The organism is Peribacillus loiseleuriae, from assembly GCF_001183985.1.
GTDB classification, from domain to species: domain Bacteria; phylum Bacillota; class Bacilli; order Bacillales; family DSM-1321; genus Peribacillus; species Peribacillus loiseleuriae.
This window is the reverse complement of sequence record NZ_LFZW01000001.1, coordinates 4475497-4533167: the sequence shown is the minus strand read 5'-3', so window position 1 is coordinate 4533167 and position 57671 is coordinate 4475497. Positions and strand designations below refer to the sequence as shown.

60 protein-coding genes and 2 pseudogenes (2 of these 62 only partly in view) are annotated in these 57671 nt (G+C 39.2%); 42 read left to right on the top strand and 20 right to left on the bottom strand.

Features of this window, described 5'->3' with window-relative positions; translation table 11 throughout:
- From AC625_RS21055 to AC625_RS21030, 5 genes and pseudogenes are all read left to right on the top strand, one after another.
- A protein-coding gene (locus AC625_RS21055; protein ID WP_049683056.1) for a DUF72 domain-containing protein crosses the window boundary here: on the top strand, positions 1-474 show its 3' portion. Its footprint begins 375 nt before the window's first position; the window shows 474 of its 849 coding nt (coding positions 376-849); the start codon falls outside the window, past its left edge; it ends in the stop codon at positions 472-474.
- A 218-nt stretch (positions 475-692) separates the two neighbouring features.
- Positions 693-2078, top strand: a complete 1386-nt coding sequence (locus AC625_RS21050) for a bifunctional metallophosphatase/5'-nucleotidase (RefSeq protein WP_049683055.1) — start codon at positions 693-695, stop codon at positions 2076-2078.
- A gap of 57 nt (positions 2079-2135) precedes the next feature.
- Positions 2136-2438 (top strand): YunC family protein, encoded by a 303-nt coding sequence (locus AC625_RS21045; protein WP_049683856.1) that lies wholly within the window; start codon positions 2136-2138, stop codon positions 2436-2438.
- A gap of 251 nt (positions 2439-2689) precedes the next feature.
- A pseudogene (locus AC625_RS26145) lies at positions 2690-3744 on the top strand (IS630 family transposase).
- Positions 3745-4121: 377 nt separating this feature from the next.
- Positions 4122-5210: an HD-GYP domain-containing protein gene (locus tag AC625_RS21030; RefSeq protein ID WP_049683053.1), complete on the top strand. Its 1089-nt coding sequence runs from the start codon at positions 4122-4124 to the stop codon at positions 5208-5210.
- Between the two features lie 276 nt (positions 5211-5486).
- Here AC625_RS21030 and AC625_RS21025 read toward each other — a convergent pair whose 3' ends face one another.
- The gene (locus AC625_RS21025) at positions 5487-6440 is read right to left on the bottom strand and encodes a M23 family metallopeptidase (protein WP_049683855.1); all 954 of its coding nucleotides are present in this window, start codon (positions 6438-6440) and stop codon (positions 5487-5489) included.
- Positions 6441-6662: 222 nt separating this feature from the next.
- Between AC625_RS21025 and lipA the strand changes: the two genes are divergently transcribed.
- Entirely contained in the window at positions 6663-7580 is a 918-nt protein-coding gene (gene lipA, locus AC625_RS21020; protein ID WP_049683052.1) for a lipoyl synthase, read from the top strand.
- Between the two features lie 148 nt (positions 7581-7728).
- Here lipA and AC625_RS21015 read toward each other — a convergent pair whose 3' ends face one another.
- Positions 7729-8376, bottom strand: coding sequence for a YhcN/YlaJ family sporulation lipoprotein (locus AC625_RS21015; protein ID WP_049683051.1), 648 nt, complete (start codon positions 8374-8376; stop codon positions 7729-7731).
- Between the two features lie 113 nt (positions 8377-8489).
- On the opposite strand from AC625_RS21015, the gene AC625_RS21010 reads away from it, so the two are divergent.
- Complete coding sequence (locus AC625_RS21010; RefSeq protein WP_049683050.1) at positions 8490-8762, top strand: YutD family protein; 273 nt, start codon at positions 8490-8492, stop codon at positions 8760-8762.
- A 146-nt stretch (positions 8763-8908) separates the two neighbouring features.
- Here AC625_RS21010 and AC625_RS21005 read toward each other — a convergent pair whose 3' ends face one another.
- A complete protein-coding gene (locus AC625_RS21005) occupies positions 8909-9205 on the bottom strand; it encodes a cytosolic protein (RefSeq protein ID WP_425415460.1) in 297 nt (98 codons plus the stop codon).
- A gap of 337 nt (positions 9206-9542) precedes the next feature.
- On the opposite strand from AC625_RS21005, the gene AC625_RS21000 reads away from it, so the two are divergent.
- A complete protein-coding gene (locus AC625_RS21000; protein ID WP_049683048.1) occupies positions 9543-9980 on the top strand; it encodes a DUF86 domain-containing protein in 438 nt (145 codons plus the stop codon).
- 22 nt (positions 9981-10002) lie between these two features.
- Positions 10003-10770 carry a TIGR01457 family HAD-type hydrolase gene (locus AC625_RS20995; RefSeq protein ID WP_049683047.1) on the top strand — a complete coding sequence of 256 codons (768 nt, stop codon included), beginning with the start codon at positions 10003-10005 and terminating at the stop codon, positions 10768-10770.
- Between the two features lie 211 nt (positions 10771-10981).
- Here AC625_RS20995 and AC625_RS20990 read toward each other — a convergent pair whose 3' ends face one another.
- Positions 10982-11476, bottom strand: coding sequence for a phosphatidylglycerophosphatase A family protein (locus tag AC625_RS20990; protein WP_049683046.1), 495 nt, complete (start codon positions 11474-11476; stop codon positions 10982-10984).
- A 202-nt stretch (positions 11477-11678) separates the two neighbouring features.
- On the opposite strand from AC625_RS20990, the gene yutH reads away from it, so the two are divergent.
- From yutH to thrB, 5 genes are all read left to right on the top strand, one after another.
- Positions 11679-12698 carry a spore coat putative kinase YutH gene (yutH, locus tag AC625_RS20985; protein ID WP_082191190.1) on the top strand — a complete coding sequence of 340 codons (1020 nt, stop codon included), beginning with the start codon at positions 11679-11681 and terminating at the stop codon, positions 12696-12698.
- An 81-nt stretch (positions 12699-12779) separates the two neighbouring features.
- Positions 12780-13748, top strand: a complete 969-nt coding sequence (locus AC625_RS20980) for a 2-hydroxyacid dehydrogenase (RefSeq protein ID WP_049683045.1) — start codon at positions 12780-12782, stop codon at positions 13746-13748.
- A 280-nt stretch (positions 13749-14028) separates the two neighbouring features.
- Positions 14029-15327, top strand: coding sequence for a homoserine dehydrogenase (locus AC625_RS20975; RefSeq protein WP_049683044.1), 1299 nt, complete (start codon positions 14029-14031; stop codon positions 15325-15327).
- Entirely contained in the window at positions 15324-16388 is a 1065-nt protein-coding gene (thrC, locus tag AC625_RS20970) for a threonine synthase (RefSeq protein WP_049683043.1), read from the top strand. The genes AC625_RS20975 and thrC overlap by 4 nt, the downstream gene beginning before the upstream one ends.
- A complete protein-coding gene (gene thrB / locus AC625_RS20965; protein ID WP_049683042.1) occupies positions 16385-17320 on the top strand; it encodes a homoserine kinase in 936 nt (311 codons plus the stop codon). The genes thrC and thrB overlap by 4 nt, the downstream gene beginning before the upstream one ends.
- 213 nt (positions 17321-17533) lie before the next feature.
- On the opposite strand, the gene AC625_RS20960 is transcribed toward thrB, so the two are convergent.
- Positions 17534-17770, bottom strand: a complete 237-nt coding sequence (locus tag AC625_RS20960) for a NifU family protein (protein ID WP_049683041.1) — start codon at positions 17768-17770, stop codon at positions 17534-17536.
- 338 nt (positions 17771-18108) lie between these two features.
- Between AC625_RS20960 and AC625_RS20955 the strand changes: the two genes are divergently transcribed.
- Positions 18109-18441: a YuzD family protein gene (locus tag AC625_RS20955; protein ID WP_049683040.1), complete on the top strand. Its 333-nt coding sequence runs from the start codon at positions 18109-18111 to the stop codon at positions 18439-18441.
- A 206-nt stretch (positions 18442-18647) separates the two neighbouring features.
- Here AC625_RS20955 and AC625_RS20950 read toward each other — a convergent pair whose 3' ends face one another.
- Positions 18648-19715: an NAD(P)/FAD-dependent oxidoreductase gene (locus AC625_RS20950; RefSeq protein WP_049683853.1), complete on the bottom strand. Its 1068-nt coding sequence runs from the start codon at positions 19713-19715 to the stop codon at positions 18648-18650.
- Between the two features lie 298 nt (positions 19716-20013).
- Here AC625_RS20950 and AC625_RS20945 point away from each other — a divergent pair, with 298 nt between their 5' ends.
- The gene (locus tag AC625_RS20945) at positions 20014-20250 is read left to right on the top strand and encodes a YuzB family protein (protein ID WP_049683039.1); all 237 of its coding nucleotides are present in this window, start codon (positions 20014-20016) and stop codon (positions 20248-20250) included.
- Between the two features lie 195 nt (positions 20251-20445).
- On the opposite strand, the gene AC625_RS20940 is transcribed toward AC625_RS20945, so the two are convergent.
- The gene (locus AC625_RS20940) at positions 20446-21159 is read right to left on the bottom strand and encodes a DUF2225 domain-containing protein (protein WP_049683038.1); all 714 of its coding nucleotides are present in this window, start codon (positions 21157-21159) and stop codon (positions 20446-20448) included.
- 188 nt (positions 21160-21347) lie between these two features.
- Here AC625_RS20940 and AC625_RS20935 point away from each other — a divergent pair, with 188 nt between their 5' ends.
- Complete coding sequence (locus AC625_RS20935; RefSeq protein WP_049683037.1) at positions 21348-21710, top strand: HesB/IscA family protein; 363 nt, start codon at positions 21348-21350, stop codon at positions 21708-21710.
- Positions 21711-21810: 100 nt separating this feature from the next.
- Here AC625_RS20935 and AC625_RS20930 read toward each other — a convergent pair whose 3' ends face one another.
- Entirely contained in the window at positions 21811-22806 is a 996-nt protein-coding gene (locus tag AC625_RS20930) for an NAD(P)/FAD-dependent oxidoreductase (protein ID WP_049683036.1), read from the bottom strand.
- 472 nt (positions 22807-23278) lie between these two features.
- On the opposite strand from AC625_RS20930, the pseudogene AC625_RS20925 reads away from it, so the two are divergent.
- From AC625_RS20925 to AC625_RS20915, 3 genes and pseudogenes are all read left to right on the top strand, one after another.
- A pseudogene (locus tag AC625_RS20925) lies at positions 23279-23768 on the top strand (NUDIX domain-containing protein).
- Positions 23769-23925: 157 nt separating this feature from the next.
- Complete coding sequence (locus AC625_RS20920; protein WP_049683035.1) at positions 23926-24243, top strand: YuiB family protein; 318 nt, start codon at positions 23926-23928, stop codon at positions 24241-24243.
- A gap of 146 nt (positions 24244-24389) precedes the next feature.
- The gene (locus tag AC625_RS20915; protein ID WP_049683034.1) at positions 24390-25103 is read left to right on the top strand and encodes a 3D domain-containing protein; all 714 of its coding nucleotides are present in this window, start codon (positions 24390-24392) and stop codon (positions 25101-25103) included.
- A gap of 263 nt (positions 25104-25366) precedes the next feature.
- Here AC625_RS20915 and AC625_RS20910 read toward each other — a convergent pair whose 3' ends face one another.
- Positions 25367-25846 (bottom strand): divergent PAP2 family protein, encoded by a 480-nt coding sequence (locus tag AC625_RS20910; RefSeq protein WP_049683033.1) that lies wholly within the window; start codon positions 25844-25846, stop codon positions 25367-25369.
- Between the two features lie 509 nt (positions 25847-26355).
- Between AC625_RS20910 and AC625_RS20900 the strand changes: the two genes are divergently transcribed.
- Positions 26356-27858: a leucyl aminopeptidase gene (locus AC625_RS20900; protein WP_049683031.1), complete on the top strand. Its 1503-nt coding sequence runs from the start codon at positions 26356-26358 to the stop codon at positions 27856-27858.
- Positions 27859-28063: 205 nt separating this feature from the next.
- On the opposite strand, the gene AC625_RS20895 is transcribed toward AC625_RS20900, so the two are convergent.
- Positions 28064-28429 (bottom strand): YuzC family spore coat inner layer protein, encoded by a 366-nt coding sequence (locus AC625_RS20895; protein WP_049683030.1) that lies wholly within the window; start codon positions 28427-28429, stop codon positions 28064-28066.
- 226 nt (positions 28430-28655) lie between these two features.
- On the opposite strand from AC625_RS20895, the gene AC625_RS20890 reads away from it, so the two are divergent.
- The 5 genes from AC625_RS20890 (at position 28656) to kapD (ending at position 33381) form a co-directional block, all read left to right on the top strand.
- Positions 28656-29402 (top strand): GTP cyclohydrolase II, encoded by a 747-nt coding sequence (locus AC625_RS20890; protein ID WP_049683029.1) that lies wholly within the window; start codon positions 28656-28658, stop codon positions 29400-29402.
- Between the two features lie 13 nt (positions 29403-29415).
- A complete protein-coding gene (ribD, locus tag AC625_RS20885; RefSeq protein WP_049683852.1) occupies positions 29416-30516 on the top strand; it encodes a bifunctional diaminohydroxyphosphoribosylaminopyrimidine deaminase/5-amino-6-(5-phosphoribosylamino)uracil reductase RibD in 1101 nt (366 codons plus the stop codon).
- A 76-nt stretch (positions 30517-30592) separates the two neighbouring features.
- The gene (locus tag AC625_RS20880) at positions 30593-31156 is read left to right on the top strand and encodes a 5' nucleotidase, NT5C type (RefSeq protein ID WP_049683028.1); all 564 of its coding nucleotides are present in this window, start codon (positions 30593-30595) and stop codon (positions 31154-31156) included.
- Between the two features lie 490 nt (positions 31157-31646).
- Positions 31647-32045: a hotdog fold thioesterase gene (locus AC625_RS20875; protein ID WP_049683027.1), complete on the top strand. Its 399-nt coding sequence runs from the start codon at positions 31647-31649 to the stop codon at positions 32043-32045.
- Between the two features lie 709 nt (positions 32046-32754).
- Positions 32755-33381 carry a 3'-5' exonuclease KapD gene (kapD, locus tag AC625_RS20870; RefSeq protein ID WP_049683026.1) on the top strand — a complete coding sequence of 209 codons (627 nt, stop codon included), beginning with the start codon at positions 32755-32757 and terminating at the stop codon, positions 33379-33381.
- 37 nt (positions 33382-33418) lie between these two features.
- On the opposite strand, the gene kapB is transcribed toward kapD, so the two are convergent.
- Positions 33419-33805 (bottom strand): kinase-associated lipoprotein KapB, encoded by a 387-nt coding sequence (gene kapB, locus AC625_RS20865; RefSeq protein ID WP_049683025.1) that lies wholly within the window; start codon positions 33803-33805, stop codon positions 33419-33421.
- 310 nt (positions 33806-34115) lie between these two features.
- Here kapB and AC625_RS20860 point away from each other — a divergent pair, with 310 nt between their 5' ends.
- From AC625_RS20860 to AC625_RS20850, 3 genes are all read left to right on the top strand, one after another.
- Positions 34116-34706, top strand: coding sequence for a peptidylprolyl isomerase (locus tag AC625_RS20860; RefSeq protein ID WP_049683024.1), 591 nt, complete (start codon positions 34116-34118; stop codon positions 34704-34706).
- A gap of 114 nt (positions 34707-34820) precedes the next feature.
- Positions 34821-35567: an AAA family ATPase gene (locus tag AC625_RS20855; protein WP_049683023.1), complete on the top strand. Its 747-nt coding sequence runs from the start codon at positions 34821-34823 to the stop codon at positions 35565-35567.
- 198 nt (positions 35568-35765) lie between these two features.
- Positions 35766-35990 carry a hypothetical protein gene (locus AC625_RS20850; RefSeq protein ID WP_049683022.1) on the top strand — a complete coding sequence of 75 codons (225 nt, stop codon included), beginning with the start codon at positions 35766-35768 and terminating at the stop codon, positions 35988-35990.
- Between the two features lie 91 nt (positions 35991-36081).
- On the opposite strand, the gene AC625_RS20845 is transcribed toward AC625_RS20850, so the two are convergent.
- The 3 genes from AC625_RS20845 to AC625_RS26995 all read right to left on the bottom strand — a co-directional run bounded on the left by AC625_RS20845 (position 36082) and on the right by AC625_RS26995 (position 37542).
- Positions 36082-36720 carry an NAD(P)-dependent oxidoreductase gene (locus tag AC625_RS20845; protein ID WP_049683021.1) on the bottom strand — a complete coding sequence of 213 codons (639 nt, stop codon included), beginning with the start codon at positions 36718-36720 and terminating at the stop codon, positions 36082-36084.
- 80 nt (positions 36721-36800) lie between these two features.
- Positions 36801-37211: an Rrf2 family transcriptional regulator gene (locus tag AC625_RS20840; RefSeq protein WP_049683020.1), complete on the bottom strand. Its 411-nt coding sequence runs from the start codon at positions 37209-37211 to the stop codon at positions 36801-36803.
- A 139-nt stretch (positions 37212-37350) separates the two neighbouring features.
- Positions 37351-37542: a DUF817 family protein gene (locus tag AC625_RS26995; RefSeq protein WP_156187601.1), complete on the bottom strand. Its 192-nt coding sequence runs from the start codon at positions 37540-37542 to the stop codon at positions 37351-37353.
- Between the two features lie 319 nt (positions 37543-37861).
- Between AC625_RS26995 and AC625_RS20835 the strand changes: the two genes are divergently transcribed.
- Together AC625_RS20835 and AC625_RS20830 are read left to right on the top strand one after the other, a co-directional pair.
- A complete protein-coding gene (locus AC625_RS20835; protein ID WP_049683019.1) occupies positions 37862-38614 on the top strand; it encodes a TraR/DksA C4-type zinc finger protein in 753 nt (250 codons plus the stop codon).
- Between the two features lie 433 nt (positions 38615-39047).
- Entirely contained in the window at positions 39048-39563 is a 516-nt protein-coding gene (locus tag AC625_RS20830; RefSeq protein ID WP_049683018.1) for a superoxide dismutase family protein, read from the top strand.
- A gap of 286 nt (positions 39564-39849) precedes the next feature.
- Here the strand turns inward: AC625_RS20830 and AC625_RS27355 are convergent, their stop codons facing one another.
- Positions 39850-39993 carry a hypothetical protein gene (locus AC625_RS27355; RefSeq protein WP_180320127.1) on the bottom strand — a complete coding sequence of 48 codons (144 nt, stop codon included), beginning with the start codon at positions 39991-39993 and terminating at the stop codon, positions 39850-39852.
- A 66-nt stretch (positions 39994-40059) separates the two neighbouring features.
- Positions 40060-41229 (bottom strand): MalY/PatB family protein, encoded by a 1170-nt coding sequence (locus tag AC625_RS20825; protein WP_049683017.1) that lies wholly within the window; start codon positions 41227-41229, stop codon positions 40060-40062.
- A 224-nt stretch (positions 41230-41453) separates the two neighbouring features.
- Here AC625_RS20825 and AC625_RS20820 point away from each other — a divergent pair, with 224 nt between their 5' ends.
- Positions 41454-41714: a DUF1871 family protein gene (locus tag AC625_RS20820; RefSeq protein WP_049683016.1), complete on the top strand. Its 261-nt coding sequence runs from the start codon at positions 41454-41456 to the stop codon at positions 41712-41714.
- A 126-nt stretch (positions 41715-41840) separates the two neighbouring features.
- Here AC625_RS20820 and AC625_RS20815 read toward each other — a convergent pair whose 3' ends face one another.
- Positions 41841-42659 (bottom strand): alpha/beta fold hydrolase, encoded by an 819-nt coding sequence (locus AC625_RS20815; protein WP_245645058.1) that lies wholly within the window; start codon positions 42657-42659, stop codon positions 41841-41843.
- A gap of 170 nt (positions 42660-42829) precedes the next feature.
- Here AC625_RS20815 and AC625_RS20810 point away from each other — a divergent pair, with 170 nt between their 5' ends.
- Both AC625_RS20810 and AC625_RS20805 read left to right on the top strand, forming a co-directional pair.
- Positions 42830-43333, top strand: a complete 504-nt coding sequence (locus tag AC625_RS20810; protein WP_049683015.1) for an Lrp/AsnC family transcriptional regulator — start codon at positions 42830-42832, stop codon at positions 43331-43333.
- Positions 43330-44496: an aminotransferase gene (locus AC625_RS20805; protein WP_049683014.1), complete on the top strand. Its 1167-nt coding sequence runs from the start codon at positions 43330-43332 to the stop codon at positions 44494-44496. The genes AC625_RS20810 and AC625_RS20805 overlap by 4 nt, the downstream gene beginning before the upstream one ends.
- Before the next feature lie 264 nt (positions 44497-44760).
- Here AC625_RS20805 and AC625_RS20800 read toward each other — a convergent pair whose 3' ends face one another.
- The gene (locus AC625_RS20800) at positions 44761-46104 is read right to left on the bottom strand and encodes a sodium-dependent transporter (RefSeq protein WP_049683013.1); all 1344 of its coding nucleotides are present in this window, start codon (positions 46102-46104) and stop codon (positions 44761-44763) included.
- Between the two features lie 565 nt (positions 46105-46669).
- Here AC625_RS20800 and yugI point away from each other — a divergent pair.
- The 3 genes from yugI to AC625_RS20785 all read left to right on the top strand — a co-directional run bounded on the left by yugI (position 46670) and on the right by AC625_RS20785 (position 50068).
- Complete coding sequence (yugI, locus tag AC625_RS20795; protein ID WP_049683012.1) at positions 46670-47077, top strand: S1 domain-containing post-transcriptional regulator GSP13; 408 nt, start codon at positions 46670-46672, stop codon at positions 47075-47077.
- Positions 47078-47369: 292 nt separating this feature from the next.
- On the top strand, positions 47370-48533 hold the full coding sequence (locus AC625_RS20790; RefSeq protein ID WP_049683011.1) for an iron-containing alcohol dehydrogenase: 1164 nt from the start codon (positions 47370-47372) through the stop codon (positions 48531-48533).
- A gap of 185 nt (positions 48534-48718) precedes the next feature.
- On the top strand, positions 48719-50068 hold the full coding sequence (locus AC625_RS20785; protein WP_281177261.1) for a glucose-6-phosphate isomerase: 1350 nt from the start codon (positions 48719-48721) through the stop codon (positions 50066-50068).
- Positions 50069-50222: 154 nt separating this feature from the next.
- Here the strand turns inward: AC625_RS20785 and AC625_RS20780 are convergent, their stop codons facing one another.
- On the bottom strand, positions 50223-51206 hold the full coding sequence (locus AC625_RS20780; RefSeq protein ID WP_082191189.1) for a potassium channel family protein: 984 nt from the start codon (positions 51204-51206) through the stop codon (positions 50223-50225).
- A gap of 313 nt (positions 51207-51519) precedes the next feature.
- Positions 51520-52806 carry a glycoside hydrolase family 18 protein gene (locus tag AC625_RS20775; RefSeq protein WP_049683009.1) on the bottom strand — a complete coding sequence of 429 codons (1287 nt, stop codon included), beginning with the start codon at positions 52804-52806 and terminating at the stop codon, positions 51520-51522.
- A 158-nt stretch (positions 52807-52964) separates the two neighbouring features.
- Between AC625_RS20775 and AC625_RS20770 the strand changes: the two genes are divergently transcribed.
- The 5 genes from AC625_RS20770 to AC625_RS20750 form a co-directional block, all read left to right on the top strand.
- Positions 52965-53168 (top strand): alpha/beta-type small acid-soluble spore protein, encoded by a 204-nt coding sequence (locus AC625_RS20770; RefSeq protein ID WP_049683008.1) that lies wholly within the window; start codon positions 52965-52967, stop codon positions 53166-53168.
- Between the two features lie 157 nt (positions 53169-53325).
- Positions 53326-54147 carry an undecaprenyl-diphosphate phosphatase gene (locus AC625_RS20765; RefSeq protein ID WP_049683007.1) on the top strand — a complete coding sequence of 274 codons (822 nt, stop codon included), beginning with the start codon at positions 53326-53328 and terminating at the stop codon, positions 54145-54147.
- 587 nt (positions 54148-54734) lie between these two features.
- The gene (locus AC625_RS20760) at positions 54735-56189 is read left to right on the top strand and encodes a catalase (RefSeq protein WP_049683006.1); all 1455 of its coding nucleotides are present in this window, start codon (positions 54735-54737) and stop codon (positions 56187-56189) included.
- Positions 56190-56684: 495 nt separating this feature from the next.
- The gene (locus AC625_RS20755) at positions 56685-57017 is read left to right on the top strand and encodes a hypothetical protein (protein WP_049683005.1); all 333 of its coding nucleotides are present in this window, start codon (positions 56685-56687) and stop codon (positions 57015-57017) included.
- Positions 57018-57172: 155 nt separating this feature from the next.
- Positions 57173-57671 carry the 5' end (the start) of a methyl-accepting chemotaxis protein gene (locus AC625_RS20750; RefSeq protein ID WP_049683004.1) on the top strand. 755 nt of this gene lie beyond the right edge of the window, so only the first 499 of its 1254 coding nucleotides appear in the window; the start codon lies at positions 57173-57175; its stop codon lies off the right edge, out of view.

Genomic DNA, 57671 nt, shown 5'->3' with positions numbered 1-57671 from the left:
TTACGCTGGTGTAAAGCGGAAATGGGCAAGGTTCCTGTTGCTTTGGAATTTCGCAATCAAAGCTGGTTTGCACCAGGGATGTATGAGAAGACGCTCACTTTTTTGGAAGAAGAAGGTTGGATTCATACAGTATGTGATGAACCTCAAGCAGGAGTTGGATCGGTCCCACTTGTACTTGCAACGACTAATCGTAAAAAAGCACTTGTCCGTTTTCACGGTCGAAATATTCATGGCTGGCAAAAGGCAAGTGGTGGACAAAATTGGCGTGAAGTCCGCTATCTATACCGCTATAATCAAGAAGAATTGCAACAATGGGTAAGCAGGCTCAGAAAACTTGAAGAATCCGCTAAAGATGTGTATGTTTTATTTAACAATAATTCAGGTGGAGACGCAGCAGACAACGCGAAACAAATGATTGACTTACTCGGAATTGAGTACAGTGGATTAGCCCCTAAACAGCTGGATTTATTTTGAATGTAAGATTTAAAACGACAAGGTGAAATGAATTTTTAGTCTCACTTGTTTTTTGGCAAGGTGCAACAGGTTGCCTTAGACATGCAGAGTGAGAATATCTATATGTTCTTTCTTACTTTCTAAGATCGACAGAGCATATCTTTAGAGGAAGTATGCCATAAATTACAGTGGGCTTTACATTATTCGGAGGCATATTGGATACATAGGGGGAAAAAACATTGTCAGAGATCATCCATTTATATCATACAAATGATGTGCATAGTCATTTTGAAAATTGGCCTCGTATCGCTCATTTTTTACAAAAAAGAAAAAATTTGCATCAGGAGACTGGCGAAGACACGCTCTTACTTGACATTGGTGACCATGTTGATCGATGGCATCCCTATACAGAAGGGACGCTTGGTAAAGGAAATGTATGCTTGTTGAATGACTCAGGCTATCAATACGTGACGATTGGAAATAATGAAGGGATAACACTCCCGTATGAAGCATTGTCATCTCTATATGATCAAGCAACATTTAAAGTTCTAGTAGCTAATTTATATAATGAAAATAGAATTCGACCTGATTGGGCGCATCCATATTTCATACATACTACCAATCATGGTACAAAGATCGCTTTGATTGGAATCACCGCCTATTTTCAAAAGTTTTATGTTACTTTGGGCTGGCATCTAAATGAGCCTTTTGATGAATTAAAAAAACAACTTCAAGATATTCATAATCAAGCAGATTTGGTTGTGGTACTTTCCCATTTAGGCATTCATGACGATGAAAGAATGGCAGCTGAATTTCCCGAAGTGGATGTAATTCTTGGAGCTCATACCCATCATGTTCTTCACCAAGGAAGAATGATAGGAAACACGCTTCTTTGCGGAGCTGGGAAGTATGGCCAATTTGTTGGTCATGTGGAAGTCAAGCTGGATGCCAAGAAAAGAATAATCAATAAAGCAGCACGACTATATGATACAAATGAGCTGGAAGAAGCACCGAATGAGGAGCAATGGATTGAGAGCCTAAATAATGCCGGCAGGTTGGAGCTTGAAGAAGAGGTAGTAACACTTACAGAATCAATTGAAAATAACTGGTTTCAACCATCTCCTCTATCAAAGTTGCTTTGTGAATCATTAAAAGAATGGACAACAGCGGACTGCGCAATTCTCAATGCTGGACTTCTTCTGGAAGCTTTGCCAAAGGGACCTGTGACAAAAGGGGATATTCACAGGATTTGTCCGCATCCTATCAATCCTTGTGTGATTGAATTAAATGGTGCAGAATTGAAAGAAATACTTTTGCAATCCAGAGATGTAGAATGGCCCCACATTCTGTTAAAGGGACTAGGCTTCAGAGGTAAAATAATGGGTATAATGGTGTATGAGGGAATTGACTTTGTGAAAAATGAAGATGGGCTTATAAAAAAAGTCATGATAAATGGAAATGAACTACACTCTGATCAAAAGTATAAGCTTGCGATTCCTGATATGTTTACGTTTGGTCGTTTTTTTCCGCAAATACAGAGGACAGAAGCAAAAGAATACTTCATGCCAGAATTTCTGAGAGATCTTTTAGGCTGGAAATTAGTAAAGAATAATCTTGGACAATGACACATAATGGCTCTTTTATTCATACAGTATGATGAATGAAAGGGGGCGATTACATTGATGAATGTAACTCCTATTACGATAGCGGGTAAGACATTTATCGGCATTTCTGTAGCCTTGCCGAAAACCAACTTACTAGCTGTTGCTTCAGAAACAGGATATATCATGTGTGGTGCGCTAGATGTTGCCCTGCTCAATGAAAAACTGAGTGCCCGCAAAATTATCGCTGGCCGAGCGACAGGTGTACGTACAATGGAACAGCTGCTTACGGCACCATTAGAATCGGTAACGCTAGAGGCAGAAAGATTGGGAATTTCCGTTGGCATGAAGGGTAGCGATGCTTTACTGCTCATGCACGGGTGATATATATATAGTATGAAAGAGGGCGACTAAAAAGGGCCTAACTCCTACAAAATAATCTGTATTAAGAATGGCGAACATTCGTCTGATACTAGATATTGCAATGTGGAGTCTAGCCCTCAGTTTTAGTCGGCCTTTTTCATTTGTAAAAGATAGGCATAAATTTATTGAACTATATGAAACGCATTAAAGGTTTTTGAGTATCTCTTGTCGAATTCTGTCTAGTATAGATGATCAAGAGGGTGTGTGAAGAAATGAAAAAAAAGGGGTACGATGACCTAGGAAGACGACTAGAAGAAATCCAACAGGTACTGAAAATAGAAAAGAACGTACGTTTATATCAACGGTATCAAGTGATTCTCCTTCACTTACAAGACCATATGAATCGGGAAATTGCTAAAATTGTAAACCTTAATGAGAATACGATTAGCACGTATATTAAAAAATACCAGAAACTTGGCATTGATGGCTTGAAACTGGGGCATTCTCCTGGAGCGCCTCGTCGGTTGACACAAGAACAAGAAGCACAGGTGCGGGACGTTATCTTGCACCAGACGCCTGCAGAAGTTGGTTTGAAAACGAATATGAATTGGACGAGTCCGTTGTTACGCGAATGGATTCTACGGGAATTTGGTATTCAGTATGCCGATCGCGGAGTACTTAATCTCCTCCATCGGTTAGGATTTAGTCATACACGTCCTTCCTACACACTAGCAAAAGCGGATCCAGTCAAGCAAGCTGCTTTTCGTGACACATTTAATCACGTAAAAAAAAATTAGAATCGGGTGAAATCGATACGATCTTATTGCAAGATGAATCGGCAATCCGTGACTACCTTGCCATTGGATATACTTGGTTTCCAAAGGGACAGCAACGTAAAATCCCAACGTACGGCCAGCATCAAAGCGTAAAGTTACTAGGCGTACTTGATTATGAAAATGGATCCGTTTTCTGCATGCAAGACCATACATTTAATGCAGAAACGTTCCTTTATTTTCTGAAAAACGTCTTGATTCAGTATCCTATCGGAAAAATCGTAATGGTATTGGATCATGCTCGTATTCACCATGCCAAGTTGATTCAACCTTTTTTAGATGAACATAAAGAGCGTCTAGAACTTCTATTTTTACCGCCGTACAGTCCAGATCCAAACCCGATTGAAGGGCAATGGAAGTGGCTGAAAATGTAAGTTATTTACAATGTGTTTTATGAGTCCGTACAGGAAATTCGTAAAAATGTTCAGGCCTTTATATCTGAAATCAACCAGACTCCGAAAAAGGTCATTGATCGACTGTGTTTGATTTTATAATTTCTTTAATACGTTCTATATACTTAAAAGAATTGTCTGCATTACCGATAAAATAAAATGTAGGTTATAAAATAATAATAAGTAAATTAGATAGAGGCTAACGAATGAATATTTATCTATAAGCCATAATTCTTTGTATGGAGGACGTGGGGACGAAGGCTTCGCGAATTACTAATAAGCCCTCTACTTAGCAGGGATACTTATTTTTGTTATAGAAAGTACCCCCAAATCCAGCTTCGTACTGCCACCATTGTGATTAGGTGAGTGTAGCGTGGTACATGATTTATCCTTCATGGTAAATGGTGGCGTTATAACGCCATACAGATTTTGTATGAAAATTCCAACTTTCCAGTTATAGAGAGGATACAGAATATGTTATGAGGTTACTGAAAACGCAAGCGTTAAAGCAAGGTATGCGGCTGGGTAAAAGTATTTTTAATGACCGGGGAACGGTTCTGCTGAGCGAAGGTTGTGAAATATCGGACAAGATTAAACAAAGATTACTCTCATTGGATGTTTCTTTCGTTTATGTTCAAGATGAACGAACCAAGGATATTAAAGCAGAATCTACCATCTCACAAGAATTGAGAAGAAGTACAGTTAAGACCATTGAGAATATTTTTCTTGATGTTAGGTTCATGAATACACATGAATGTTCGTTTGTAATTGAAGGGGCAACACAACGATTTAGTAAATTACTCGAAGACATTACTACGGAAATCAAAAGTAGTAAACGACTTTTGACATTGCTTGCTGATGTTTATATTCATGATGATTATATCTTTACCCACTCCATGAATGTGACATTGTATACTTTAGCAATTGCTAAGGAGATGAAAATGAATTCTAAGCAAATGGCAATGCTCGGTCTGGGGGCAATTCTTCATGATGTCGGAAAAATGCTGATTCCACCAGACATATTAAAAAAACCAGGTGCATTATCAAAAGAAGAATACTCCATGATCCAACAACATTCAGAATTGGGGTTTCAACTGCTTAGAAAAATTTACTCAGTCCCACTTTTAGTTGCTCATTGTGCATACCAGCATCATGAGCGGTTGGATGGTTCAGGATACCCTCGTGGATTATGTGCAGACAATATCCATTATTTTGCTAAAATTATTGCTGTTGCAGATGTATTTGATGCAATCACATCTAATCGAGTATATCGACAGGCGATGCTTCCACATGAAGCCCTAGAAATTTTGTATGCAGGCTCTGGAACTCAATTTGAAACAAAGATTGTCGAAGCATTCCGGCGTTCAGTTACGATTTATCCAGATGGCTTAACTGTACAATTAAACGATGGGCGAAAGGGAGTCGTCTCATCCCAAAATGTCGGATTAAGTGATCGACCACTTCTTCTAATCATTGAAGAAAATGGTGTAGAACTTGAACAGACATACACATGTAACCTAAAAGACCATAATCATTTGTTGATCACGAGCTGTTTAGTAGATGAATGAAGGGAAAGTGAGCCAAGTAGAAAATGGTTTTTAACAAATACTTAGTAAGAAGTTGGCTGATAGATAAGAAAAAAGCTGCCCGATAGGCATATATTTTGACAAAGACACTTGGATGGACCTCTTCATATGCAGCAAAAGTTGCTTAATTAAAGAGAAAATAGGTGGGAACATTTAATTCTGCATTGACATCCAAAAATATGCATCAAATAGAAAAAGGCAGAGACCAATATGATAGTTGGTCTCTGCTTTTTGGGATATAAATGCTCGCTTTTCTTATTACTTCGAAAGTTCTTTGCGTTCCCATGCACGTAAATGTGGTGTTGGGTCAAAGCTCCATTCGATTCTGCCGTTATCTTTGTACATCCCAAAGTGAAGGTGGGGAGGGAACTTTCCTGAAGTTCCTGGAGGGCCGTAGCCTGAGCTACCTACCCCGCCAATGACTTGCCCTGGTTCAACGATGTCTCCAACTTTGATTCCATCTTTAAAGCCATTTAAATGGGCGAAATAATGATACGTATTATTAATATCACGGATGCCAACCCGCCATCCGCCGAATTTATTCCAGCCTTTCATTTCAACAATTCCATAGCATGTAGAGCGTACCGGTAAACTATAGTGGGCAAAGATGTCTGTCCCTTCATGGGATCTCCGGCCACCCCACCCGCGCGCAACTCCCCAGGTACTGCGATAGGTGTAATCGGTCCTGATCGGAACAGGGAATGCTTTTTCTTGTAAATCAATTCGATTGAATTTCTTGAATAGTTTTGCATTTCCTATTATGATCCCAACGGCTTTATCTCTTTTATAAAAATTCCACAATCCAATTCGGATATTATCTTCATCTGTCCCATATGCCAATAGATGATTAGCAAATGTGAATAATCGGTCATCATCACTCGTAAGATCGGCAACGTTATCCCCATTTCCATCTTTTCCGATCCCATTGAATACTGAGATGGAAAATGGATTCGTGTCCGCTTGATTTGGATTTAAGGCACCACTCCATTGGGCCGGATTTATTGTAATGGAAATGTTCCCCTTTACAGATTCTACATCATTTCTTGCCTGTCGAATGCTACGTTCATATTGATCGGCCGCTGCAAGATAATACCATGGGAGTTGGACAGCAGTCTCCATATTTTTAAATAACTCTAACCGCTTTTCCAACATTTCCTTTTCTGAAGCTGCTGTCACTGAAGCAGCAGAGTGGCTTTCAGGAAAACTAAGCATGGAAAGCAGCAGAAATGATAGCAAAATTTTATGCTTCACTTTCTAATTCTCCCTTCTGATGATAATGAATATAGTTAGTTTGCTGAAATGAGAGAGATTTAATTTGATTAATTTTTCCCAATTGGGTGAATTAGTTGTATCCGTTTGCTTTATTATGATATTGTGACACATATAGGGGATGTATCCCAATTTTTCTAATAAAGAAATGGAGTGAATCTCTTCATGACCACAAAGGAAGAATATCTTCGTAAACCAGATTGGTTAAAAATTAAACTGAATACGAATGAAAATTATACTGGCTTAAAAAAAATGATGAGAGAGCAGAACTTACATACAGTTTGTGAAGAAGCAAAATGTCCCAATATCCATGAATGTTGGGCTGTTCGTCGGACTGCGACCTTCATGATTCTTGGAGCGATTTGCACAAGAGCTTGTCGCTTCTGTGCTGTTAAAACGGGTCTTCCAACTGAATTGGATTTGGCAGAGCCGGAACGTGTTGCGGATTCAGTGGTAACGATGAACCTAAAGCATGTCGTTATTACGGCTGTAGCTCGCGACGATTTGAAGGATGGAGGCTCAGCTGTATTCGCTGAAACAGTGCGCGCCATTCGTAGAAAAAATCCATTTACTACAATAGAAGTATTGCCTTCAGATATGGGGGGGGTGTTTGAGAACTTAAAAGCCCTTATGGATGCGAAGCCAGATATTCTAAATCATAATATTGAGACAGTACGTCGTTTGTCTGATCGAGTTCGTGCCCGTGCAAAATATAATCGTTCATTGGAATTATTACAGAGAGCGAAGGAAATGTACCCAGAAATTCCAACGAAGTCGAGTCTTATGATTGGTCTGGGTGAAACGAAAGAAGAAATTATTGAAACGATGGATGATTTACGTGCACATGACGTTAATATTATGACAATAGGTCAATATCTGCAGCCATCGAAAAAGCATTTAAAGGTACAAAAGTATTATAGCCCTGAAGAATTTAACGAGTTAAAACAAATTGCTCTTACAAAAGGTTTCAGTCATTGTGAAGCAGGACCATTAGTTCGTTCTTCTTATCATGCAGATGAGCAAGTGAATGCTGCGGCAAAACATATGCAAGAGCAGGGTGAGAAAATTATTGAAGCGAAATAATTCAATTACAGACGTAGTCCTATAACGAAAGGGTCAGACCCCACTCGACTATAAATCGTTTATTTGACGTGTAATAGACACAATAAACGGTGTATAGAGTGTAGTGTCAGACCCTTTTTGGATACTCTCTTGAATTGGAATGAAGGTGTTACCGATTTGTATTCATACGTTCATCTTTTTGATGGATCATTTCCCCATTTGCATTCTCTCCTTTACTATACTCTTTTCCTTGCGGTGATTTCAGCATATTTTGTATCGTTTTATCAATGGTATGGTCGATATGTTTAACGTTGGAACCTAAAGTAGCGAAGTTTTCGATATCTTGAGCAAGTTTCCAATCATCACTTACATATGCGTGATAATAGCGAGGAACAACGGACATAGCTGTTCGCTTCACTTGATCAGCGGTTTCTGATCGGTCTGATGAATGGGTTTCGTATACGACAAGAACATCCTCATCTGTAACAAGCGTAGCTGCACGTTTTACATTAGGAAGTGATGCTGCAAGCGAAGTAATCACACTAGCCAATTGTTCCCGATCAATGGCTACATTTTCATTCGCAACGTTTGCAATATTTTTTCCGTTAATCGTTGCACTGTTCATTCGAGTAAAGCCAAAATCAGACCCTTGATAGGTGCTGTTGTTATAATCTTCATCATAAAATTTAGTTGGCGAGTTGACTTTTACTGGATTTGAGATGTTATCGGTTACTTCACTCCCTTGCTGTTTGGAAGCAGAACAACCTGTAAATAACGTAACAGAACATAAGCTTAACGCTAGAACTGCTTTTTTCAATGAAAACACCCCCTATGAGATAGGATGGGCAAATTTCTCTAAATTTCGCTTAGTAATTGATGGCTAATCAGGTATAATTTAAGAAGGAATTGGACTAAAAAGAGGTGATATGGATGATAAGCATCAATAATTTAGCCTATGACATTGTAGAAGAACGAAGAGATGGCTACAATGAAGAAGCATTTAAAGCGCGTTATAGTGAGATATTGACCAAATACGATTATATTGTAGGCGATTGGGGATATGGACAATTACGTCTGCGCGGTTTCTTTGAAGACGATAATCAAAAAGCCACCTTTGATACAAAAATTAGTACATTGACTGAATACCTTTATGAGTACTGTAATTTTGGATGTCCATATTTTGTTTTGAAGAAACTAAAGTGAAACAAGAACTAGAGTAAAATGAAAATGGAAAGAGGTTGTTCAAAAAGGGTCAGACCTCACACTCTTTAAACCGTTTATTGTCATATAAACGATATATAGGAGATGTTGGGGTCTGACCCTTTCGTTACAAAGCAGCCTTTTTTCCTCTAGTCAGGGGTTGTAGAATACGGGGCTTGTTCGTGTTTGTCAGGATCGTCATGAGGTGGATGGGAGCCGTCCATTTGACGAGGCAGACCTTCATGAAGCGATTTGTATTCGTAATTGAAGGCACTCGTATAGCGCTGCCCGTCCTGCCATGGTGAGCTTTTGTTTTCAACAGGTGTCATCTCGCCACGGGGTGCACCATAAGGCCCTTCAGGCAGTTCTTCAGGAAGTAAATCATTCTTTTGTTTTTCCCCATTTGAAATCTCATGGAAACGCCTTTTATCGTTCATGTCCAACATCCTTTCTACTTTAATGTAAATCTTAGGATGTCCTTTTCTGTTGAAAAAATGACGTGCGATAACTATGTAACAGTTACTTTTTTCAAACATAGAACATCATACAATAATGGTGTGAACTATGATAAAATTATATTAGTATCATCTTGCATCATGTTGAAATCTAACAAGAATAAAGTCGTTTGGTTAAGATACTAACAGATATATTGTGGTTTTTTTCAAAGATGTTTATAATCCTGCATAAGTCGATTAAAAACACTTAATACATAGGAAATTATGTTTGCGTCAAGACTAGAGAAGAGGATATGGTATCCTTTTCAATTAGAAAGGATTGAATATCGTGTATTTTGTTGACAGACAGCAAATTGAAAAACATTTAGTATATTTGGAACAACGGCTTCGCTTTTTCGAGGAACATTCTAATTGGGATTATGAACTGGCGGGCCTTGCTCTTTGCCGAATTGTTCAGACTTCCATTGATGCTGTATTAGATACAGGGAATGCGATTATTGATGGCTTCATTATGCGAGATCCAGGAAGTTATGAAGATATCGTGGATATTTTATTGGATGAAAAAGTAATAGATGAAAAAATGGCTCATCAATTTAAACGGATTCTTCCGCTTAGAAAAATGCTAGTTCTGGATTATTTAGTAGCAGACACGAAAACGGTGGCCACTGTTTTTAGCGAAAATATTCAAGCATTTATTGAATACCCTAAAGTAGTAAGAAGCTATTTAATAAATGAATTAGGCCCAGTTTCAGCATTTAAAGATTAACAAACATAAGAAGAGGGATCATATGAAAAAAGAATATAAAGGCTATCTGATTGATTTAGATGGCACAATCTATCGAGGTACTGAAGAAATTAAAGAAGCAGCCGGTTTTATTGAAGGCTTAAGAAGCCGGAATATTCCTTATCTGTTCGTGACAAATAATTCATCTAGAACTCCAGCAAAAGTGGCTCAAGTGCTTTGTGATTTTGGGATTGAAACGGAAGCCAATCAAGTATTTACAAGTGGGATGGCGACTGCGACCTTTATTGCAGAACGTCAAACAGAGGCATCAGTCTATGTTATTGGAGAAGAAGGACTTTCGAATGCAATTCAAGAAAAGGGATTCACCCTCGCTGATGAAAACCCTGATTTTGTCGTAATGGGAATTGATCGAAACATCAATTATGAAAAGCTAGTAAAAGCTTGTCTGGCGGTACGGAATGGTGCAACCTTTATTGCAACAAATAGTGATGCAGCACTTGTAACTGAAAGAGGTCTTCTGCCGGGCAATGGCTCGTTAGTCTCAGTTATATCAGTATCAACAGGGGTACAGCCTATTTTTATTGGCAAGCCAGAATCAATTATCATTGAACAAGCACTAAAGGTTCTCGGTGTTGATAAGAAAGATACAATCATGGTCGGCGATAATTATGATACGGATATTCTTGCTGGGATTCATGCAGGGATTGATACATTGTTAGTACATTCTGGCGTTACGACGAAAGAGTTATTGAAAAATTATCAAGAACAACCGACATATGCTATTGATGCATTGGATGACTGGAAGTTCTAAAACGGAAGAAGAGGGCGTCCCAAGAGGTTCTGACCAGTACTCACTACATAGTTTATCGTGTTACTTACACTCCATTTAAACTGTATGTAGTAGTTGTAGGCTCTGACCTTTTACTTATGGGACATCCTCTTCTTTTTTTGTATTTGGATATTAAGGGAATATAAGAGATTTTAGTAGACATTCTGTGATATGCACGTCTATTTTTCTAAAACTACTTCCTACTTTTAGCTCGGTGTGCTAGCCTGCTCGACGCAGCGGCAGCGATGGCACCGACGATATCATCGAGAAACGTATGGACTTTGCCTGTACTTTTATCATTTAAAGTTTTTAGAATACCTGGTTTTTGCTTATCGATATACCCATAGTTCGTAAAGCCAATTGAACCGTATACGTTTACGATGGATAAGGCAAGGATTTCATCTACACCATACAAGCTTTCATCTATTTCCACGATTTTTTGCAACGGTTCCTCCAACAATTTTTTTTCAGCAAGGACATCAAGTTGAATGCCGGTCAGAATTGCGTTTTGAACTTCGCGTTTTGATATAACGCGTTCAACGTTCTCAATACAGTCCTTCATTTCGAGGTTTTCATGATAGCTTGCTTGTAAATACATTACAAGCTCCGCAATATCTTCAATTTTCACTCCTCTTTCTTTTAACCATCTTCTTGCTGTCTGTTCTGATACGTTAATAACTTCATCCATTACAGATCACCCATTTCGTCTGGATTTCGGTAACTATGTATAGATATGTTTATTCTGAAATTCAATAAACATTCAGAAAACTAATTGTTCTTCATATATATAAGTTAAGTGCCATATTTATTTGTTATCGCCTATTTAAATTGCCCGATTTCTCGTTTATTATCCTTTTCTTTAAAACACAGACGGAATGAGAATCACATAAATGAAAGGTGCGGATCGTATGATTGAGGAGATTATTTTTGAATCGTATGGAATTAATCCTGAACGCGAAGAGGCTGGAGGGAAATATCCTTCCTTTATATCCGGCCCAACCATTTACAGCATTATTCCACTTGGTGAGGTGAATCAAGACGAGCTGAAGGAAAGAAAAATGATGGCTGATCAATTAATCAATCAAGGAGATCGATACGTTGCTGATTTTGTGATGGCGAATCATGGGGGCTTTGTATCGGAGGCAGAAGAACAACCATTTGTGCTCGTAGCGGTCAGAACCTTACATGAACCGAGAAGTCATCAGCTTGGCAGGAAGGTAGCCAAATTCCATTATCGAGCTCGTGGTATCTCTGAGCCTATTAAAGTTTGTTCGAGAATCGGTCAGTGGAAGGAGCTATGGGAACAGCGGATTGATCAGCTAGAGCAAATTTGGAATGAGAAATTGAAGGCCCATCCGAATAACCCTTTTGAAGAGGAGTTTATTGCCACATTTCCTTATTATATGGCATTGGGTGAAACGGCGATTCAATATTTGGTTGATACCGAAATCGATGATACACCAACAGCCAGTGATAGTGGGACAGTTTGCTATGACAGATTTACATCTGAGACGTGGAACGGGAAATATTGTATAAAAAATCCGTTTGAATGGATATTTGACCATGGTAGCAGAGATATCGCGGAATGGGTTCGGCATCATTATTTGCATAATCAACATACGTATCAGCCAGGCGTTTCCACTTTTATGAGCGATTATCAAACAATTGGTCCGCTTTCAAGCTTTTCTTCACGTTTGCTTTATTCACGCTTAATGTTTCCCATTCATTATTATGAAGTGGTAGAAGAGTATTTTTCAAGTCCAACAGAGGCAAGGGCGAATGAATTGGAGGAACAGATTCAGACAATGGCTAATACGTCTACTTACTACGAAGAATTCCTTCGCAGATTTTATGAGATTGCACATATTCCATCCAAGCAACTTCGGCTTCCGGATGTAAGTTGGTTATGAATAAAGCTTACATTTTTCTCCATCCTTTACTTCTCTTATGATATGATGAAAGCGAATATAAAAGTGAAGGATTTGAATTCAATGACGAAACCTTATGTTTTTATCACAAGAAAGATTGAAACAGAAGTTCTAAAAGAATGGACCGAAACATTCGAAGTGAAAATGTGGGAATACGAGGAGCGTCCCGTCCCGCGAGCTATTTTACTGGAAGAAGCAGCGAAAGCAGATGCGTTATTAACCATGCTTTCAGATAAAATGGACCGTGAATTACTAGATGTTGCGAAAAACTTGAAAGTCATTGCGAATCTTGCTGTCGGTTATGACAATATTGATGTCCCGTCTGCAACTGAAAAAGGAATCACTGTGTGCAATACGCCTGATGTTTTAACGGACACGACTGCAGACTTGGCGTTTGCCCTATTAATGGCAACGGCAAGAAGGATTGTTGAAGCGGCTGAAATCGTGAAAGAAGGGAAATGGACCGGATGGAGTCCAATGCTACTTGCAGGACATGACATCCACCATAAAACGATTGGGGTCGTAGGAATGGGGAAAATTGGCGAGACTGTTGCAAAACGTGCTACAGGCTTTGACATGGACATTCTCTATCATAATCGTAGCAGAAATGTAGCAGCTGAGGAAAGACTAGGGGCTCGTTATACAAGCTTTGAAGAGTTAATTACAACGTCAGATTTCATTGTTTGCCTAACACCGTTAACAAATGAAACAGCTGGAATGTTTAATAAGGAAGCATTTATGAAAATGAAGCAGTCGGCAATCTTTATTAATGTAGCCAGAGGTGCGGTCGCGGATGAAGAAGCTCTTTATGAGGCGCTTGTGAAGGGGGAAATAGCAGGCGCTGGTTTAGATGTATTTAAGCAAGAACCGATTGGTCCAGACCATCCACTGCTAACTTTACCAAATGTAGTTGCATTGCCGCATATCGGCAGTGCAAGTGTTGAAACGCGTCAAGGAATGATCATGCTTTGTCTCGACAATATTACGCATGTCCTTTCGGGCAAGCAACCTAAAACGATTGTGAAACTATAAAATATTTATTCCAATCACGAGAGATGGTGTCCTTAATAGATTTGATTTCGCACTCTATATACAGTCTATAAAGCAGTATGTATGCTGTATATAGTTGTTGCGGGTCAGCCTAATTGTTACGGGATACTTTTATTTCGTGTATTTTTTTAACTTAAAAAAAGTTTGCAGAATAATAGAAAAAAGTATTATCTAACTATTGTAAATATAAAAAATAACACGTATAATGTCTACTATACAAACACAAATGTATTTTTGATAAAAACATAAGAGGTGGAGCCGTATGAAAGCAATGTCAATTGGATTATTAGGCCTCGGTACGGTCGGATCTGGGGTTGTAAAGATTATCGAACAACACCAAGATAAGCTGATGCACCAAATTGGATGCCCAGTTACGATTAAGAAGATCCTTGTGAATGATCCTGCGAAAGAACGTCAGGTTGCTATAGATAAGAGTCTACTAACATCCAATGTAGATGATATTTTAGACGATCCCGAAATCGATGTCATCATTGAGGTTATGGGAGGAATTGAAGAAACGAAAGATCATCTCCTTCATGCAATAAGAAACAAAAAACATATTATTACAGCCAATAAAGATTTAATGGCTTTATACGGTTCGCAGTTACTAAAAGAAGCAACGGCAAATGAATGTGATTTATTTTATGAAGCAAGTGTTGCCGGGGGAATTCCGATTCTTCGCGGACTTGCAGACGGACTTGCCTCTGACAGAATTACGAAAATGATGGGAATTGTGAACGGTACAACGAATTTCATCTTAACGAAAATGAGTCAAGACGGAAGCGCTTATGAAGATGTATTAAAGGAAGCTCAAAGTTTGGGGTTTGCTGAAGCGGACCCTACAGCAGATGTGAGCGGACTGGATGCTGCACGGAAAATGGCGATTCTTTCCACGCTCGGATTTTCGATGACGATTGATCTTGATGATGTAACCGTGCAAGGGATTACCGAAATTTCTGAAGAAGATTTAGCATACAGTAAGAAGCTTGGTTATACAATGAAGCTAATTGGCTTGTCTTCAAGAGATGGCGAGAAGGTTGAAGTAAGCGTACAGCCAGCACTACTGCCTGAGCATCATCCACTAGCATCTGTGCATAATGAGTATAATGCAGTTTATGTGTATGGCGAAGCTGTTGGCGAAACGATGTTCTATGGTCCAGGTGCTGGAAGCCTTCCAACGGCTACTTCCGTCGTTTCTGATTTGGTGGCTGTGTTAAAAAATATGCGACTTGGTGTGAATGGCCGAAGTGCAGTTGCACCACAATATCCGAAGACGATGAAACAGCCATCTGAAATTCATGCGAAATTCTTCATTAGATTACATGTGAAGGATGAAGTGGGCGTGCTAGCAAAGATCACGATGCTGTTTGCGGAGCACGGAGTAAGTTTTGATAAAATCCTGCAGCTTCCGTTAAATGAAAAAGGTTCATCTGAAATTGTCCTTGTTACACATCACGCAACATTAACTGAATTTGAAAAAATCCAACAAAAACTAAATGATTATGAAATGGTTAAAGAAATCAAAAGCACGTATCGTGTTGAAGGAGAGAATGGCAAATGAGCTGGAGAGGCCTATTAAGCGAATATCGAGAAATGTTACCTGTGAACGAGAAGACACCTGATTTATCCCTACATGAAGGAAATACGCCTCTCATTAAATGTGAAAACCTTTCTAAGGAGTGGGGGATTGAGCTATATGTAAAATACGAAGGCTTGAATCCAACTGGCTCATTTAAGGACCGCGGCATGGTGATGGCTGTTGCGAAAGCGGTTGAAGCAGGCAGTAACGCCATTATCTGTGCATCAACGGGAAATACTTCCGCTGCTGCTGCTGCCTATGCAGCACGTGCGAATTTGAGATGTATCGTTGTCATTCCAGAAGGAAAAATTGCGATGGGCAAACTTGCACAAGCCGTCATGTATGGTGCGGAAATCGTCTCCATTGAAGGGAACTTCGATGACGCTTTGGAGATTGTTAAAAGCATTAGTGAAAAAGCGCCGATTACACTTGTTAACTCCGTGAATCCATATAGAATTGAAGGACAAAAAACAGCAGCATTTGAAATTTGCGATGCGCTTGGTTCAGCTCCAGACATCTTAGCTCTTCCTGTTGGAAATGCTGGGAATATTACGGCTTACTGGAAAGGATTTAAAGAATATAACGAACAAAAGCAGACAGGTCTACCGGAAATGCGAGGATTTGAGGCGGAAGGATCAGCTGCTATCGTTCATGACCGTGTCTTTAAAGAGCCGGAAACGATTGCGACAGCGATTCGTATCGGCAATCCTGCAAGCTGGAAATTCGCTGTTGAGGCTGCGAATGAGTCGAATGGAAAAATTGATGAAGTGTCCGATGAAGAAATTCTTGATGCATATCGCTTACTTGCGCGTTCAGAAGGTATATTTGCTGAACCGGCATCATGTGCATCCATTGCAGGAATCATCAAACAATTACAAAGTGGTGAAATTAAAAAGGGCAGCAAAATTGTCGCCGTCTTAACTGGAAATGGATTAAAAGATCCAAATGTTGCCGTCGATTATAGTGAGATCAAACCACAATTGCTTCCAATGGATGAGAAAGTGATCTTAGAGCATTTGCAGCAAGGCTTGGTTCAATCATGAGCGTAGAAAGTGAAATGTTTTACATCCGGGTCCCAGCAAGTACAGCAAATCTGGGACCTGGATTTGATTCAATTGGGATGGCGCTCGGTTTATATTTAGATATACAAGGCCGATATTCTGATCGGTGGGAAGTTATTCCATTGTCAGAAGAACTAAGCAGTTTTCCAAGTGACGATTCGAATTATATTGTTATGGTTGCTAAAGAAGTCGCTGAATATTATGGAAAAAAACTTCGACCATGCAGATTGGAAATTTCAAGTGAAATCCCGCTTGCAAGGGGACTTGGAAGTAGCGCATCGGCTATCGTTGCTGGAATAGAACTGGCTAATATTGCAGCAGATTTGAACCTTTCAACGCAAGAAAAATCAAGACACGCTTCCATTTTCGAAGGTCATCCCGACAATGCAGCTGCTTCAGTAATGGGGGGGCTTGTTGTCGGCTGGCATTCCGCTGAAGTTACAGATGTGCTTTCGTTTCCAATTGAAGGAATCAAGGTCATCGCTGTTATTCCAGATTATGAGTTAAGGACAGAGGATTCAAGAAATGCCCTTCCTGAGAAATTGGCGTTTAAAGATGCAATCCACGGAAGTGCAGCCGCCAATGTATTTTTAGGAGCTGTATTATCTGGTAATTGGCCATTGGCTGGGGAGATGATGAAACGAGATCGTTTTCATCAAACCTATCGAGCTCATTTAGTGCCGCATTTACCGCGAGTCGAAGAGCTGGCAAAAGCAAACGGTGCTTTTGGTACGGCACTAAGCGGCGCTGGTCCGACTGTGCTATGTCTAGTTCCAGAGAGTGCAGCTTGTAGCGTGCAGGAAACGCTTCAAAATGAATTTCCTGATTTCGATGTTAAAGTTTTGGACGTTGATAACGAAGGAAGTAAACCATTGTTTTTAGAGGATGAACATACAAAATCTGAATGGTGTTAAAACACCACCAGTTATTATGAAGGATGTACCATTTATCACACTACACTCGCCTAATCATAATGGTGGCGGTGTGGAGCTGGAATTTAGGAATGCTTTCTCGACAAAATAAGTATACCTGCTAAGTGGATTGGCTGAATAGTAGCCATCCAATAAAAAAGCTGACTACCATTTATGCGCAATGCAGAGGTGTCAGCTTTTATTTTATTCCTACTATTAGAATACTTGTTCTACTTCAACTACTCCTGGAACTTCCTCAAGAAGAGCACGCTCTATACCGGCTTTAAGGGTAATTGTAGAACTCGGACAGCTTCCGCATGCACCAAGCAGACGTAATTTAACAATTCCATCCTCTATATCTACAAGTTCACAGTCACCGCCGTCACGAAGAAGAAACGGACGAAGCTTATCAAGTACTTCCTGTACTTGAACTTCCATCGTTTGTTCAGACATTACAATCGACTCCTTTCATACTACTTATTATAATAGTATGCTATGAAAAAATCCATCGGAAAGATTATAGTGGCAATTCAAAAAGTCCGGTAAAAAAGCTTGCGAATTGCATCGAAGCACATTAATGACCTTCTGTTAAACTTTGGCACGGCTTGTGGAAGCCTAATCCTCATACGTTACAGAATATGGGAATATTAGAGGCTAACCCCTAGAACTTCTCGGCTCTTTTTACCCTTCTTTTTGAACACGACTTTATAGGAATTCTATAACCTTTCCATTATACTTTTTTAAAAATTCAGGTAAAATGAAAATAAGAATACATGTGAAGGGAGATCGATATGGAAAACAAGCTGATTGAAATACAAGTGTATGGAGCTGAACGAATCTGTACAAGCTGTGTGAACCTGCCATCGTCAAAGGACACCTATGAATGGCTGGAAGCAGCGCTATCCCGGAAATTTCCAGGGCAGCCATTCTCCATTACTTACATTGACATCTACCAACAGCAAGAAAATCCTAAACGCCAGGAGATGACCGAAAGGATTATAGAAGAAGACTTATTTTATCCACTTGTACTCATTGGTGATGAAATTGTCGGTGAAGGCAATCCTCGTCTTAAGGCAATCGTGAAGGAAATGGAGAGGTATGGGTATCAAGCGCTAGAAGCATGAAAAAAATAGAGGGCGTACCAAAAGAATCTGACCACGCACTCTATACATCGTTCATAATAGCACCTACGCTTAATATGAATTGTATTTTTGGGTTGCGGGGTTTCTGATCCTGTTGTTATGGGACACCCTCTTCATCAACTGATTATAACTTTTCCAAACGAGAAAACCCACCAAGAGCGTTAACCGGTCTTGAGGCGTGGGAGAAGTCAACCATTATGATACTTATATAACCACAAAATTCCTGATTTTAATAAACGCGCCATTCTTCCCGTGATTTGGCGTTCACCAACAAGACCGAAGCCATGTTTACTACCAAGTGAGCCGAGTGTTCCTTTTAGTTTAATGACAGGAAAGCTTTCAGGTAGCGGCTCGTTTGCCCATTTTTTCACTAAAACGGTAACGATTTGTTCTGCTTGTCCTTCGGCTAATTGAGCACTTGGGGCTTGCGGTAAGCTCGCGCAGTCCCCCACTACAAAAACGCTGTCGTCATTTGGAAGGAAATGCTGTGGTGTAAGGATAACCCGTCCTTGTTTGTCCTTTTTAACATCGAGGTCTCGGACAATTTTACTCGGCTGAATACCAGCTGTCCAGACGATGACATCACTATGAACAGGCTCGTCGCCATTATAAAGAGTATTCGGTTCAACTTTTGTGATATTTGAATGATGAACGATATCGATTGTATGTTTCTTAAACCAGCTTTCAACGTACGTGCTTAATCGTTCAGGAAAGGCTGACAGAATATGCGGTCCGCGGTCGAATAACCGAATATGTAAATCAGGACGGCTTTCAATTAGCTCACTTGCCAATTCCACTCCACTAAGCCCGCCGCCAACGATGGAAACGGTCGCGCCATTCCCTAAGTTATTCAAGGCTTGATATGTTTGGCGTGTTTTATCTATCGTCTGAATGCTATGTGTATATATATCCGCACCTGGAATGTTATGAAACTTATCTTCACAACCTAGACCGATGACTAAATCATCATAAGAAACAGGTTCTTGGTCTTTAAGAATGACTTGTTTATTTTCTAAATCTACAGAAAGAATTTCTCCATAGACAGAATGAAGCTGAGGGTGTTCTGGGAAAGCTACTCGAATATGGTGATCTGGAATTGTTCCTGCAGCAAGTCCATAGTATTCAGTTTTCAAGCAATGATATGGATTACGATCAATAAGTGTAATGGACCTATCTTCTGGAAGTTGATTAGGCAGCAACCTATGTAGCATTCTAAGTCCCCCATACCCACCGCCAAGTATAACTAAATTCTTCATTGTGAATATCCCCTTTGTTTGTTTTGCATAATAATTCTGTAACTCTCGAGGATGCCCAAAAAGGGTTCGATCCTTTTCGAACATCTCCTCCTCCACTTTGCAACCGTTCCGTACATATCTCGAATTGTTTTCTGTATATATGCTGTCGCATAGTTTACATATCACTAAAAAGTATATCGAAGTTGGTGTAAAACCACAACAGCATCGTCTGAATTAAAGGAGATTTACCGTTGTATTTTATTTGACTAATTTTAAAATATGGAGTAGGATAATCTGTTAGTAACAGTGAGGTGAGGGAATGAAGCCGCTAATTGAATTTTGTGTCAGCAACTTGGCAAGCGGTTCGCAGCAAGCAATGGAGCAATTAGAGAGGGATCCGGATTTAGATGTTATTGAGTACGGTTGCCTTAATTTCTGTGGAAAATGCGCGCGTTCCATGTTTGCCCTTGTAGATGGAGAAGTTGTCACAGGAGAAACGAATGAAGAGCTTGTCAAAAGTATCTATCAACATATTGAAGAGAATCCGTTGTTTTAATATATAGGTCAATTGAGTAGGTAGAGGATGTCCCAAAGGGTCTGACCTCACACTCTATATCTCGTTCATTGTGTCATGTACATGTCATATAAACGAGATATAGGAGATGTGGGGTCTGACCCTTTTGTTATGGACACCCTCGTTTTTGTATGAAGGAAAGAAAGGGGACGGAACTTGGTAAACTTAATGATTTATTTACGAGTTAATGAGTTCATGGTCTTGATTATTATCTCGTTGTTCCCGAATTTCCTGCCAGCGTTCTCGGGCCATTTCTATAATAGTTGTTTCGACAGCCTTGCTTTGCTGCTCTATGACGATGGAAAAATATTTAACCGCTGTTTGAACATCAGATATTCGTCGGGACAGCTCCCCGATTAAATACAGAATCCGAATTTCGGAAACTTGCGTACCTTTAAAGTCATCCGTTGAATAGGATTCCATATATTTCTGTCGCGCGATTTTTAAGAATCGGATTTCTTGCTCATGATCTTCCTTGCCACGGAATAGCCATGCAAGACGCAAGAAGATTCCAGCTGTTGTGATGTGCTTTTCCTTTTTGAGAATAGCAGAATAGCCAGCTAGTTTATATGTACTGATTGCATCTTGAATCGTTCGTTTGTCTCCGAAGTGATGGGGAACCCAGTGAGCGGATATCTTTGTTTGGATTTCTTCCTTAGTAAGCGGAGGGAAATATTTTGAGAAATCATCTGAGCTGGAAAAGCCGCAACATGGACAGACGTGAATATTATAATAAAGAGCATTGCCTTCTTCATCATTGTATGTAGGGCAAAAGTCAGTATCGTATGCGATTACTTTTACGAATCGGGAGCGGACTTTCTTAGATGTAAAGGAATATTCACACACTAGGCATTTCAATTGTTTATCATATAACGGTTGTATCGTCTCCACAATGCTCACCTCTTTATCAAAAAAATAGTTATATATACGTGGTCTTATATTCCTATTATAGAGGAGAAGCAGAAAATATGCTGTACTAATTTCCTATGTCAATGTTGGAGAGTTGAGAATAAAGGTTTTGATAGTATATACTAGTTATAGAGTATTTCTCATGTGAAATGGAAAAAGGAGGGTTTAACATGAGTCAAGTTGTTATAATTACAGAAGCAGCTTCTTTTCAAATAAAGGAAATGATGAAACATAACGGTGAAGAAGGTTCGTTTTTACGAGTTGCTGTAAAAGGCGGCGGCTGTACGGGACTTTCCTATGGAATGGGTTTTGAGCCAGATGCTGGCGAAGCAGATGAAGAGCTTGAACAGTTCGGAATAAAAATCCTTGTCGACAAACAAGACAGCCCGATTCTAAACGGTACAGTCATTGATTATAAACAGTCCCTAATGGGCGGCGGCTTTACGATTGAAAATCCTAATGCAATCGCATCATGTGGCTGTGGGTCTTCATTTAAAACGGCGAAAAATGCTGGTACACCTGAAAACTGTTAACAATAATATATAGATAAGGCTTCTGACTGATTGAATGGTTAGGAGCCCTTTTTTTTATAAAAATGAGACAGGCAAGTATCCTGTCTCATTGGTGGTGGAATTATTCAAACATAGAAGTACTATGCATCGGTTGAACTTTTGCTTTAGGATCCATATATTGCTTCGCGTTGTTAACGGCAGTTGGTGCTTCGCCAAATCCGCTTGCAATTAGTTTGACTTTTCCGTCGTATGTGCAAATGTCACCTGCAGCATAAATTCCAGGAATGTTCGTTTCCATTTTGGAATTTACAACGATGTTATTTTTCTGGATGTCAAGGCCCCAGTCTTTAATAGGACCAAGGGAGGATACGAAGCCGTAATTGACTATGACTGCGTCCACATCAAGTGTTTCACGATCTTCACCCTTCGCGTCTTGTAGAACAACTTGAGTAATTTCGCTGCCGTTACCAATGAACTCAGCTGGTAAGTATGGCGTTTTGATTTCGACTTTCGAATTCCTTAAGTTTTCTACACTGTGTTCATGTGCGCGGAATTTATCGCGACGGTGAACAAGTGTTACTTTTTCAGCAATTGGTTCAAGCATGAGTGCCCAGTCAACTGCTGAATCGCCGCCACCAAAAATGACAACCTTCTTGCCTGTAAAATGGTTTAAATCATCGATATAGTAATGAAGATTGCTTTTTTCGTATTGAATGGCATCTTCGATTTCGATTCGACGCGGTTGGAACGCACCATTTCCAGCTGTAATAATAATGGATTTCGTATAGTGGACGTCATTTTCAGTTGTTAGCTTGAAGACACCATCTTCTTGCTTTTCCACCGTTTGCACAGCTTGTTCAAGCGCAATCGTTTGATTGAATCTTGCCATTTGCTCTTTTAAGTTATCAACTAACTCTTGAGCACGTACTTTTGGAAAACCGGCTATATCATAAATGTATTTCTCTGGATATAGAGCTGATAACTGTCCGCCTAGTTGTGGTAAACTTTCAATTATTTTTACAGAGGCTTGTCGCATTCCACCATAGAATGCTGTGAATAAACCGACAGGACCGCCCCCAATTATTGTAATATCATAAACCTTTTGATTTTCTTCCAAAATGAATCCCTCCGAATTAGAGTATCAATTTTATCCCGGTTTAACCGGCTGTAATACCCCACCTCAATTTTCATGCAAGAATCAAGATAAATATGGGTGGGGGGTAAACAGCCTGTAAATCCCCGATTGGTTCAACTAACCATCAGTGGTGGAATCCCCATGATGGAAGTTTCACTTTATGATAGTATTTTAACATAAAATGAGGAAAGGACAGCATGATAATTACATAATATAGATGGAATGTTCGGGAAATTATCTAGAAAAACATAAAATTGCATGAAAAGTACAAGTGAAATGTCTTTTTTAGGAATGTTTTTCCTGAAAAAGGTAGAGTGGATGTAAAACTTTACACATTTCTCTTGATTAAGAGAATCTTTCATAACTGTCTCACAATGTTTTTGTATTCCTTTTCACATTGTGTGATGAGCATTACAATAAGGATAGGATAACCTGTTCAAGGAGTGAGTGAGAGATGAAAGAACGTTGCCGTAATGTATGGCTCGCTGTATCTGGGTTTGTGATTTTGGAAGATGGAAGATGGAAGATGGTTAGTTGTGAAAAAGAAATACGGCGGTTTAAAAGGAAAGTGGTCACTTCCGGCTGGGTTTGTAAAATTTGATGAAACGGTTGATGAAGCCGTTGTTAGAGAAGTTCTTGAAGAAACAGGCATTCATACATCAGTAGATGGGTTAATGGGTGTGAGAAGTGGAGTTATTCGGAACGAGATCAGCGATAATATGTTAATCTTTCGGCTAACGCCTCTGAGCTTTGATGTTACGGCTCAAGAGGAGGAGTTATACGAGGCTAAATTTGAAGATCCGCAACGCTTAATGCAAGAAGGTAACCATTCTGTATTATTGGATCACCTTCTTTCCTATAAAAAAGATAGTATGCAGCAAATGCTTGATGGAGTGAATCCAGGCAATCAATTTGAATACACGTCATATAAGTTATTTTTATAATAATAGGTATTTGTATAGAATAGATAGGATTTTGAGTGTCTAATGAGCTAATCAGAGTGTTTGCACAATTCATGTATTTTGTAGTGTATTTCATTGACGTGTCCAGACTCATTAAGTACACTTATAGTGAGGCTTTTTGAGGAGGATATGAAAGAATATGGCACTTCCTACATTAATTATTTCTGTTGTACTTTTCTTTTTATTGTTTTTTGGAATCGGTTTTTTATTAAATATGTTATTCCGCTCTTCTTGGATAATGGTCGTAATATTTCCGATTATAGCCATTTATATTGTAAATGAATTGAAGCTGATTGAATATTTCAGACACCCAGGTGTTGCTTTCAGCGGCTTAGGCGGAAAATTGGCTGCTCTTTATGCAGCTGATATAACGATATTATTAAGTGGACTAGTAGGAGCGATCTTGGCTGGGATTATCATTAAGGTCTTGAGAAAGAAAGGCTATCAAATGTTTTAAACAAACAGGCTGTCCTTTGGGGCATCCTGTTTTTGCAATGTCTGATGCCTAGTTAAGGTGATAGCTGATCAAGCTTTTTCTTCTTACATGAATATTTCATTTCCGTTCGGGAAAGAAATATATGGTGTAGGAGGAGAGAGGATTATATGAATAGTATAAAAGGGATATTGAAAAGAGTAGTAGTTGTCTTCTTGTTTGTAGCTGCACTTCATTCTACGTTTTATCATGTTACGGGTGTAGAAGCAAAAATCTTAAATAAAGCGCTAGTTGATTATAAAGGTGGTTTGAGTGCAAAATGGGAAGATGGAAAACGGCAGCTTGCTTTCCCGTTCAAATCATTGAACGTATTCCGTAATAAGACGCTAGTTTCTTCAAGTGAAGCGATTCAAGCTACGGAGGAAACAGGAGCTCCGCAAACTTTAGATGATACAATAAACTTTAGTCAATACCCTGTCAAAACAATGATTGCTACTGGTTATACAGCGGGCTACGAATCGACAGGGAAAAAACCGGGACACCCTCTATATGGCATCACTTATTCAGGTGTTAAAGTAAAGCGTGATGTATATTCAACGATTGCTGCAGACCCGAACGTGTTCCCAATCGGAACGGTTTTATGGATCCCAGGATACGGTTATGGGGTTGTTGCAGATACGGGAAGTGCCATAAAAGGAAACAAACTAGATTTGTATTATGATACCGTTCAGGAAGTTTATGAAAATTGGGGCAAAAAGACCTTGGATGTTTACATCGTAAAAGAAGGAGGGGGCGTACTTACTGAGGATACTCTAACTTTACTTAATGAAGATAAAACAATCCAAGTGTTTCGTCAGCAATTTAAGAAAGATATATCAAATTAAATAAAACATTAAAAGTCCCAGTTCGTTAAAAATAAGCTGGGTTTTTTTGTTTTTTAAGAATGTAGTTCATTTTGTTATGCCTGTCTACATCCAGCTCAAGCAGCCAAATCCTCTAGTCATAAACCAATCAATTTGATGGGGGCCCACCTACTTTCCACCGAGATTGATTGGCTTACGCTAGTCGGACTTGCATAGGGTATATTAATTTAATTTCCCTATTTTATATAAATCTATCTTCAAAATAGATTATGTAGATGTGTTTCTTATTTAAATACGAAAAAATGTAGAAGTACGGCGATGAAGATGCCAGTCAATCCACCGAAGAAAACTTCAATGGGCTTATGTCCAAGTAGTTCCTTCAGTTTATGTTGTTTTTGCTGCTCTTCTTTCTTTTGCCAGTTTTTTGCTTCTTCTACGAAAACATTGAAATCAGCAACAAGTTTATTGAGAACAGCGGCTTGTTCACCAGCTTGTCTTCTAACGCCCGTTGCATCAAACATCGTGATGATAGCAAATACGGTTGCGACAGCAAAAATAGGAGATGCAATGCCTGACTGAATGCCAACACCTGTTGCAAGTGCTGTTACGGCAGCGGAGTGTGAACTGGGCATTCCGCCAGTTGATGTAAGCAGGGACCAGTCAAGCTTGCGCAGTGCAATATAATGAATGGGTACTTTAATAAATTGAGCAAAGAAGATCGCAATAAGAGATGCAACAAGAGGGAAATTAAAGAATAGATCCATGGATGCCGCCTACTTTCTTTTCAAAGAGTACTTTTTCATACAAAACGAATATGGCGTTAAAACGCCACCATTTACCATGAAGGCTTCATTCTATAGCACGCTACACTCACTTAATCACAATGGTGGTGGTGCAAAGCCGGATTTTGGATGCTTTCTCGATAAAATCAGTATACCTGCTGAGTAGATTGGTTATATGAGTAAGCCACGAAGCCCCGTCCCCATGTCCTTCAAACAAAATGTGTATTCAATTTTAATATGGTAGTTAAGATGTATCCTTATTTCTATATTCCCCTAAAATGGTTCTATACCTGCACTGTATTTGAGTTTCACCCGAAAAAAATAGATGATGTATCATGTGTAGTGAGATGATTCTATACTTTTCTTATCTTTATCCTTATATACTAAAAGCTAATCACATAAACTTCAAGCCTGTGCTAGGAACAGGGAGGAATTATTCGAAACAGACTGAAAAATTCGCTATAATTAAGAATACAGAAGGAGTGGTCATCATGTTTACAGTGAAAAATGAATTGAATTTCGATCAGCACGAAGAGTGTTTATTAATTGGTGTGTTTGAGAAGCCGGTTAAATTAGAAGGAATAGGACTTACAGCAGATCAACTGTTAGATGGTCAGTTAACGGAATTGGTAAAGGATGGAGAGATTTCTGCAAAGAAGAAATCTGTCTCAAGAATACATACATTAGGTAAGGTCGGTGTTAAACGCTTAATTTTCGTTGGACTAGGAAAAGAAAAGGAATTGACCTTTGAAGCATTACGCGAGGCTTTTGGAAAAGCATTTAAAACGTTGAAGGATGCAAAAATGACAACAGCAGCTGTTGCGTTAGATACGTTTGTCACAGAGAAAGTCGATATCTTAGATACAGCTCATGCATTAAGTGAGGCATTCGAGCTTGCGACTTATCAATTTGTAGGGTATAAACAAAAATCAAACGCCGTGGAAATACAAATTAAGTCCTTTACCGTTTATAGTGAAGAGGACGGGGATGAGATCCTTTCTTCATTAAAAGTTGGGAAAGTATATGGAAGTGCAACGAATTCAGCACGTACACTTGTGAATACGCCAGGAAATCTATTAACGTCGACCGATCTTGCAGATTATGCTCGTGACCTTGGGAAACAGTATGATTTTGAAGTGGAAATTCTTGAAAAAGAAGAAATGCTAAAGCTTGGAATGGGTGCTCTTCTTGCCGTGAACCAGGGATCTGTTGAACCGCCCAAAATGATTGTTCTAAAATATCAAGGCAAAGAAGAGTGGAAAGACGTAATCGGTCTAGTAGGGAAAGGAATTACCTTTGATACAGGTGGTTATTCCCTGAAAACAAAAGCCGGTATTGTCGGCATGAAAACGGATATGGGCGGTGCAGCAGCTGTTCTTGGGGCAATGGAGATCATTGGTGAATTGAAGCCGGGGCAAAATGTAGTGGCAGTCATTCCTTCCACTGATAATATGGTGAGTGGAAATGCCTTTAAACCGGATGATGTGATTACGTCCATGAGTGGAAAAACGATCGAAGTTCTGAATACAGACGCAGAAGGAAGACTTGTATTAGCAGATGCACTAACATATGCCTTGCATCAAGGCGCAGATTACCTTGTTGATATTGCTACATTAACAGGCGGTGTGATCACAGCGCTCGGAATGGATATGACTGGGGCCATGACGAATCATGAGGCATTCTTTGAGGAAGTCCTATTAGCCTCTTATGAAACGGGAGAACCGATGTGGCGCCTTCCAATTACCGAAAAAGACAAAGAGCGCGTACGAAACAGCAAGATTGCTGATCTGAACAACTCGCCAGGTGCTGCAGGACATGCGATTATGGGTGGAGCGTTCATCGGAGAGTTTACTGAAAACAAGCCTTGGGTACACCTAGATATTGCTGGAACATCTGTAACCAATTCTGCGTCGGATCTAGGCACTGCAGGGGCAACCGGTGTTATGACAAGAACATTGGCCACACTAGTAGAACGTTTTGGTGAAGAAGATTGAAGAAAACCGGAGGCCTTTGCTTCCGGTTTTTTTTATTCTATGCTAGCAACAGCATAGAAAATAGCCAAGCGGTTGATAAAACCCTGTTTTGGCTGATAGAAATGGAAAATGGCTGATATACTTACATACTCCGCATGAAAAAAGACTGATTCAATTGAACTTTGATGAATCAGTCTTTCATTTATAATGTGCTTCAACTTTTCTATTAAAAATTCAACCATTTCAAGCTAACAATAATATGACAGCAGTTTTCTTGGACTTTTGGGTGAAAATCGAAACGAATTCCATCAGGGTTAAAAGTCGTATCAGGTACTGTTTTTACGCCAGTTTTTCGAATCATATCTGTTACAATAGCCGTTTTTGATTGCTGCGCTGCCGCCATAAGTCGCTCGGAAAATGGACGAGACATGGCAAAAGTATTTACAACTTTCTGTGCATCAAGTAGTAAGGACTGTGAATTTTTTGCCGATTGAATGAGCAAGTCCGGATTAACAGAAGGAAACGGGCGGAATACATCATGATGTTGGGAATGTGGATAGGCATGGGGAAACCCATCATGATTTTCTGTCAAAAAAACCACTCCTTTCAAGGCGTTCTTTTCCCAACATATGAAGAAAATTTAAATGGTATGATGCTTCAAACAAAATTTTTTTAAAAAAATAATTTGAACAAAAAGGAAAAAATTTAAAATCAGAGCATCATTATTTGTATTTTAAATGTGATAGGTTTATGATATTATTAATACCTAGTTACAAAAAGTAAGGAATTTAAAAATCCTAATAGGTCAGGTGATCGATTTGATTATAACTCCACAAATTAAAGAATTATTAATAGATAAAATGCAAATGATCAAAAATCCAGGTAAGGGAGAAATATGTCTTGTAGGACCGATTAAACTTCCTGTTGAACAGGGTGATTTTTCAGCTATATTCCAGTGGTACACATGGCTTGAGCTTGATGATAAGATACAAACAAAAGAAGATGTACTTGAATCGTTAGCAACGGCTAATTTAGCTTTTGCTCAACAATCTTCTGTGCTTGTTTATGGTGATTTTAAGCAGTCTGAACAGGCGTTAGTTCGAATGCATAGCATCTGTCATACTGGCGATATTTTTGGAAGCCAACGATGCGATTGTGGTTATCAGCTTCATCAATCGATGAAAATGATAACAGAGCATGGAAGCGGGGCTCTCTTTTATTTAGCTGATCATGAAGGGCGAGGCATCGGTCTGTTCTCGAAATCACTTGCCTACATCTTGCAGCAAGAAGGATTAGATACAGTAGAAGCGAATCATGCGTTAGGATTTGAAGATGATACGCGTTCATACGAAGGAGCCATACGAGTACTAGAAGCACTGCGAGATAAACCAGTCGTCCTCATTACTAATAACCCGAAGAAGCTAGAAGCGTTACGAGAGCGCGGCTTGGCTGCTGATGAACATATCTCCTTATGGGGCGGGCTGACAGATACAAATAGCTTTTATTTAGATACAAAAATAAAGAAATCAGGACATATTCCACAAGAGAATACTTTTGCTATATAGGAGCGATGATAAAGTGAAAACAGATCAAGAGTATATGCAGTTGGCGCTTGATTTAGCATCCACAGCCAAAGGAAAGACGAATCCGAACCCCGTTGTCGGAGCGGTTATTGTAAAAGATGGAGTGATCGTCGGCACTGGAATTCATCGAAAAGCAGGCGAACCCCATGCTGAAGTACATGCTTTTAAAATGGCCGGAGATTATGCACGTGGAGCAACTCTTTATGTAACACTTGAGCCTTGTTCACACTTCGGAAAAACACCGCCTTGTGCCAATTTAGTGAAAGAGTCTGAAGTAAGTCGCGTGGTCGTAGCTACTCAAGATCCGAATCCATCTGTAGCAGGAAGAGGGATTGGATTACTGAGAGAAGCAGGAATAGAAGTTGAAGTAGGAGTTCTTGAGAAAGAGGCCTTGCTGCTCAATGAACGGTTTATCCACAATATGAAAACAAAACGACCTTTCGTCATCTCTAAAGTAGCTATGACGCTAGATGGTAAGCTTGCGACTCACGCTGGCCATTCGCAATGGATAACTGGAGAAGAGGCACGCTTTTCCGTCCATCAATTACGTAATGAAGTCGATTCGATTTTGGTCGGAATTGGGACCGTTATAGCAGATGATCCCTCGCTTACAACCCGCCTGCCTGAAGGAGGAAAAAGTCCAATCCGAATCATTTTGGATAGCCAATTGCGTACTCCGTTAGAAGCAAAAGTGACGGATTGCAAAGAGGCAAAGACGTGGATTGTCACTGCTGAAGGAACAGATGCCGAAAAAAGAGCGGCATTAATCGGTAAGGGAGTTGAGCTCATCGATGTCCCATTAACCGAGACGGGATTAAACCTAGAGTTCCTATTAAATGAACTTTATCGTAGAGGTGTTACCGATGTCCTAGTTGAGGGCGGCGGAGAGATCAATGCTTCTTTTTTACGAGCTGGTTTGATTGATAAATATATCGTATATGTAGCACCAAAGGTTCTAGCCGGCAAACATTCACTTACCCCTTTTTCGGGCCTAGATGCTGAAACGATGGATGAAGCGATAGACCTATCTTTCCACCAAATTGATAAAATCGGCGATGATTTATGCATCACGGCTTATCCTACATGTAAACGGTGAAAGGGAATGAGTTGGAACCAGAGGCATGATAGACCTATCGATTCGTAGATAGAGGATTATATTAGGGGGAAAAAAATTGAGATTTGGTTTCGATATCGATGATACATTGATCAATTTACGGGAGCATGCCTTTCATTTATATAACCAAAAATTGAACAAAAATGTAGAATTAGCTGTATTTAAAGCTTTGAAGACGATGGAAATTCATGAACCGTTTGGACTGTCAGCAGAAGAAGGTGGAGCGATGTGGCGTAGCTTAGCAGAAGAAATCTATTACACATCCTGTCCAGCTTTTGATGGAGCAGTTGAAACGTTGCAGCAGCTTGTCAAGGATGGCCATGAGGTATTCTATATTACGGCACGGAATGCTGAGCATTGCGAACGGACCAAAGACTGGCTTATTCAAAATCAATTTCCAGTTCAAGAAGGCCACTTCTTTTGTGGGATGAAGGACAGAGAAAAAATCCGAATTATAGAGGATCTACAATTGGATTATTATTTTGACGATAAGCCAGCTGTACTGGAAACATTATTGGATGTACCGACAAAAGTATATGCGATTGACAACAGCTATAATCAGGAATTGAAGATTCCAAGGCTTGCGAGCTGGTTTGAGCTAAAAGAGATTATCTCTGAATAAAGAACCTGACCTGAACAGATCTTGTACCTGTTTAGGCCAGTTTTTTTTTAGGCGATTTTTGATGGCTGAAGATGCTAGTGTGCCGGAAGCGAAAAGAAAATATGCGTCAAAATAGAATCATCTATTACCTAAAAAATTTTATCCCACATGAACGGGCAGTAAAACCCCCACTGATTGAAGTTTCACTTTATAAGCAAGTCGCGAGCCGAAACACCACTCACACTGGAAAGTAGTGAATGGGAGTAAAAGATCATTCCAAATGCCCTAAAACTGTTAAAACGTGTAAAATAAGATGAGATAGAATAGTGGCTCAACACCCAAGTCTGTTCTTGACCTAAAAACAACTTTGCCCATGAAATCCAACTTGTTATAAATAAAGGAATTTATTAAGGTTGTTACAATGAGCAAAACATAGAACAGTTCCGTCAAGTACATGTTTTGGTGAAGAACTAGAGTTTACATATTATTTTACAAGGGGGCTAAAGGCTATATGGAATTCAATATTGAGAAGTCATTGTTGAAATCATTGGGTATTGAAATAACAGAGCTTAGTAAAGGAAGAGTCATTGCGACGATGCCGGTTGATGAAAGGACGTGGCAGCCAGTTGGATTGCTTCATGGAGGCGCTTCCGTGGCACTTGCTGAAACTGCTGCTAGTATTGGTGGCTATGAGCTTGTAGACAAATCAAAAGAAGCCGTTGTGGGACTTGAGATCAATGCCAATCATATTAAAGGAAAACGCTCAGGCATGGTAACGGCTGAAGCGAATATTCTTCATAGAGGAAAAACAACCATGGTTTGGGACATTAAAATTCGTGATGAAGAAGAACAGCTTATTTCTGTTTCCCGCTGCACACTGGCAGTTATTTCACTTAACCAGAAAAGCTAAAACTTTATATGATTTTAACTAAAAGAAGGAGCGCAAACTGCGCTCCTTCTAGCTTTTTAACGCATCAGCTGTCTCCACAAGTTCAGGCGAATAGACGAGTATTGGCTTTATGGTCAACCTTGGCTGACGCTAGTGTTGATTGGGGGAAAGAAAGAATTTTTTTTTTAATTCTTTCTTTCCCCCAATCAACGAGACAAGCTGATGCGTATGATGCTGTATAACAACTGTAGCACTATCTGCTTTTAGTATTCTTCAACTGATTTTGAAGTCTTGCCTAAAGAGCAATTCTGCATTATTACATCACGGACCATCCCAATGACAGTTTCGGATGGCAGTAAATGCTTTGCCTTTCGATCAAATAAGAAAGGACCACAAACAGGGGGAAAGTGGGAAGTAGTACAATCGTTAAGATGTAGCTAGAAACTTGGGCATAGAACGGTTCTCTAACTAATATATTTTCGTATAGAATATATTGCTACTTTATCTCGGTTTAACAGAGTGTAATATCGCCATCACGATCTTTGTGAGAGAAACAAGAAAAAATGGGTGGAGGATGGATGAACAAGCAGTGAAGTATGATCTAACAAAATAGGAAGAGGAATTGTTCATAGAGGTGTAGAACATTATTAATTGAAAGAAAAAATCTTAATTTTTTATAATATTCCGTTATAATATTACAATAAGTTTTTAGAAAAGGGGGATGGAAAACATGGAACAGAACATGCAACAATACTTATTCATTGATTTTGAGTTTACTATGCCAGAGGGGAAGGGGAAGCCTGCTGGTTTTTATCCGGAAATTATTGAGGTTGGCTTTGTTTCCGTAATAGATGATGGATTGGGTGATCAATTTTCTTCGTTTGTTGTTCCGGATAAGTTTTCGCAGTTAACAGAACGCTGTAAAAGATTTCTTCATATTTCGCAAGTCCAGGTGAATCAAGGTATTAGTTTTGTTGATCTTGTTGCGTTATTAAAAAGCTATGATCAGAAATGTCCAACAAAAATTGTCACATGGGGAAATATGGATATGAAGGTGTTACGTAACAATTGTCAAAGAGCGGGAGTGGAGTTTCCTTTTACCGGGGAACAAATTGACTTATCAATGGAGTACAAACGCTTTTTTGGTGATCAAAATCAAACGGGTTTGTGGAAAGCGGTACAGGCATATGGAAAAGAAGGAACAGGAAGGCACCACCGTGCACTTGATGATGCGATGACAACGTATAATATTTTTAAATTAGTAGAAAAAGATAAAAGCTATATGAAGAATCACCAGCCTACAACGATTGGGGATCGGATTGATTGGTCTAAAGTTTTAAATAAACTTGTATTATAAAAGCCAAATCATGAGAATTGATTTGGCTTTTAGGAATTTATTTAAAATAGTCTTTCTCCAGTTCCTCAATATTTTGCAGACTTCTTTGATTCCAATCTCCTTGGGTCTCAGACAGCTTCTGTTTCATCGATTCAACTGATTGTTGTAGCGATTCTTTATAATCGGGAATTTCACTCGTGTACGCTCTGACCATATTCTTAGGCACATTCATCTGTTCACGGAAAGCGAGTGCTCGGCGCTGATGAAACAAGGCGACATCCACTTGTTTTGGATGATGTAAATCACCTTGCATAGGGTGCTTGGCGCAAGCAAGAACACGGACAAGATACGCATTTGGCCTCTCTTCAGTAATTTCTCCAATATATTTCCCTGTGCGATAAATCGCAGACACTTTGTCCCCAACTGCAAATTGCTCTTCGCTCATTTCAATTCCCCTTTCCCTACTCATTCTCTCTTTATCATACAAAATTCAGAGAAGGCTTTCAAATAACGAGGAAGGAAGTTCTTATTTACGAATTTAGGTATGTAACGATTATGATAATCAAATAGTTGGACAAGCGGAAGATTGAATCCTTTCAAATAGTATAAAAAACGACAAATTGAGTTGGAATACGTCGATAGCGGCAAGTCGCTTGCACTTTACTAATGGATTCGTGTAAAGTGTACAATTGAAGGCACATAATAGTAGATTCATGATTATGGGCGGATTTTTTATAGGAAAGAAGGGATTTTAGATGACGAACTATCCACAATTAACATCAGAAGTATTAGAAAATGAAAAAGCAGTCATTATGGAAACAAACCAAGGAAATATTAAAATTAAATTTTTCCCTGAATTAGCACCAAAAACAGTTGAGAACTTCTTAACACATGCTGAGAACGGTTATTATGACGGAATTGCTTTCCACCGTGTCATTAAAGATTTCATGATCCAAGGCGGAGACCCACAAGGAACTGGTATGGGTGGAGAAAGCATCTGGGGTGCGCCATTTGAAGATGAATTTTCTATGCAACTATTCAATCTTCGCGGTGCACTATCAATGGCAAATGCTGGACCAGGAACAAACGGAAGTCAATTCTTCATCGTTCAAGCACAACATGTTGACAGCAGAATGGGCGAGCAAATGAAACAAGCGGGCTACCCGGAAGAAATCATCGAAGCATACATGGCGACTGGTGGTACTCCATGGCTTGACCAAAAGCATTCTGTTTTTGGACAAGTTGTTGAAGGCATGGATGTAGTCGATGCCATTGCTAATGCAAAAACGACATACGGTGACAAGCCAGCTGAAGACATCGTCATTCAATCGATTAAATTAGTGTAAATCTTATGGAAGCGGGAGGCATTTGTCTCTCGTTTCTTTTTTGATAACCACCTTTTAGAGCCTCATGAAAAAACCTCAAATAAATTTTTTTAAAAATAGAAAAGGAGCATAGTCATGTTTCCTCTAGAAAGTTATATTCGAAGAGTTGAGTTGAAAAGAGATGCCGTTCCTTCATTTGATATTTATCCGTTCTGTTTACCAGCTGTTCGTCCGTTAACTGATGTTGAGCTTCATCCGAATGTCACATTTTTCGTCGGGGAAAATGGAATGGGGAAGTCAACTTTATTGGAGGCGATTGCTGTTGCTTTTGGTTTTAATGCAGAAGGTGGCACGAATAATTTCAATTTTTCTACGAAAGAGTCTCATTCTAAATTGTACGAATATGTAAGGCTGGTGAAAGGGACGAGAAAGCCGAAAGACGGATTTTTTCTTCGTGCTGAAACGTTCTATAATGTCGCATCTACGATTGAAGAATTGGATATAGGTGGCTTCGGATCGAGAATTATCGACTCTTTTGGCGGGAAGTCACTTCATGAACAATCCCATGGGGAATCATTTTTCGCTGCATTTACGAATCGATTTAGCGGACAAGGAATCTATATACTAGATGAGCCTGAAGCTGCCTTATCTCCGCTCCGGCAGCTATCTCTACTATCAAGAATGCAGGAGCTCGTTCAATTGGATTCACAGTTTATTATTGCCACCCATTCACCCATCATCATGGCCTACCCCCAAGCAAAGATTATCGAAATGACAGAAGAAGGACTGAGAGAAACAAAGCTTGAAGACACCGATCATTATGTGATCATGAAGCAGTTTTTTGAAGATAAAGACCGCTTGCTTTATCATTTGTTAAAATAGTGCGGAGATTTTTGTTACATATTGGATTGACGTATATTTTACAAATCCGACACGTAATTTCTCGATTTGACGCATAATATGCGATTTAAAGTTCTAACTGAAGCCTTCTTACAAATCGATTCAATTTAAGTCGCGAAATGGAAAGGTAGTTGTTATAATTAAGATACAAGAATTGGTATTTTAGAAAGGATGTAACCGATGAACGTTCTTTTATCTACAGTACTAGGCTTATTTCTCTATTTTCCAGAAGACAAGTCAGAATACTTTCCTGCTGTCATTTCGTTCACCATATTCATGATTGCTTGTGCTTTTACGATGAGGTGGATTATCAAAAAGTCACAAAAAGAAGCGCTAAAAACGAAGGAATTAGAAGAAGAAGTAACGCGTAGGAATCAACATTTAAAGAAAAACTCGATGCATTAAAGAGGGATAAATAATCAAAGGATCTCCTAAAAAGGGCCTGACCTCAGTAGTTAAGAGATCTGACTCTTTTTTATAGGACATCCTTTTTTACTTATGCTTCTTCAGAAACGACAGTGAAGCGTTCGTTTACATGTTTAGGATTTTCAAGTTCATCAAGCACAGCTACAGCGTAGTCTTCGTAGCTTACATAGCTATTTCCTTTTGAGTTTACGAGAAGGTGATCTTTGCCGGCTTGATATGTTCCTGTTCTTTTACCAACTGCAAATAATGCGGAAGGACTGAGGAATGTCCAAGTAATAGAATCCGTACCTTGCAGGATTTCGAGATTCTTCCCTTGATTCGAAGCAGTAGGCTTAAACATATCTGGGAAGTCAGGCGTATCAATGACACGAACTTTTTTATCTGGATCAACAAACAGGCTACCTGCTCCACCGACTACGAACAATTTTGTATTTGGTGCTCCTTTTAAAACTTCAATTAGAACGTTTCCGGCATCAACATGTAAATGCTCTTCTCCAAATGGTGCACCAAAAGCATTGACTACAACGTCAAAACCTTTCACATCATCAGTTGTTAAATCGAAAACATTTTTTTCTAAAATAGCTACTCCCTCTACTTGAAGTTTTGCAGCGTCGCGAACGATGGCTGTTACTTCATGATTCCGCTCTAAAGCTTCCTTTGCGATACGGCTTCCTGCTTTTCCCGTTGCTCCAATTATTCCTATTTTCATAATTATGATTCCTCCTAGTAATTGTCTATTTGTAACTAGTTTTGTTACAACTTGGTGGTGAAAAAGAGGTTGACTCTAAATCAAAGGGCCATCCTCGTTCTGATATCTTGTAACGATTTGCTTGCCAGTTCTTTTTCCATTGCAGTCTGTGCTGTATGAAACGTATCTTCCAAAGCAGATTGGATGTTTTTACCGACAGGGCATTGTGGATTTGGATTTTCATGCATCGAAAATAAATCTTCTTTTTCTTGAACGGCGAGATAAATGTCTAAAAGCGAAATCTCTACTGGATCTCGGGTCAAGACAGCCCCTGGCGTTCCAACTTGTGATTGAAGAAGCCCTGCTTTTTTTAGCATTCCTGTAATTCTACGAATGACCACTGGATTGGTGTTCACACTGCCGGCGATATATTCCGAAGTAACTTTTTCACGCGGACCAGATGCAATAAGGGAAAGAATATGAATGGCAACAGCAAAGCGACTGTTAATCATCGTATTCACCACCTATGTAACCATTATAGTTACATTCGGTTTGATTGTCAAATTAACTAGTAATTTCTCTGCGTATAATTTACCCATTTTTTGGGTCGAATACTCAATTGAATATTTGTTTAAAGATTTTTTAAAATGCTTACAATAAAAAAATTAATTTTAAAAGTACGATTTGCGTTCCAATACATACGAGCAGGATAAAATCATAACGTGGCAAGCATACTGTAGGAAGCATGGTTGAGAGCGCAAGTGTTCCAAAGATGACGACCGGGAAAATACAAGACATTGCCTGATGATACGTGAAGCTCGATAAATCATGTATATACTTCATCAGAATCTCTTTTTTCGATTTGCTCTCGGCTGATTTAGCTGCGGCTTCTAGCTACCCTAATGCCATACTCTGTAGCGAATATCACTTCATTGGGGTGTGTTGGTAAGGCATTGTAATGGCAGAACGAGATTAATGCCAAGTGGAAGATGAAAACTTTCTAATAATTTCTATATTTTTTCTGGCTACCTGCATATATTTTGCTCACTTTATCAGCCTTTATCTATTCAAAAAGGGAAGAAACTTCCGTTAGTGAAGCACAATACTTAGGAAATACTACAAGAAGGAAATCCATTTGGTCTACCAAGAAAGGATGGAGTATATGCCTTCAAAAGAACAATTAAACCAATTGAAACTGCAATTACAGCAGTCCAAACGGGAGCTAGAAGATAGAGTAAGTGATAATGGTAACTTCGGACTACTTAGAAGTTTTGCTCATGACTCAACAGGAGAATTATCGAGTATTGATAACCATCCAGGTGATGAAGGTACAGAATTATATGAGCGAGAAAAGGACATAGCGCTTTATGAACATGCACGCCAGCATGTAGATGAAATCAATCATGCGTTACAAGCGATGGAAGCAGGGACGTATGGGAAATGTGAAGTATGTCAAGCGGAGATTCCGCTTGAACGATTGCAAGCGATTCCGACGACAACATTTTGCAAGGAGCATTCACCTTCCCAGAACACTTCTCATAATCGACCTGTTGAGGAAGAAGTCTTAACACCTCCATTTGGGAAATTCGATAACGATGACCAGAATGAATCGGTGATTTACGATGCGGAAGATACTTGGCAGGACGTAGCTAGTTTTGGGACTTCGGAATCGCCATCAGATTTTGCCTATCCTCCAGATGATTATGAGGATATGTATGTAGAATCAGAAGAAAATATCGGCTATGTGGAAGATTATGAGAACTTCGTTGGTGTTGATATGGACGGTAAGAATATTACGGTGTATCCGAACTCGCAACACGAAAAATATGAGGATGCTTTAGATGAGGAAGGGATTATGACGACATTCGGTGACTTGCCGCAGTATGAACATGAACCTTACGTAGAAGAAGACTGATTTATAAGCGTGAAAGCAATTGTGCTTTTACGCTTTATTCCTTTACGTAGATTGCTTCATATATTTTATCATGTTCATCAATAAGAAACGCGCGGTTTTGAACTACCCACCCCTTAATTTCATACGAAATTAAGGGGTAGGAGATGAATCGCCTGAAATAATAAAAAACGACTGTCCGTCTGAAAAGATAAATCAGAAAAGGGCTCAATCCGGCGCGTAAATCTTGTTTCTCACTTGAAATCAACATATATCTGTCATAAGTCTGAAACGTCGTAAAAAAAGGGGAATTAATTATTCAATGTATTTGTAAACAATTTTTTCAGTATACCCTTTTTCACTTTAGGAAAAAATAGATGGGATAGAGTGAAACTTCCATCAGTGGGGGATATTACAGCCTGTTAAACCGGGATAAACGGAATGGTCGGGAGGGAATATGTTGAAAACAAGATTGAGTGCTATAATCATGGTGCTTTTGCTAGCTGGTTGTGCAACAGAAAGTCCTAAGAAAATTGATGTGAAAATGCGAAATGCAAATGGAGATTCACTTGGGAAAATTACTGTTCAGGAGAAGTCCAAGGGTGTTACGCTAGATATTGATTTAAAAGGGCTAGAGCCGGGTGTACATGCGATTCATATCCATAACAAAGGTTCATGTAAGGCACCTGATTTTATTTCAGCTGGTGATCATTTTAACCCAGATAAAAAGGAACATGGTTTACTTCATCCAAAAGGGGCACATGCAGGAGATTTGCCTAATTTAATTGTCAAAGATGACGGAAAAACGAAAGTGAAATTGGATGCGCCAAATGCAACGCTTAAAAATGGAAAAAATACGCTCCTTACTAAAGACAAAACGTCCATCGTCATTCATGCATCAGCGGACGACGGCATGAGTCAGCCAGCGGGGAATTCTGGTGATCGAATTGCTTGTGGAGTCATAAAAAAATGAAGTCAATCCATGAATACATAGAAAAAGTCAGATATTCTTAAAGAGAATTCTGGCTTTTTCTATTGCTTAGCATAACGATATGAAATTTATTATGTGGATAATTTTAGTAGTCTATCCGCATCTAGCTGCCACCGGCGTTCCTTATTAAGTTTTTTATTGGTATCTAGATATTAAAAATTTAGCAGGTGGCTGATATATGCAAGATGGGGAAGTATTTTGGCTAATTGGCCTAGATGAACTATTTCATGCGGGTCAAAAGTCTCGTAATATAAACAGATAAAATAATTTATACGTCAAATTGCAAAAAGCAGATACCAACATAATTGTTGGTATCTGCTTTTTGGGTAATTGTGACTCTTGTTATATAGGAAGAGGTAATAGTGTAATCATGATTGTCTAAGATTTCACCACAAAAATAGCGAACTGGCATGATTTTTACTCCCATTTTATTTGAGTGGATTTATTTTGCAGATACCTTTAACAAAAGCCTTTTTTATTAAGTCAATGCTCGTTTTAATCTGTCTAGTCCTTCTAGAAGGACTGAACGTGGACATCCAATGTTCATTCTCACAAAACCTTCCCCACCTTGCCCATATTTTGGACCAGGTTCAAGAGCAAGTTTACCTTTATTTAGTAAGGTATCTTGCAGTTTTTCATCCGTCCAGCCAAGGCTGCGACAATCAATCCAAATTAAGAAAGATGCATCAGGATGCATAACGTTAAGAGCAGGTAGTTCTTTTGCGATGAAAGCTTCGGCAACTTGAATGTTCTCCTCAATGTAAGGAAGTAATTCATTTAACCATGGCTCGCCATATTGATAAGCTGCTTCCATTGCGGTTAATCCAAGCAAGTTTACCCCATGAAAGGCGTTTTGAATTTGGATTTTTTCAATTTGTTTCTTGTGCTCTGGATTGCTGGCAAGGAGAAGCGAAGCCTGCAACCCGGCAATGTTAAATGTTTTACTTGGCGCCATTAAGGTAATGGTGCGACTAGCTACACTGTTGCTTAGAGAAGCGATGGGAATGTGCTTGCTATGTGACAGAGCTAAGTCAGCATGAATTTCATCACTGACGATTAGGACATCATATTGATCGCAAAGTTCTCCAATTTTTATTAATTCTTCTTTTGACCAAACTCGTCCGCCTGGATTATGTGGGCTACAAAGCAGGAATAGCTTGACTCCGGATTTTAATTTTTCTTCGAAGTCGATAAAATCAATTTCAAATCTTGCGTTGTCGATTAGTAAAGGACTGTTAACAACCTTACGATCAAGATGTTCAATCATATCAAAAAAAGGCTTGTAAACAGGGCTTTGAATCAATATTTGATCACCAGGATTTGTGAAAGCGCTAATGGTGGTGCCGATTCCAGAAACAACGCCGGCGCTATAACCAATCCATGCACTTTCAATCTGCCAATCATGGCGGTTTTTCAACCACTTCTGGATTGCGTTGTCTACTGCGTGTGAAGGAAATGTGTACCCGAATACAGGGTGACTAATCCGAGAATATAATGCCTCTTGAACTTCTTTAGGAATAGGGAAATCCATATCGGCTACCCACATTGGCAGCGCGTCGCTTGTCCCGTAAACGGATGATAATGCATCCCATTTTTCTGAACTTGTATTTTGTCTATCAATCACTTCATCAAAAATTGATTGCTTCATCAAATCCACCTCTAAAATTTAAATTATCCCGCATTAACGGAAAGTCAAGCCCCCAACCTCAAGGCTTAGAGGAATCGAAGAAGTATAGGTGGGGGATAACCGCCCGTAAAAGCCCGATTGGTTCAACTAACAATCAGTAAGTGAAGAAACTCCCACTGATTGGAGTTTCACTTTATGATACTATAATAACATGTGCAGACCATTTTGAAGTAGGTGATAATTGAATGAATACACAACAAGTGAATATGGCGATGGCAGAAGTGTTACGAAGTTGGGACCCGTTTCAGGAAGGTGAGGATTTTTACGGACCTGAAATTGCGGACGTACTTCTGGCTATACGCGATATTGAGAACAGTTCAGAGCTTGCTAGTAAAATTCAGGGGATTTATGAATTTTCGTTTGAACACCAGCTCGCTTTTAACGATTGCTTGAAAATAGCTGAACAGCTACGTAGCATTAAAGGGAATGAAAGCTGTACGCTATAATGCATCAAGGTGTCCGAAAAGGGTCTGACCTCACACTCTATATCCCGTTTATTGTGTCATTTACGTGTCATATAAACGAAACATAGTAGATGTGGGATCTGACCCTTTCATTGTTTAGACATGTATTTATTTTCTTAAAAATTCATGGATGTAGTTGTACACTTCTTCCGGTTTTTCTTCAGGTATCAGGTGACCCGCTTCTTTAAGGATGATAAGCTTGGCATGAGGCAGATCAGTCTGCAACCTTTTCCCGATTGAGAGAGGAACAACTTGGTCATGTTCACCCCAAATGAGCAAACACTCCGTTTTAATGGCCTGTAGGTCGTCCGCAGACAAATCCCCCTCAAAATGCCGCGCCATTCGTCCAAGCGCTTGGAACATTCCCTTTTGTAAAAAGGGCTCTAAATAGCCGTTTCTCATTTCATCATCGATCATCTGTTTGTCATACACGACATTGTATAAATTTTTTTCGATTCCAGACTTTCCGAGATACCACCTTACAAGAAGTGGGAAAAAGGGAAGATAAGTAGCTCTTCTTATCGAGGGTTTCATCGGTGTTAAGTAGCTGGAACCAGACAAAAGCACAACTTTTTCAACTAAGTCAGGTCTGAGCTTACAAATTTGCAAGCAAAGTTGTCCGCCCATAGAATGACCGACCAAGATCACCTTTTTTAAGTTTTTCGCTTCTAAAAAATGGATTATGGAACTGGATACATTTTGATATGAATACGTATAGGAAGAAGACTTTTCACTTTTTCCAAAGGGCGGATAATCAATAGCGAGTAGATTGTAATCCCCTTGAAAAAAAGGTGTGAGTTTTCGAAAGCTGAACGATGAGGATAAAAAACCATGCAGCAAGACGAGAGTGGGCGCATCCTCATTGCTTTCTATAGATTCAGAATACAGGTCGATGTCACATTTTTTCTTTTCTGTCATTTCTCTCATGGGGCTCATCTCACTTTGTTAAATTTTTAAAAATTTGTACATAATTATACTCATGGATTGTTTGGTTTTCTATAACAAATTCTACCCTAATTTGCTATAATAATTAAAGAATTCTGCGATAACAGAATCTTTATACATAGTTCTAAAATTGAAATGTAGGAGGCTGTACTATGCATTTAACAGAAAAAGAACTAGAAATACTGCAAATCATTGAACAAAACAGCCGTATTGACTTCCATGACTTAGCGAAAATGGTAGACGTGGACGAATCAGAAATTGCGGATACTGTGAAGAAGCTTGAAGATATGAATGTCATCGTTTGTTATGCGTCCATCATCAATTGGGCGAAAGTAGATACCTATCATGGGGTAACGGCCATGATTGATGTAAAGGTAACACCAAAACGGGGTGTCGGATTTAATGAAGTGGCAAAAAGAATTTACCGCTTTAATGAAGTTGAATCGGTGTATCTAATGTCCGGAGCGTACGATTTGTCAGTGGTTGTAAATGGCCAATCGATGAATGAAGTGGCTCAATTTGTATCGGAAAAACTATCTACTCTGGATTCAGTTATCTCCACGACGACTCACTTCATGTTGAAAAAATATAAACATGACGGAACGATTTTTGAGCCAACTAATGAGGAAGATAAAAGAATCGTGGTGTCACCATGATTCAGACAAGCTTTGTATCTAAAACAATAGCTGACCTTAAACCGTCTGGGATTCGTCGTTTCTTTGATTTGGCTGTTAATATGGAAGGCGTTGTTTCGCTTGGTGTTGGGGAACCGGATTTCGTAACATCATGGAATGTAAGGGAAGCAGCGATCTTATCGTTAGAAGAAGGCCGTACGTCTTATACGGCAAATGCTGGATTATTAGAGCTTCGACAAGAAATCGCTTCATACATGAGAAAAAGATTTGCTGTCTCGTATCAACCAGAATCGCAAATTATTGTGACGGTTGGTGGGAGTCAGGCCATTGATATTGCACTTAGAGCGATTTTAAATCCTGGCGAAGAAGTATTGGTTGTTGAGCCATGCTTCGTTGCTTACAGCCCACTTGTGACGTTAGCAGGCGGTGTTGCTAAAACGATTCAAACCGTCCGGGAAAACGAGTTTAAGCTGACAGCTACTGAGCTTGAGGAAGCCATTACGCCAAACACGAAAGCAATTATCATGTGTTCGCCGAATAATCCGACAGGAACCCAACTTAGAAAAGAAGAATTAATTGAAATTGCAAAAATCGTTAAAAAACACAACTTAGTAGTCATTTCAGATGAAATTTATGCTGAGCTTGCTTATGATGAGGACTTCACGTCAGTAGCAGCTATAGATGGTATGATGGACCGAACGATATTAATTAACGGATTTTCAAAAGGGTTTGCTATGACAGGGTGGCGTCTTGGATTTGTTTGTGCGCCAAAAGAAATTACAGAAGCCATGCTGAAGATTCATCAATACACGATGATGTGCGCATCGACAATGGCTCAATATGCAGCCCTAGAAGCACTGCGAAGCGGAATGAATGATGTAGAGGAAATGAGGAAAAGTTATCGTCAGCGTCGGAATTATATTGTGAAATCGTTCAATGAAATGGGACTAGATTGTCATAATCCAGGCGGTGCATTTTACGCGTTTCCATCCATTGAGAGAACTGGAATGTCTTCACAAGAGTTTGCTGAGAAGCTTTTATTTGAAGAAAAGGTTGCTGTCATTCCAGGTAATGTATTTGGCGAAAGTGGAGAAGGGCATATTAGATGTTCCTATGCATCCTCTCTTGAACAGCTTCAAGAAGCAATCAAGCGGATGAGCCGGTTTGTTGAAAAATATAAATAAAAAGATAGGATCCCCCATAAGTAAAAGGGCAGGCCTGCAAATTCTAACAACCGTTCATATGGGGTGTAAGTAACCTGATAAACGGTGTATGGAGTGCAAGGTTTGATACTTTTGGGGAGATCCTTTTCTTTTTGTGGAAAAGGGGCGGGGCTTCGCAAATCAGCTCCGTACCGCCACCTTCATAAGGTAATACAGTTTATAGAACCTGAACCTTGAACCTTTTTCGTCGCTTTAGTTTTAGAACAGAAGCTCATGGATGTTTTTTTAAATAATACCAAGCGAACTTAGCAGAACAAGGGTAATTCCAATTGGCGCAATGTAGCGGATGATAAAATACCAAATCTTAAATACTTTAGATGAAATGGTAGAACCAAGCTCTAGTTCATTTTGGACATTTATTCGCTTCATTTGATAGCCGATAAATAGTGAAATGAACAGTGCCCCGACGGGAAGAGCGATATTACTTACAAGGTAGTCTGCCAAATCGAATATTGATTTGTTAAATATTGTAACGTTAGACAGCACACCGAAAGAAAGCGCACTTGGTATGCCTACGATAAATACAAAAATACCAGCAATCCAAGTAGATTTTTTTCGCTTTGTTGGATCATTTTTTGACATAGCTGCGACAATAATTTCAAGAATCGAGAAAGCTGAAGTAAAGGTCGCAAATGCAAGCAAGATGAAGAATATCAGCATGAAAAAACTGCTGAGAGCCATTTCATTAAATACAGCAGGTAGAACTACAAAGACGAGTCCAGGTCCACTTGCAGGATCAAAGCCAAGTGCAAATACAGCTGGGAAAATGACCAGTCCAGCGAGAAGACAGATGAAAATATTCAAACCAACAACGGATAATGCTGATTTTGTAATATCTTCTTGTTTCCCTAAATAAGATGCGTACGTTACCATGACAGAAATCCCGACACTGAGTAGGAAAAAGGCTTGACCTAACGCCATTAAAACTGTTTGTCCTGTTAAAATAGAGAAATCAGGCTTTAAAAGAAATTCAACACCAGCATAGGCTCCTTTAAGTGTCAATGAACGAATCAGCAGCACAAGAAAAAGAATGAAAAGTGCAGGCATCATAATTTTATTTGCTTTTTCAATGCCGTTTTGTACTCCGCCTTTTACTACAATAATCGTTAATATCATGAAGACAAGTTGTGCTAGTACCGTCTCGTAGGGATTGCTAATGATTGTTTCGAACAACTGTCCGTAATCTTTTTGAGATAATCCTGAAAGTGAACCCGTTATGCTGCGAATAATATAAGAAAGTATCCAGCCGCCAACAACACTATAAAATGAAAGTAGGATAAATGAAGCGACAACTCCGCCATATCCAATGAGAACCCACGGTTTACCTGGAGCAATGGATTTGTAAGCTCGTACTGCATCTTTTTGGGAATGCCGGCCAATAATAAATTCGGCGATTAAGATGGGTGCTCCAATTAATAAGGTGAATAGGATGAAGAGCAAGAAGAACATACCGCCTCCGTTTGTTCCAGTCATGTACGGGAACTTCCAAATGGCTCCCAAGCCAATTGCAGAACCAGCAGCTGCAAGGATAAACCCAATCTTGGATGTCCATTGTTCTGGTTTTGCCATAGATGTATAACTCCTTTTTGCTTTTATTATCGTCAAAATACGTAAAACTAACGATTAATTTTATTATCGTACTATTTTATTATCGAAATGTGTAGACCTTTTTTAAAAGATAGTCTATTTCCAACATTTCCCCTTCAATAACATGTTTAAAGGTAGTGCGAAAGAGGAAACTTTTAAATAAAGTGAAACTTCAGTCAGTGAGGTTTTCTTCACCCCCCACTGATTGTTAGTCCCGTTCTAGAGTCGCTAATATATTCACTCCGCTTCGATAAAGCGACTCTACGAACTAAGATTCAATGCATCACAGACTAAATACGCCGAGTCCTTTAGTCTTTCGTCTGTATGACCCACATCCTGTGGGACTCAAACTTTACCTCTGCGCAACTCTTGGTAAGCTTCACTGTATCTTACCAATCGGGCTATTGCTGCCCGTTAATGCGGGATAAATAGGAGTCGCTTTTTTAAAAAATGAAAGATGGTTATCTTTGATTATTTTTGAAATCTATGATATAATTTTTTATTGCATGTAAAGAGAAAAAATTTACTTAAAAATAGGAGTGTTACAATGTCTACTAATTACGAAATTGGAGCAGTTGTTGCTGGTAAAGTTACTGGCATTCAAGCTTATGGTGCTTTTGTTGCTTTAGATGAATCTACACAAGGTTTAGTTCATATCTCTGAAATTACTCATGGATATGTTAAAGATATCAATGACCATTTAAAGGTTGGCGATGAGGTTCAAGTGAAAGTTCTTTCAATTGACGAAGCTGCAGGGAAAATCGGTCTTTCCATCCGTGCTACTGAAGAGGCTCCTGAACGTACAGAAGCTCCTGCTAATAAAGCCCCTAAAAAACGTCAAGCAGCTGTTAAAACTTCAACTAACACTGATTCTTCTGAAGGCTTCAACACATTGAAAGATAAACTTCAAGAGTGGATTGAACAATCTAAACGTGAAGATTTAATCAAGAAATAATGACGAGTAAGCTGGTGGTCCATTTGGATCAACCGGCTTTTATTTTTTATCCCGTATTAACGGGCAGTAAAATCCCCATCCCAAGGCTTAGAGGAATCACAGAAGCGTAGGTAGGGGATGAAGAGCCCTCCTACTGATTGAAGTTTCACTTTATCGTGGAAAAGTTAGCGGTTACCGAACAATGGACAATGCGAATTATTGTAGCCTCCTCAACTTCATGAGGTGCTAAACGTATCTTTTGTAATTGTCGGAGTTCTTGTAGATAATAAGAGTATAAAAAGGAGGGGATATAATGGAAAATTTTGTATATAAAAATCCAACTAAGCTTATCTTCGGAAAAGATCAGCTTGGTCAGTTAAAACAGGAAATTCCGTCATTTGGTAAAAAGGTACTCGTTGTTTATGGTGGGGGCAGCATTAAGAAGAATGGATTATATGAAAAAGTGATGTCAACCTTACATGAGATCGACGTAGAAACGTTTGAGCTGGCTGATGTGGAACCGAATCCGCGTCTCTCGACAGTTCGTAAAGGTGTAGAGATTTGTAAGGAACATAAGATTGACTTTATCCTTGCTGTTGGTGGCGGCAGTGTAATTGACTGTACGAAAGCAATCGCTGCTGGTGCGAAGTATGATGGGGATGCATGGGATTTGGTGACAAAAAAATCACCAGTAAAAGACGCTCTTCCTTTTGGAACCATTCTTACTCTTGCTGCGACCGGTTCTGAAATGAATGCTGGATCGGTTATCACAAATTGGGAAACGAAAGAGAAATATGGCTGGGGAAGTCCTGTAACGTATCCGCAATTCTCAATTCTTGATCCAGAGAATACTTTTACAGTACCAAAAAATCAGACTGTCTATGGAATCGTTGACATGATGTCACATGTGTTTGAACAATATTTTCATCCAGCAGCACACGCACCCTTGCAGGATCGTTTTTGCGAATCACTACTCACAACTGTAATGGAAACAGCTCCAAAGCTTTTAGAGGATTTAGAGAACTATGAGCATCGTGCAACGATCTTGTATTGTGGCACAATTGCGTTAAACGGCTCTTTAGGAGTTGGGTACCGTGGGGACTGGGCATCTCATAATATTGAGCACAGTGTCTCAGCTGTATACGATATTCCACATGCAGGCGGGCTTGCGATTCTTTTTCCAAACTGGATGAAGCATGTTTTATTAGAAGATGTCAGTCGCTTTAAACAACTTGCAGTCCGAGTATTCAACGTGGATCCAGAAGGTAAGACAGACGAAGAAATCGCTCTTTTGGGAATTGATAAGCTTCGTGAATTCTGGTCAAGCCTTGGTGCACCAACGAGACTTGCGGATTATGACATAGATGACTCTGAGATTGAAACCATGGCAGACAAAGCGATGGTATACGGAGAGTTTGGTAAGTTTAAATTATTAAATCGTAATGATGTGGTAGCCATTTTAAGGGCGTCTCTGTAAGTTTCTTACTTGAATAAGCATCCTGAATCATCCGTTCAATGGTTGTTGATTTTTCAGGATGTGTTTCATTTGCAAAAACATTCAGATAAATTTTTGGTTGGTTACGCTTTCGGTGAGGCCAAAGTCTTGATTATCGGGTAAGCTTTCGTTAAAGTGAAAGAGTAATCTAAAGAGATGGAGGAACGATGATGACACATGTACGTTTTGATTATTCAAAAGCATTGTCTTTTTTTGGAGAACATGAAATTACATATTTACAAGATGCAGTAAAAGCTGCACACAATTCCTTGCACGAAAAAACAGGAGCGGGAAATGACTTTTTAGGTTGGATTGACCTTCCTGTTGACTATGACAAAGAGGAATTTGCCCGTATTCAAAAAGCAGCAAGTAAAATTAAATCTGATTCTGATGTATTGCTTGTTATCGGAATCGGCGGTTCTTATTTGGGCGCTCGTGCGGCAATTGAAATGTTGCAACATAGTTTCTATAACGCGCTATCTAAAGAACAACGTAAAACGCCGCAAATTATCTTTGTCGGCAATAATATTTCTTCTACTTACATGAAGGATGTTATGGACTTGCTTGAGGATAAAGATTTCTCAATCAACGTGATTTCAAAATCTGGTACGACAACAGAGCCTGCTCTTGCATTCCGTATTTTCCGTAAGCTTTTGCTTGAAAAATATGGTGTAGAAGAAGGGACTTCACGAATCTATGCAACAACTGATAAAGCGAGAGGTGCACTAAAAACCCTTTCAAATGAAAAAGGATATGAAACATTTGTCATTCCTGACGATGTTGGTGGCCGTTATTCTGTGTTGACGGCTGTTGGCTTGCTGCCAATCGCGGTTAGCGGTGCTGACATTGAAGAAATGATGAAAGGTGCTGCTGCTGCACGCACGGATTTCAACTCTCCTGAATTAACGGATAATGCTGCATATCAATATGCGGCAGTTCGTAATGTTCTGTATAACAAAGGCAAAACAATTGAAATGCTAATCAATTACGAGCCAGGTCTTCAATATTTCTCTGAGTGGTGGAAACAATTGTTTGGTGAAAGTGAAGGAAAAGACCAAAAAGGAATTTTCCCAGCTTCTGCAAACTTTTCAACGGATCTACATTCAATGGGGCAATATGTACAAGAAGGGCGTCGTGACTTATTTGAAACGGTCATCAAAGTTGAAGAGGCACGCCATGAATTGACGATTGAAGCAGAAGATAATGATCTTGACGGATTAAACTATCTTGCAGGAGAAACGGTTGATTTCGTAAATAATAAAGCATTTGAAGGCACACTGCTTGCTCATACAGATGGAGACGTTCCGAACTTAGTTGTGAATATCCCTAAGATGGATGCATACACATTCGGATACCTGGCCTATTTCTTTGAAAAAGCATGTGCGGTAAGTGGCTACCTATTAGGCGTCAATCCATTTGACCAGCCAGGTGTAGAAGCATACAAAGTTAACATGTTCGCTCTGCTTGGCAAACCAGGCTTCGAAGAAAAGAAAGCAGAACTAGAAAAACGACTTTAACAATAAATAAGCAAAAAAGCATTTGTTCAAAAGGGGTCAGACCTCATACTCCGTATACGTTTATTATGTCATGTACGCGACATATAAGCGAAATATAGGAGATGTGGGGTCAGACCCCTTTTCATATATAATTAGAAAATCAAATGCCTTCCATTCAGCGCATGACTAGCAGGATATCTTCAGAAGTTACTTTGGTTTCAAGAGGGGGAGGCAGTAGCTTTTTTCCGTTTCGAATGATTCCAACCACGACTGTATGTTCTTCAAGCAGTAAGATCGTTAATTCTTTGTATGTTAGCTGTACCCATTCATTTTTCAAAGCAGGTGAGCCTAGCGATACATTCGAATCATCTAACAACTCAGCAATATCCAATTCCCCCATTAATTTTTTGAGCATATAATCACTGGCGAAGCGATTCGTCTCGATTAACCCATCGGCCCCGGCTCGCCAAGCATTTTCACGTTGTTCGACTGTTAAAATTTCCACTAAACAAAATAGATCTTTTTTTAACCCTTTGATGGCCAATAATGTCAAAATAGAAAACATGTCTGTTTGAAATTCATTTTGCCTTAAGTCTGCGGTAATTAAAACACGATCAGCTTGTCCAATATTCGCTCGAAGCAAAACTGCGTCGGCAGTGGCTTTACCGTGTATGAAATGGATATTTGTCAATGGCAGAGGATGCTCTGTTAATGATTCGTCGATTAAGACGATTTGCAAGCGTTGATTTCTTTCATGTAGCTCCTCAATAATTCCACGAGAGCGTTCGTTCCAGCCGACAATGATCACGTGACCTGTACCATTAAATTTTTTCTTCCCTTGGCGGTAGGTCTGTTCTGAGGTTGCAGCGATGGCGGAAATAGAAGCGAAATAGGAAGAGACAAGGCCTGCCCCAGATAAAATGAGCAATATCCCAATCGCACGTCCCAAGTCGCTTGTTGGAGCGTAATCACCATAGCCGACAGTCGCCATTGTCACGATGGCCCACCAAATTCCATCATAAAGAGTAGGGAATGTTTTAGGTTCAGAGAAATGAATCAGCATTCCGAAAGAAAAGAGAAAAATAGCAATTACACCGAGGAGGCGGAATAGATTCGGCCACCTTGAAAAACTTCCATCAAATTTCCTCAATCGAATCAATGAAGACACCACCTGTCCTTACTGTATCTTTTATCAGTATGGACAATAGGATATGAACTTCATAACAAAGTCGTTAAGTTTTAGGCAGTGGAAAAATAAAAGCCACAAAAAATCCTCGGTAATTTCCAAACATTGAATAATTAGTTGCCATGACTCTCAATTTCCCACATTCGGTCGTAAAATATAAAAAGGGGATATCCCTTAAGAAAAGGGTCACCCTAGGACTACTACATATATTTAAAATGAAGTGTAAGTAAGCCTGAAAACGGTGTGATATACGAAGTCAGACCCGTTTGAGATATCCTTCCAAACATTAGCCTCTTTTTCGTACATGAAAGTTATCGCTGATTAACAGCCAATTTTGCGGGAAAGCGAGTCCGAGCTTCCAATAACTCATTCCACGGATCTTTAGTTCTTTTAGTAGGTCAAACTTCGCTTGAATTGATCGAGCATCCTCAAACCAGACTTCGTGGTTTTTGTTTTCGCTATCCTTGTATGTGAAAAAAGGCGCTTGCTCTTCATTGTTATATTGAATATCTACTGAATGCTCGAAAGCTAACTGTATCGCTTGTTGAGGACTGACGGCTTTTGCGGTTGACCCCTGAACGAAAGGGAGCGTCCAGTCGTATCCATATAAATTTTGGCCCATAATAATTTTTGATGCAGGCATTTCAGTAATGGCGTACTCTAGAACGTCCCGAACTGGTCCAATGGGTGAAACAGATCGCGCAGGTCCGCCACTATATCCCCACTCATAGGTCATAATAACAACAAAATCAACAATTTCTCCATGAGCTTTATAATCATGCCCTTCGTACCAAAGTCCTTTTTGATCCGCGCTCGTCTTAGGTGCAAGAGCCGTCGAAAGTAACCAGCCTTCTTGTTGAAAACGTGTCTTTGCTTTTCTTAAAAAACGATTGTAAGCTTCTCGGTCTGCTGGTCTAAGGAACTCAAAATCAAAATGAATATCTTTAAATCCATATTTTTTTGCTGTATTTACAATATTATTTAGAAAGGTATTTTGAATGGTCATATCATTTAAAAGTATCCTCGCTAGTTCATCGTTGAATTGGTCATTCTCTTGATTCGTAATCACCATCATTAAGACATTTCGATTGTTTCGGGCAATGGTTGGGAAGTCATCAAGAAGTGGCTCTTTCAATGAACCATTGCGAAGGGCCTGAAAGCTAAAGGGAGCTAAGTAGGTTAAGTAGGGTGCTGTTTCTCTGGCGCTACTTATCAAATTAGGGCTAACTGTCGTTCCGCGCGGTTCCACATAACCGTTAAATTCAGCTGTTCTTTTTGGTTTTGCAGGAATATATAACCGAAAACCGACAGAAAGTGTTTGATTGACTGATAGCTGGTTAATTCGTACAAGCTCTTGAACAGGAATACCTACCTTTTGTGATATAGATGATAAACTATCTCCCGGTTGAACGAAGTAATAACTGCCTACGATGGGTATAACAAGGGCCTGCCCTACGACAAGGCGATCTGGATTTTCCAATTGATTGGCTTCACTTAAACGGTTAGCAGGCACACTATATGCTTCGGCGATGCTCGTCAGTGTTTGATTTCGCTGGACTACATGAATTTGCAATTGTATAACCTCCTAAAAAAAGATGAGCGGAATATGAAATTAATCCGTTGTAAAAAGTTTATGATGAATAAACCATTTCATGATGCAAATCGTTGCCGCAAATTTCCATTCATATAAAAAAAAAATTTACAAATAATTAATAACAGGAGGTGATAAACATGGCAAATAACAATAACAGCAATAACTTAGTCGTACCTGGATCTGAGCAAGCACTAGAACAAATGAAGTATGAAATTGCTAGTGAATTTGGCGTGAATTTAGGAGCCGAAACTACAGCCCGTGCAAACGGATCTGTAGGTGGAGAAATTACAAAGCGTTTAGTACAAATGGCTGAACAGCAATTAGGCGGTTACGGCAAATAATTAAATACAAATGGCTGAAAGAAGGGGACCTTAGTCCTCTTCTTTTTCTTTATTATAATTAGATTAAAAACAATAAAATGATTAGACATTATCTTTAGTGGAGGGTACAATCTATTTTGTGAATAGAAGCTGTAATAAACGAGGTGGATGAAATAATATGTGGGAAATTTTTGTGGCGATTGTGCTTGGACTTGTTGAAGGTTTAACGGAGTTTGCTCCAGTTTCATCTACAGGGCATATGATTATCGTCGATGATTTGTTGTTTAAATCGAACGAGTTATTTGGAAGTGAAATAGCGAACGCTTTTAAGGTTGTCATTCAACTAGGAAGCATTTTAGCAGTAGCTATCATTTTTTGGAAGCGTATTTTGGATTTATTAGGTCTTCGCAAAATGAAATCTGTGGAAAGAAAGAGCGGGAATAGGCTTAGTCTTCTGAAAATTTTTGTCGGTTTAGTTCCGGCGGGTATATTCGGAGTTTTATTTGAAGGATATATCGACGAGCATTTATTCTCTGTTAAAACAGTGGCGATTGGTTTACTGATTGGTGCGTTCTTAATGATTGCTGCTGATAAAGTCAAACCTCGAATTAAAACTGCAACGGTAGATGACATTACATATAAGCAAGCTATAGGAGTGGGCTTAATTCAATGTTTGTCACTTTGGCCTGGTTTTTCACGCTCCGGTTCAACCATTTCCGGAGGGGTGCTACTCGGGATGAGCTATCGAGCGGCAGCTGATTTTACCTTCATCATGGCCATTCCGATTATGGCTGGTGCTACTTTGTTAAAAATTATTAAATATTGGAGCTTTTTTACACCAGATGTGCTGCCATTTTTCATTGCAGGCTTCATCAGCGCCTTTATTTTTGCGCTAATCTGTATTCGTTTCTTCTTGAAATTAATTGAAAAAATTAAGCTAACACCGTTTGCGATTTATCGTATTGTTTTAGCCGCGATTATTTTATTTATTTATTTGTAATAGATTCTTGTAATTTTTCCACCTGGTAAGTCAGTTAACGAGTCAGAGAAAGTAAAATTGCTTAAATCTCGTTACAAACAGATTCGTAATGGAAAATTTAGAATAAGTATATGAAAAATGAACACTCGCCTCTTGTAAAAGGAGGCGTTTTTTTTTTGCGAATGGGGGTATTTTTAAAAATAAATATTATTGGTTAATAGATTAGTCGTTCAAAGGAAATTCCAAGATGAAGATCCTAAGAATAGTAAAATAGATGTATTTTGTAGAAGTTAATGGATATTACCCACCTTAAATTGTCTCACTTTTAAGTCTTTTTGTTGGTGTGATATGGTATAAACACGTATAATAAAGTGGAGTGACATCACACTTACTTGAGTAATTGTATTGGACTTTTGATGAATTATTATGTAATCGCTTTCTGTTGTAAAATTTGATTACGTTTTATGAAGATTTTGTAATTTTTTTATTCAGAATATTTACACTTAAATAAATAATACTACATTACAATTATTATAAAAAAAGATTGATTTTTTTATAATAAGTATTATTATTATAAGTATACAAAATAAATTAAGAGGTGATTCAAAATGACAAACCAGAAAAACCTTACAACTAGCTGGGGAGCTCCAGTTGGAGATAACCAGAACTCGATCACTGCAGGTCAGCGTGGTCCAGTATTAATTCAAGATGTGCATTTACTTGAGAAACTTGCTCACTTTAACCGTGAACGTGTGCCTGAACGTGTAGTTCACGCAAAAGGGGGCGGAGCATTCGGTACTTTCACAGTAACAAACGATCTTTCTAAGTATACAAAAGCTAAACTATTCAATGGTGTCGGAAAAGAAACAGATATGTTTATCCGCTTCTCTTCAGTAGCAGGTGAGCTTGGTTCTTCTGATACAGTTCGTGACCCTCGTGGATTTGCTGTTAAATTTTACTCAGAAGAAGGGAACTATGACATTGTTGGGAACAATACACCTGTATTCTTTATCCGCGATGCGATTAAATTCCCTGACTTCATTCATACTCAAAAAAGAGATCCTAGAACACATTTGAAAAATCCTACAGCTGTTTGGGATTTCTGGTCACATTCGCCTGAGTCTCTTCACCAAGTTACTATCTTGATGTCTGATCGTGGTATTCCAGCAACTTGGAGACACACGCACGGTTACGGAAGTCATACATTCAAATGGGTAAATAATGAAGGTCAAGCTGTTTGGGTGAAATATCACTTTAGAACAGAACAAGGTGTTAAAAACCTTGATGTTGATCTTGCTGCAAAAATGGCTAGCGAAAACCCAGATTACTATATAGAAGATCTTTTCAATGCGATTGAAGAAGGTGATTTCCCTGCATGGAAACTATACGTGCAAATCATGCCAATAGAAGATGCGGATACATACCGTTTCGATCCGTTTGATGTAACGAAAATTTGGTCACAAAAAGATTATCCGTTAATCGAACTTGGTCGCATGGAATTGAATCGTAACCCTGAGAACTATTTTGCTGAAGTAGAGCAAGCTACTTTCTCACCTGGTACATTTGTTCCTGGAGTGGAGGCTTCACCAGACAAAATGCTTCAAGGACGTCTATTTGCTTATGGTGATGCTCACCGCTACCGCGTTGGTGCGAACCATAACTTATTACCGGTAAACCGTCCTAAAGTAGAAGCGAATAATAATCAGCGTGATGGTTTCATGCGTGCAGACGGCAATGGGGGTCGTTCAGTATACTACGAACCAAATAGCTTTAATGGCCCAACTGAATCACATGAAGCGAAACTTACTCCATTTGAAGTATCTGGACAAGCTGCACAAGTCGCTTATAACAGTGATGATCACTATACTCAAGCTGGTGACCTTTACCGTTTACTTAGCCAAGATGAACGCACTCGTTTAGTTGCTACCATCGTTGGAGCAATGGAACCAGTGGAGTTAGAAGAAATTAAATTGCGTCAAATCGGCCATTTCTACAAAGCAGATCCAGAATACGGTACTCGTATAGCTGAAGGTCTTGGTTTAGCAGTGCCACAAGAAGTATAAGAAACACTCACTTTATTTTCTTAAATATGGACGAGGGTAATAATCCCAAAAGGGTCAGACCTCACACTCTATACATCGTTTATTGTGTCATATAAACGATATATAGTAGATGTGGGGTCTGACCCTTTCGTTATGGGACAGGCTCGTTTTTTCTTCAAGTAATAGGTCTTCTACTATTTTCCGGGTAGTATTTTTTGTATCTCTTATAGAAAATTTCGTAAGCTATAGAAATAGCTTTTAAGAATCAAGCAACTGAAAAAGGATAAAGTGAAAATTCTCAACTGATGGAAGTATGGCTTTATTGAAGCGTTAGCTTACGGTTTAGCGACAGTAGAACGGGACTAACCATTAGTTAGGGATGAAAAAACCACTGATGGAAATTTCATTATATCTTAAACGGATTTTTTCGTGAAAATTTAGGGTAAAGGGTCATACAACCTGTTAAACTAGGATAAATATAGAGTAAAAGATTTTTTAAAGCGAGGATTTCATTCTATGATAAAAAAGATAGTTCTTCTTAGTAGTTTACTTATTTTATTGGCAATATTAGTGCACATTTCATTTGGTGAGAAAATAAATCGAGTAGAGCATGTAACAATTGTGGATAAGTATTATCCAGAATCATCCGATGGGAAAGCTGTGGGTCTTAAAACGGATAAAGTAATCGATGTATCTAAAAACAAAAAAGGCTATAATTGCGCGATGGAATTTGATAATGGAAAAATATCGGAGTTGGACTGTAGCATAAGCGTAAATTATAAAATAGGTGAAAAAGTATATATTACAAGTAATGGAAATCAGATCGCGGAAATTCGCAGAAAGAAATAGAAGAGGATACTCTTAGAATAGTATAATAGTATGGTGAGTTTTTGTGGAAGTGCGAAATTTACTGGGAATTTAGTAGCCTTTTTCTAGTAAATTATTCATAAAAATAGTATGATTCCCTTATATAAATTCATTACTTTATGTAAGGAGAGTATTTAATGAGTCGTTTGAATTACGTGTTTCGAACTAGTCTTCTCGTTATCCCAGCTTCGTTTCTGATAGGATTAGTAGTATGTCAATTGAATCATATTAATGGATTTAACTATTGGCTGACTCTTGTCGGTTTTACGATTATTGGCGGAGTAGTGGCGGTTATTTCTTCCTTAATCAATTATCAACGGTTTGTTGTACCGCTTGCTACAATTAATCAATATCTAGAGCAATTGGCCGATGGTGATATGCAAAATCGGCTTAATCCGAGAGAAGTGGGTCTTTTTCATTCGGTGGCAGATAGCATCAACAATGCTACGGATTCTTGGGAGAATGTGCTTGCCAAATTCCAAGAGTCATCAAAAAATATGGCTGCCTATACAGAGGATTTGGCGCAAGGAGCAGAGCAAACGAATCAAGCAACTGAACATATTTCAGATATAATTGAAGAAATTGCACAAGGAGCTAAAAGTCAGGTACAAGGCATGCATCAAGCTTCTGCGGCGA

Coding starts and splice junctions, on each gene's coding strand:
- AC625_RS21045 (WP_049683856.1), top strand. CDS start 2,136: ATGAATGTAACTCCTATTACGATAGCGGGTAAGACATTTATCGGCATT.
- AC625_RS21030 (WP_049683053.1), top strand. CDS start 4,122: ATGAGGTTACTGAAAACGCAAGCGTTAAAGCAAGGTATGCGGCTGGGT.
- AC625_RS21025 (WP_049683855.1), bottom strand. CDS start 6,440: ATGCTTAGTTTTCCTGAAAGCCACTCTGCTGCTTCAGTGACAGCAGCT.
- lipA (WP_049683052.1), top strand. CDS start 6,663: ATGACCACAAAGGAAGAATATCTTCGTAAACCAGATTGGTTAAAAATT.
- AC625_RS21010 (WP_049683050.1), top strand. CDS start 8,490: ATGATAAGCATCAATAATTTAGCCTATGACATTGTAGAAGAACGAAGA.
- AC625_RS21005 (WP_425415460.1), bottom strand. CDS start 9,205: ATGTTGGACATGAACGATAAAAGGCGTTTCCATGAGATTTCAAATGGG.
- AC625_RS20995 (WP_049683047.1), top strand. CDS start 10,003: ATGAAAAAAGAATATAAAGGCTATCTGATTGATTTAGATGGCACAATC.
- AC625_RS20990 (WP_049683046.1), bottom strand. CDS start 11,476: ATGGATGAAGTTATTAACGTATCAGAACAGACAGCAAGAAGATGGTTA.
- yutH (WP_082191190.1), top strand. CDS start 11,679: ATGAAAGGTGCGGATCGTATGATTGAGGAGATTATTTTTGAATCGTAT.
- AC625_RS20980 (WP_049683045.1), top strand. CDS start 12,780: ATGACGAAACCTTATGTTTTTATCACAAGAAAGATTGAAACAGAAGTT.
- AC625_RS20975 (WP_049683044.1), top strand. CDS start 14,029: ATGAAAGCAATGTCAATTGGATTATTAGGCCTCGGTACGGTCGGATCT.
- thrC (WP_049683043.1), top strand. CDS start 15,324: ATGAGCTGGAGAGGCCTATTAAGCGAATATCGAGAAATGTTACCTGTG.
- thrB (WP_049683042.1), top strand. CDS start 16,385: ATGAGCGTAGAAAGTGAAATGTTTTACATCCGGGTCCCAGCAAGTACA.
- AC625_RS20960 (WP_049683041.1), bottom strand. CDS start 17,770: ATGTCTGAACAAACGATGGAAGTTCAAGTACAGGAAGTACTTGATAAG.
- AC625_RS20955 (WP_049683040.1), top strand. CDS start 18,109: ATGGAAAACAAGCTGATTGAAATACAAGTGTATGGAGCTGAACGAATC.
- AC625_RS20950 (WP_049683853.1), bottom strand. CDS start 19,715: ATGAAGAATTTAGTTATACTTGGCGGTGGGTATGGGGGACTTAGAATG.
- AC625_RS20945 (WP_049683039.1), top strand. CDS start 20,014: ATGAAGCCGCTAATTGAATTTTGTGTCAGCAACTTGGCAAGCGGTTCG.
- AC625_RS20935 (WP_049683037.1), top strand. CDS start 21,348: ATGAGTCAAGTTGTTATAATTACAGAAGCAGCTTCTTTTCAAATAAAG.
- AC625_RS20920 (WP_049683035.1), top strand. CDS start 23,926: ATGGCACTTCCTACATTAATTATTTCTGTTGTACTTTTCTTTTTATTG.
- AC625_RS20915 (WP_049683034.1), top strand. CDS start 24,390: ATGAATAGTATAAAAGGGATATTGAAAAGAGTAGTAGTTGTCTTCTTG.
- AC625_RS20910 (WP_049683033.1), bottom strand. CDS start 25,846: ATGGATCTATTCTTTAATTTCCCTCTTGTTGCATCTCTTATTGCGATC.
- AC625_RS20900 (WP_049683031.1), top strand. CDS start 26,356: ATGTTTACAGTGAAAAATGAATTGAATTTCGATCAGCACGAAGAGTGT.
- AC625_RS20875 (WP_049683027.1), top strand. CDS start 31,647: ATGGAATTCAATATTGAGAAGTCATTGTTGAAATCATTGGGTATTGAA.
- kapD (WP_049683026.1), top strand. CDS start 32,755: ATGGAACAGAACATGCAACAATACTTATTCATTGATTTTGAGTTTACT.
- kapB (WP_049683025.1), bottom strand. CDS start 33,805: ATGAGCGAAGAGCAATTTGCAGTTGGGGACAAAGTGTCTGCGATTTAT.
- AC625_RS20860 (WP_049683024.1), top strand. CDS start 34,116: ATGACGAACTATCCACAATTAACATCAGAAGTATTAGAAAATGAAAAA.
- AC625_RS20855 (WP_049683023.1), top strand. CDS start 34,821: ATGTTTCCTCTAGAAAGTTATATTCGAAGAGTTGAGTTGAAAAGAGAT.
- AC625_RS20850 (WP_049683022.1), top strand. CDS start 35,766: ATGAACGTTCTTTTATCTACAGTACTAGGCTTATTTCTCTATTTTCCA.
- AC625_RS20845 (WP_049683021.1), bottom strand. CDS start 36,720: ATGAAAATAGGAATAATTGGAGCAACGGGAAAAGCAGGAAGCCGTATC.
- AC625_RS20840 (WP_049683020.1), bottom strand. CDS start 37,211: ATGATTAACAGTCGCTTTGCTGTTGCCATTCATATTCTTTCCCTTATT.
- AC625_RS26995 (WP_156187601.1), bottom strand. CDS start 37,542: ATGAAGTATATACATGATTTATCGAGCTTCACGTATCATCAGGCAATG.
- AC625_RS20835 (WP_049683019.1), top strand. CDS start 37,862: ATGCCTTCAAAAGAACAATTAAACCAATTGAAACTGCAATTACAGCAG.
- AC625_RS20830 (WP_049683018.1), top strand. CDS start 39,048: ATGTTGAAAACAAGATTGAGTGCTATAATCATGGTGCTTTTGCTAGCT.
- AC625_RS27355 (WP_180320127.1), bottom strand. CDS start 39,993: ATGCCAGTTCGCTATTTTTGTGGTGAAATCTTAGACAATCATGATTAC.
- AC625_RS20825 (WP_049683017.1), bottom strand. CDS start 41,229: ATGAAGCAATCAATTTTTGATGAAGTGATTGATAGACAAAATACAAGT.
- AC625_RS20820 (WP_049683016.1), top strand. CDS start 41,454: ATGAATACACAACAAGTGAATATGGCGATGGCAGAAGTGTTACGAAGT.
- AC625_RS20815 (WP_245645058.1), bottom strand. CDS start 42,659: ATGAGAGAAATGACAGAAAAGAAAAAATGTGACATCGACCTGTATTCT.
- AC625_RS20810 (WP_049683015.1), top strand. CDS start 42,830: ATGCATTTAACAGAAAAAGAACTAGAAATACTGCAAATCATTGAACAA.
- AC625_RS20805 (WP_049683014.1), top strand. CDS start 43,330: ATGATTCAGACAAGCTTTGTATCTAAAACAATAGCTGACCTTAAACCG.
- AC625_RS20800 (WP_049683013.1), bottom strand. CDS start 46,104: ATGGCAAAACCAGAACAATGGACATCCAAGATTGGGTTTATCCTTGCA.
- yugI (WP_049683012.1), top strand. CDS start 46,670: ATGTCTACTAATTACGAAATTGGAGCAGTTGTTGCTGGTAAAGTTACT.
- AC625_RS20790 (WP_049683011.1), top strand. CDS start 47,370: ATGGAAAATTTTGTATATAAAAATCCAACTAAGCTTATCTTCGGAAAA.
- AC625_RS20785 (WP_281177261.1), top strand. CDS start 48,719: ATGATGACACATGTACGTTTTGATTATTCAAAAGCATTGTCTTTTTTT.
- AC625_RS20770 (WP_049683008.1), top strand. CDS start 52,965: ATGGCAAATAACAATAACAGCAATAACTTAGTCGTACCTGGATCTGAG.
- AC625_RS20765 (WP_049683007.1), top strand. CDS start 53,326: ATGTGGGAAATTTTTGTGGCGATTGTGCTTGGACTTGTTGAAGGTTTA.
- AC625_RS20760 (WP_049683006.1), top strand. CDS start 54,735: ATGACAAACCAGAAAAACCTTACAACTAGCTGGGGAGCTCCAGTTGGA.
- AC625_RS20755 (WP_049683005.1), top strand. CDS start 56,685: ATGATAAAAAAGATAGTTCTTCTTAGTAGTTTACTTATTTTATTGGCA.